Origin of the sequence: Hydrogenophaga sp. YM1 (assembly GCF_016903055.1) — a bacterium.
GTDB lineage: Bacteria > Pseudomonadota > Gammaproteobacteria > Burkholderiales > Burkholderiaceae_C > Hydrogenophaga > Hydrogenophaga borbori.
Map to the genome: position 1 here is coordinate 499,366 of NZ_CP070223.1, position 40,635 is coordinate 540,000.

33 protein-coding genes (2 of these 33 cut by a window edge) are annotated in these 40,635 nt (G+C 72.2%); 10 read left to right on the forward strand and 23 right to left on the reverse strand.

The window, feature by feature from the left end:
* From JNX00_RS02495 to JNX00_RS02535, 9 genes are all read right to left on the reverse strand, one after another.
* A protein-coding gene (locus JNX00_RS02495) for a creatininase family protein (protein WP_070400481.1) crosses the window boundary here: on the reverse strand, positions 1–646 show its 5' portion. Its footprint begins 215 nt before the window's first position; only the first 646 of its 861 coding nucleotides appear in the window; the start codon lies at positions 644–646; the stop codon falls past the left edge of the window.
* A 29-nt stretch (positions 647–675) separates the two neighbouring features.
* Positions 676–1,998, reverse strand: coding sequence for an amidohydrolase family protein (locus JNX00_RS02500; RefSeq protein ID WP_204743989.1), 1,323 nt, complete (start codon positions 1,996–1,998; stop codon positions 676–678).
* A gap of 21 nt (positions 1,999–2,019) precedes the next feature.
* Entirely contained in the window at positions 2,020–3,027 is a 1,008-nt protein-coding gene (locus tag JNX00_RS02505; RefSeq protein WP_204743990.1) for a PDR/VanB family oxidoreductase, read from the reverse strand.
* Between the two features lie 107 nt (positions 3,028–3,134).
* On the reverse strand, positions 3,135–3,776 hold the full coding sequence (locus JNX00_RS02510) for a TetR family transcriptional regulator C-terminal domain-containing protein (protein ID WP_070400479.1): 642 nt from the start codon (positions 3,774–3,776) through the stop codon (positions 3,135–3,137).
* 45 nt (positions 3,777–3,821) lie between these two features.
* The gene (locus JNX00_RS02515) at positions 3,822–4,223 is read right to left on the reverse strand and encodes a RidA family protein (RefSeq protein ID WP_204743991.1); all 402 of its coding nucleotides are present in this window, start codon (positions 4,221–4,223) and stop codon (positions 3,822–3,824) included.
* Between the two features lie 13 nt (positions 4,224–4,236).
* Positions 4,237–5,241, reverse strand: a complete 1,005-nt coding sequence (locus JNX00_RS02520) for a tripartite tricarboxylate transporter substrate binding protein (RefSeq protein ID WP_204743992.1) — start codon at positions 5,239–5,241, stop codon at positions 4,237–4,239.
* A gap of 28 nt (positions 5,242–5,269) precedes the next feature.
* Entirely contained in the window at positions 5,270–6,850 is a 1,581-nt protein-coding gene (locus JNX00_RS02525; protein WP_070400476.1) for a hydantoinase B/oxoprolinase family protein, read from the reverse strand.
* A complete protein-coding gene (locus JNX00_RS02530) occupies positions 6,847–8,802 on the reverse strand; it encodes a hydantoinase/oxoprolinase family protein (RefSeq protein ID WP_204743993.1) in 1,956 nt (651 codons plus the stop codon). The genes JNX00_RS02525 and JNX00_RS02530 overlap by 4 nt, the downstream gene beginning before the upstream one ends.
* A gap of 8 nt (positions 8,803–8,810) precedes the next feature.
* Positions 8,811–10,049 (reverse strand): FAD-dependent oxidoreductase, encoded by a 1,239-nt coding sequence (locus JNX00_RS02535; protein ID WP_070400474.1) that lies wholly within the window; start codon positions 10,047–10,049, stop codon positions 8,811–8,813.
* Positions 10,050–10,209: 160 nt separating this feature from the next.
* Here JNX00_RS02535 and JNX00_RS02540 point away from each other — a divergent pair, with 160 nt between their 5' ends.
* Positions 10,210–11,121: a LysR family transcriptional regulator gene (locus JNX00_RS02540; RefSeq protein WP_070400473.1), complete on the forward strand. Its 912-nt coding sequence runs from the start codon at positions 10,210–10,212 to the stop codon at positions 11,119–11,121.
* Between the two features lie 176 nt (positions 11,122–11,297).
* Positions 11,298–12,641 carry an NADP-specific glutamate dehydrogenase gene (gdhA, locus tag JNX00_RS02545; RefSeq protein ID WP_070400472.1) on the forward strand — a complete coding sequence of 448 codons (1,344 nt, stop codon included), beginning with the start codon at positions 11,298–11,300 and terminating at the stop codon, positions 12,639–12,641.
* A 31-nt stretch (positions 12,642–12,672) separates the two neighbouring features.
* Here gdhA and JNX00_RS02550 read toward each other — a convergent pair whose 3' ends face one another.
* Together JNX00_RS02550 and JNX00_RS02555 are read right to left on the reverse strand one after the other, a co-directional pair.
* Positions 12,673–13,137, reverse strand: a complete 465-nt coding sequence (locus JNX00_RS02550) for a hypothetical protein (RefSeq protein WP_070400471.1) — start codon at positions 13,135–13,137, stop codon at positions 12,673–12,675.
* Positions 13,137–15,197: a UvrD-helicase domain-containing protein gene (locus tag JNX00_RS02555; protein WP_070400470.1), complete on the reverse strand. Its 2,061-nt coding sequence runs from the start codon at positions 15,195–15,197 to the stop codon at positions 13,137–13,139. Before JNX00_RS02555 ends, JNX00_RS02550 begins: the two co-directional genes overlap by 1 nt.
* A gap of 100 nt (positions 15,198–15,297) precedes the next feature.
* On the opposite strand from JNX00_RS02555, the gene JNX00_RS02560 reads away from it, so the two are divergent.
* The 4 genes from JNX00_RS02560 to JNX00_RS02575 all read left to right on the forward strand — a co-directional run bounded on the left by JNX00_RS02560 (position 15,298) and on the right by JNX00_RS02575 (position 19,814).
* On the forward strand, positions 15,298–16,260 hold the full coding sequence (locus JNX00_RS02560) for an AEC family transporter (protein ID WP_204743994.1): 963 nt from the start codon (positions 15,298–15,300) through the stop codon (positions 16,258–16,260).
* Positions 16,261–16,575: 315 nt separating this feature from the next.
* On the forward strand, positions 16,576–18,735 hold the full coding sequence (gene katG, locus JNX00_RS02565; RefSeq protein ID WP_070400468.1) for a catalase/peroxidase HPI: 2,160 nt from the start codon (positions 16,576–16,578) through the stop codon (positions 18,733–18,735).
* A 168-nt stretch (positions 18,736–18,903) separates the two neighbouring features.
* Positions 18,904–19,404, forward strand: coding sequence for a GAF domain-containing protein (locus JNX00_RS02570; RefSeq protein ID WP_070400467.1), 501 nt, complete (start codon positions 18,904–18,906; stop codon positions 19,402–19,404).
* Positions 19,401–19,814 carry a response regulator gene (locus tag JNX00_RS02575; RefSeq protein WP_204743995.1) on the forward strand — a complete coding sequence of 138 codons (414 nt, stop codon included), beginning with the start codon at positions 19,401–19,403 and terminating at the stop codon, positions 19,812–19,814. The genes JNX00_RS02570 and JNX00_RS02575 overlap by 4 nt, the downstream gene beginning before the upstream one ends.
* 59 nt (positions 19,815–19,873) lie before the next feature.
* On the opposite strand, the gene priA is transcribed toward JNX00_RS02575, so the two are convergent.
* From priA to JNX00_RS02590, 3 genes are all read right to left on the reverse strand, one after another.
* Positions 19,874–21,937 (reverse strand): primosomal protein N', encoded by a 2,064-nt coding sequence (gene priA, locus JNX00_RS02580; RefSeq protein WP_204743996.1) that lies wholly within the window; start codon positions 21,935–21,937, stop codon positions 19,874–19,876.
* A gap of 403 nt (positions 21,938–22,340) precedes the next feature.
* Positions 22,341–23,444, reverse strand: coding sequence for a uroporphyrinogen decarboxylase (gene hemE, locus JNX00_RS02585; protein WP_204743997.1), 1,104 nt, complete (start codon positions 23,442–23,444; stop codon positions 22,341–22,343).
* 652 nt (positions 23,445–24,096) lie between these two features.
* Positions 24,097–26,220 (reverse strand): protein-disulfide reductase DsbD domain-containing protein, encoded by a 2,124-nt coding sequence (locus JNX00_RS02590; protein WP_239478313.1) that lies wholly within the window; start codon positions 26,218–26,220, stop codon positions 24,097–24,099.
* A 313-nt stretch (positions 26,221–26,533) separates the two neighbouring features.
* Here JNX00_RS02590 and JNX00_RS02595 point away from each other — a divergent pair, with 313 nt between their 5' ends.
* Positions 26,534–27,751, forward strand: a complete 1,218-nt coding sequence (locus JNX00_RS02595) for a cyclopropane-fatty-acyl-phospholipid synthase family protein (RefSeq protein ID WP_239478245.1) — start codon at positions 26,534–26,536, stop codon at positions 27,749–27,751.
* Between the two features lie 35 nt (positions 27,752–27,786).
* A complete protein-coding gene (locus tag JNX00_RS02600) occupies positions 27,787–28,629 on the forward strand; it encodes a creatininase family protein (RefSeq protein WP_204743999.1) in 843 nt (280 codons plus the stop codon).
* 271 nt (positions 28,630–28,900) lie between these two features.
* On the opposite strand, the gene JNX00_RS02605 is transcribed toward JNX00_RS02600, so the two are convergent.
* Complete coding sequence (locus tag JNX00_RS02605) at positions 28,901–29,572, reverse strand: histidine phosphatase family protein (RefSeq protein ID WP_070400460.1); 672 nt, start codon at positions 29,570–29,572, stop codon at positions 28,901–28,903.
* A gap of 232 nt (positions 29,573–29,804) precedes the next feature.
* On the opposite strand from JNX00_RS02605, the gene JNX00_RS02610 reads away from it, so the two are divergent.
* The gene (locus tag JNX00_RS02610) at positions 29,805–32,117 is read left to right on the forward strand and encodes an ATP-binding protein (RefSeq protein ID WP_204744000.1); all 2,313 of its coding nucleotides are present in this window, start codon (positions 29,805–29,807) and stop codon (positions 32,115–32,117) included.
* Here JNX00_RS02610 and JNX00_RS02615 read toward each other — a convergent pair.
* Genes JNX00_RS02615 through JNX00_RS02645 form a run of 7 tightly spaced genes read right to left on the reverse strand, consistent with a single transcriptional unit; the run spans position 32,101 to position 38,053 of the window.
* On the reverse strand, positions 32,101–33,072 hold the full coding sequence (locus tag JNX00_RS02615; protein ID WP_204744001.1) for a threonine dehydratase: 972 nt from the start codon (positions 33,070–33,072) through the stop codon (positions 32,101–32,103). The two genes, JNX00_RS02610 and JNX00_RS02615, sit on opposite strands and share 17 nt — an antisense overlap.
* 10 nt (positions 33,073–33,082) lie before the next feature.
* Positions 33,083–33,757, reverse strand: coding sequence for a VOC family protein (locus JNX00_RS02620; protein ID WP_204744002.1), 675 nt, complete (start codon positions 33,755–33,757; stop codon positions 33,083–33,085).
* Complete coding sequence (locus JNX00_RS02625; RefSeq protein WP_070400456.1) at positions 33,754–34,620, reverse strand: PhzF family phenazine biosynthesis protein; 867 nt, start codon at positions 34,618–34,620, stop codon at positions 33,754–33,756. Before JNX00_RS02625 ends, JNX00_RS02620 begins: the two co-directional genes overlap by 4 nt.
* Positions 34,621–34,624: 4 nt before the next feature.
* Positions 34,625–35,317 carry a glutathione S-transferase gene (locus tag JNX00_RS02630; protein ID WP_204744003.1) on the reverse strand — a complete coding sequence of 231 codons (693 nt, stop codon included), beginning with the start codon at positions 35,315–35,317 and terminating at the stop codon, positions 34,625–34,627.
* Positions 35,314–36,513 (reverse strand): PLP-dependent aminotransferase family protein, encoded by a 1,200-nt coding sequence (locus JNX00_RS02635; RefSeq protein ID WP_070400455.1) that lies wholly within the window; start codon positions 36,511–36,513, stop codon positions 35,314–35,316. Before JNX00_RS02635 ends, JNX00_RS02630 begins: the two co-directional genes overlap by 4 nt.
* Positions 36,510–37,442 (reverse strand): DMT family transporter, encoded by a 933-nt coding sequence (locus JNX00_RS02640; protein WP_204744004.1) that lies wholly within the window; start codon positions 37,440–37,442, stop codon positions 36,510–36,512. The genes JNX00_RS02635 and JNX00_RS02640 overlap by 4 nt, the downstream gene beginning before the upstream one ends.
* On the reverse strand, positions 37,439–38,053 hold the full coding sequence (locus JNX00_RS02645; RefSeq protein ID WP_070400453.1) for a LysE family translocator: 615 nt from the start codon (positions 38,051–38,053) through the stop codon (positions 37,439–37,441). Before JNX00_RS02645 ends, JNX00_RS02640 begins: the two co-directional genes overlap by 4 nt.
* A gap of 146 nt (positions 38,054–38,199) precedes the next feature.
* Here JNX00_RS02645 and JNX00_RS02650 point away from each other — a divergent pair, with 146 nt between their 5' ends.
* On the forward strand, positions 38,200–39,612 hold the full coding sequence (locus tag JNX00_RS02650; protein ID WP_204744005.1) for a PLP-dependent aminotransferase family protein: 1,413 nt from the start codon (positions 38,200–38,202) through the stop codon (positions 39,610–39,612).
* Positions 39,613–39,642: 30 nt separating this feature from the next.
* Here JNX00_RS02650 and JNX00_RS02655 read toward each other — a convergent pair whose 3' ends face one another.
* Positions 39,643–40,635: the 3' portion of an ATP-binding cassette domain-containing protein gene (locus tag JNX00_RS02655; RefSeq protein WP_070400451.1), read on the reverse strand. Its footprint extends 882 nt past the window's final position; 993 of the gene's 1,875 nt are visible here — the last part of the coding sequence; its start codon lies off the right edge, out of view; its stop codon occupies positions 39,643–39,645.

Here is a 40,635-nt window from a genome sequence, read left to right on the forward strand (position 1 = left end):
AGGCGGGGCGGCCGTCGGCCGACAGGATCTTGGAGGGGAAGACCGGCGGGAAGGCGGCCTCGGCGCGCTCCATGTGCACGGTGTCGGGCGCCAGCGCGAGCATGAGCGCGGTCTCGGAATGGCCCGCGTGCATGGACTGCTTGCGCTCCTGGTCGCTGATGAACTGCCCGGACACGTTGGGCACGCGCGAAACGCCGAAGGGCACGATGACGAAGTCGCCGTGGCGCAGGCGCAGCTCGCGCGCGGCCATCTCCAGCACCTGGGGCTGGCCGCCGTGGCCGTTGGCGAAGACCAGCTTGCGAAAGCCCGAGCGGTAGACCGACTCGCCGAGTTCGATCATGGTGGAGAGCAGCGTGGTGCCGCTCAGCGTCATGGTGCCGGCGAAGTGCAGGTGCTCCTCGGACTTGCCGTAGCTGATGGGCGGCAGGCCGAAGGCGCGCACCTCGGCGGGCAGGCGCTCGAAGGCCTTGCCGATCACGCCGGCGGCGATCACGGTGTCGACCGAGCAGGGCAGGTGCGGGCCGTGCTGCTCGGTAGCGCCGACGGGCAGCACGATGACGGTGTTCTCGCGGTCGGGCAGGGCGGTGATCTCGGTCCAGCTCAGGTAGGGCAGGAAGCGGTGCGGGGGGAAGTAGCCGTGCAGCATGGGTGGGGTTCTCTGGGGGGGGGGCGGGGTCAGCGCGCGGGGGCGCCGCTGTCGTTGGTGTCGGTGCTCGTGTCGGTGTCGATGGCGCGGCCGCCGCGCAGCACGCGGCGCCGCGCGGCGCGCGAGGGCCAGGCCGTGGCCTCGGCGCGGTCGAAGATCACCAGGTCGGCGGGCCGGCCTTCGAGGCCGGGCGCGGCGGCCGCTGCCTCGCGGCCCAGCCAGTCGGCGCGGCACAGGGCCATCGACCAGTGGTCAAAGGCCCCGTCGAGCTGGCCCGCGAGCACCGCGGCCTGCATGGCCTCGACCGGGTCCAGGCTGCCCACGCGGCAGAACGGGTCCTGCACGTTGTCGCTGCCGATCAGCAGCGGGATGCCGCGCGCGCGCGCTTCCTTGACCAGGGTGAGGCCGCGCTGGCGCGGCGTGCGGCCGGTGGCGGCGTCCTGCAGCAGCAGGTTGGTGATGGGCAGGGACACCAGGGTGATGGGCGCGCGCGCCACCGCGTCCAGCGTGGCGAGTGCGCGCGATTCCGGCTGGGCCGCCAGCGCGCAGGTGTGGCCGCAGACCACGCGGCCGTCGAAGCGCGTGGCGCGCAGGTTGCGGGCGAGCCAGGCCAGGCCCTCGGCCTCGGGGTTGAGCTCTTCGTCCACGTGCAGGTCGAGGTCCAGGCCCTCGTCCTGCGCGGCGCGCAGCAGCTCGCGCAGCGCGCCGGGGTTCCACTGGCTGCTGTGCACGAAGCCGCCCAGCAGGGCGCCCGGTCCGTCGCCGGCGATGCGCCTGGCCAGCGCCTGCGCCACGGCGCGGTCCTCGCAGGGGCCGAGCTTGACCAGCGCGACGCGCTCGATCGCCAGGCGATCGCGCCATTCGTGCGCAAGCTCGCCCATCACCTCCCAGGCCAGCGGCGTGGCCTGCGGGTCCCACCAGTCGATGTGCGTGCGCAGCCGCGTGGTGCCGGCCTGCCAGGCCCAGTGAAGGCCGCGCCGCATGCGCGATCGCAGGTCCTCGCGCGTCCAGCGCTCGCGGTCGGCGATCACCGCCTCGATGGCGCCGAGCAGGCCTGGGCGCACCGCGCCCAGGCGCGGGCCGATGAAGGCCTTGTCGAGGTGGGCGTGCGCTTCCACGAAGCCGGGCAGCACCGGCGCGCCGTGCAGGTCCCAGCGCGCCTGGCCCGCGGGCCCCTCGGCGGCGGGCAGCGGGCGCACGCGGGCGATGCGGCCGTCGGCCAGTTCGAGGCGCGCGAGCGCGGGCCGGCCCTCGTGCGTCGGCCAGTCGGCGGGCAGCAGCCAGCGCGGCAGGCGCGCGCCATGCAGCGCGGCGGGCGTGTCGGTGTCGGGCACGGGGGGCTGGGGGGTCATGCGGGGCTCGTTCGCGCCGGCTCAGATGTCCAGCGTGAGGGTGGGCGTGAGCGCGCGCGCGCAGCACACCGCCACGTGCGTGGCGCGCTCCTCGTCGGTGAGGCAGCTGTCCTGGTGGTCGGGCGTGCCGTCGAGATAGGGCGTGATGCAGGACGCGCAGATGCCCTGCTCGCAGACCGTGTCCACCGCAATGCCCGCGCCGTGCAGCACCATCGCGATGCTCTTGCCCGCGGGCACGTGCAGGCGCTGCTGGCGCCGCGCCAGGATCAGCTCGAAGCCGGCGTCGGCGCCGGGCGCGGCCTCTTTCGGGGGCGCGCCGAAGTGCTCGAAATGCACGCGCTCGGCCGGCCAGTCGCGGCTGGCCTCGCGCAGGGCGGCCATGAAGCCTTCGGGGCCGCAGTAGTAGAGGTGCGCGCCGGCCGGGGCCTGGGCCACCAGGGCGGCGGGGTCGGTGCGGGTGGCGGGCGCGTCGTCGCGGTGCACCGTCACGCGCCCGCGCCAGGGCGCGGCGTCCAGCGCGGCGCGCAGCGGCAGGTGCTCGGCGCTGCGCACAAAGACGTGCAGGTCGAAGGCCGCGCCGCGCGCGTGCAGGGCGTGCGCCATGGCCACCAGCGGCGTCACGCCGATGCCGCCGCCCAGCAGGCGGTGGTGCGGCGCCTGGGGCGCCAGCGGGAACAGGCAGCGCGGGCGGCCGATGCGCAGCAGCCGGCCTTCGCGCAGGTGCTCGTGCACCGCGCGCGAGCCGCCGCGGCCGGCGTCCTCGCGCTTGACCGCGATCTCATAGCCTTCGGCGCTCAGCGCCGGCTCGCCGCAGAGCGAGTAGCTGCGCGCCAGGCCGCCGGGCAGGTAGAGGTCGATGTGGGCGCCGGCCTCGGCGGCGGGCAAGGCCTGGCCGTCGCAGCGCTCCAGGCGGTAGCCGCTCACCTCGGCGGTGTGGCGCTGCACCCGGGCCACGCGCACGGTGAATTCGCCCCGGGTGGGGTCGGCGGAAAGGGTGGCCGATGGGGCCAGGGTGTCGGGGGCGTTCAATTTTGACCGAATACTTTGACCAATTGGTCAGTATATGGATGAGAAAGGGCTTGCACAGGCGGGATTACCCGGGGACGGTGGGGTGGGGGGCGCCGGCCGCGCGCGGCTCAGGCCGGCAGCAGGCCGCAGCCGCGCAGCACGAAGGGGATCAGCTCGTTGGCCACGGCCTCGCGGTCCAGCGGCGCCTGCTGGCCCTGGCCGCAGATCTCGCGCACCTGCAGCGCGAAGTCGGCGTGGTGCTGCGTCATGGCCCAGATGTGCATGAGCAGCAGGTGGGCGTTCATGGGCCGCATCAGGCCGCGCGCCATCCAGCCGTTGAGGATGGCCACCTCTTCTTCGACCCAGATCCGCGCCTTGGGCCAGTAGCGGTCGAGGTTGTGGCCACCGTCCAGGATCTCGCGCGTGAAGATGCGCGAGACGGTGGGCTGGTCGAAGGCGTGGTCGAGCTTCAGTCGGATGTAGTGGGCCAGGATCTCGGCCGGCTCGGTCATGCCCGGCGGCGCGAACGGGATCTTCCAGGCCATCATCACCGAGTCGAGCAGCTCGGCGTAGAGCTCCTCCTTGCCGGCGATGTAGTAGTGCAGTTGGGGCTTGGTGAGGCCCGCGCGCTCGGCGATGGCCTGGGTGGACGTGCCCTTGAGGCCGTGCAGGCTGAACTCCTGGATCGCCGCTTCGCGGATGGCGGCGAGGATGCGCTGGCGGCTTTCGCGCGCGGGGCGTCGCGCCGGGGGAGGGGCTGCTGCGGTCATGGCGGGCGGGCATGATAGCGCGCCCGCCCCAAGGTCGCGTGCGACTCAGGCCCGCGGCTTGAGCGCCACCGCCTCGATCTCCACGCGCACCGGCGCGATCAGGCCCGCGATCACGGTCGAGCGCGCCGGCGCGGTGGCGGCCGGGAAGCGCTCGGCGTAGGCCGCGTTGAAGCCGGGGTAGTCCTGGCCGTCGACCAGCCACACGGTGGTCTTCACCACGTCGGCCAGCGTGCAGCCGGCGCGGCGCAGGATGTCCTCGATCAGGTCGATCGTGTAGTGCGTCTGGCTCACGATGTCCTCGCCCGCGGGCTGGCCGTTGCGCATGGGCACCTGGCCCGCGACGAAGACCAGCCGCTGATCGGCCACCACGGCGGGCGAGATCGGTTGCACCACGCCGGCCCGCTGAACCGGCGGGTCGACGTGGAGGATGTCCGGGTTGTTCGGCATCGCTGGGCGGGACTCAGTCGGGCTTCACGCCGGCGGTCTTCACGATGGTGGCCCACTTCTTGTTCTCGGCCTCGATGAAGGCCTTGTACTCGGCCGCGCCGCTGCCGCCGAGCTTGAAGCCGCGCGAGACGAAGTACTCCTGGATGTCGGGGCTGGCGAGCGCGGCGTTCACGTCCTTGTTGAGCTTGTCGACGATGGCCGCGGGCGTGCCGGGCGGCGCGAACAGGCCTTGCCACGACAGCGCCTCGAAGCCCGGGTAGCCGCTCTCGGCCACGGTGGGCACGTTGGGGAACATGGGGTGGCGCTCCTTGGAAGTGACGGCGATCGGCGTGAGCTTCTTGGCCTCGATCTGCGGCATCACCACCAGGATGTCGCCGAACATCAGGTCGATCTGGCCGCCCATGAGGTCGCTCAGCGCGCCAGCGCTGCCGCGGTAGGGGATGTGCAGCAGCGCGGTCTTGGTCGCCAGCTCGAACATTTCGCCCGTGAGGTGCATGGACGTGCCCGTGCCCGGCGAGCCGTAGGTGATGGAGCCCGGCTTGGCCTTGGCGGCGGCCACCAGCTCGGCCAGCGTCTTGGCGGCCACGCGCTCGCCCTTGACCAGCAGCAGCGGCGCGGTCACCACGGCCGTCACGGGCGTGAAGCCCTTCACCGGGTCGTAGGGCAGGTTGGGGTACAGCGAGCCGGCGATGCCGTTGCTGCCGGTCACGCCCAGCAGCAGCGTGTAGCCGTCGGGGGCCGACTTGGACACGTGGTCCGCGCCCACCGTGCCGCCCGCGCCGGGGCGGTTGTCCACGATGACGGTCTGCTTCCATTGCGCGGCGAGCTTCTCGCCGAGCTTGCGCGCCAGCAGGTCGGTGCTGCCGCCGGGCGGGAAGGGCACGACGATGCGCACGACCTTGCTCGGGTAGGTGTCCTGCGCGGCCGCGGCCAGCGGAGTGAGCGCGGCCAGGCCCAGGGTGGTTCCCGCGGCCAGCGCGCTGACCAGGGTTCTGCGGTTGAGGGCGAAACGTTTCATCGGGGATCTCTCTTTCAAGTGGGTGGGTTCATTGGCGTGGCATGGCCTCGCCCCATGCGCCTCCTCCGGCCGTTTCTATGACGAGCCTGTCTCCCGCGGACCAGTCGACGCGCGCCCTCGCGGGCAGCACGTCGACGCGTCCATCGGTTCTTTCGATGCGCGCGGCCGAGGGCGCGCCGTCGCCGCCCCCTTCGCTGCCGCGCGCACGGCTGACATGGCGCTCGCCCCGGTAGGAGACGCTGCCATGGCCTTCCAGCAATTCATACACCCGGCGCACGCCATGGCCGCCGCAGAAGCGGCCCGCGCCGCCCGATCCCTCGCGGACCGCGTAGCAGTGCACGCGCACGGGCGCTTCCGACTCGATCACCTCGAGCGGCGTGTTGCGCGCGTTGCCCACGTCGGTGGACACGCCGCTGGTGCCGTCGCCGCGCGCACTGGCGCCGGCGCCGCTGGCGATGATCTCGGTGAACAGCCAGCGCTGACCGTCGGCGCGCGCGCCGCCGAGCGAGAGCACCGTGGCCACGCCGGCGTTGGCGGCCATGGGCTCGCGCGCCGCGCCCGAGGACCAGGCGCCGAGCAGGGCGTTGCAGGCCAGCTTGAGCGTGGCGGTGCGCGCGTTCACCGCGGCTGGCAGGCGCGGGTTGACCACGCTGCCCTCGGGCAGCACCCAGCTGGCTGGCACCAGGCAGCCGGCATTGTTGGGCGCCTGCGGCGCCAGCGAGCGCATGAAGAACAGGATGGCCGACACCATGCTGGAGGGCGAGGCGTTCACCGGCCCGCGCGTCTGTGGCGAGGAGCCGGTGAAGTCGATGTGCAGGGTGTCGCCCCGCTTGCGCAGGGCGACCGCGATGCGCACCGGCGTGTCGCTGATGCCGTCGCCGTCGAGCTGGTCCCGCCAGTGCCATTCGCCATCGGGCGCGGCGCGCAGGGCCTCGCGCGTCAGGCGCTCGGACTGCGCGAGCAGGGCCTCGCACACGGCCTCGAAGGCCGCGCCGGTGCGCGCGCGCAGCGCGGCGGTTTCCTCGGCGCCCAGGCTCACGGCCGACCACTGCGCGTTCAGGTCGCCCAGCAGGTTGCCGGGCGTGCGGCTGTTGGCGCTGAGCAGGGCCTCGATGTGCGGGTCGGGCGCGCCGGCCACGCGCCAGCGCACCGGCGGTATGCGCAGGCCTTCCTGGTAGATCTCGGTCGCGTCGGGCGGGATGGAGCCGGCCGCCACGCCGCCCACGTCCTGGTGGTGCAGGATGGCCGCGGCCAGCGCGACCACCGCGCCGCCGCCGAACACCGGCCGCACCACGATCAGGTCGGGCAGGTGCGTGCCGCCCGACCAGGGGTCGTTCATCAGCCAGGCGTCGCCGTCGGCCATGGCCTCGACGGGGCAGCGCCGGAGCAGGCCCGCGACCGCCGGAATGAGCGAGCCCAGCAGCAGCGGCAGCGAGCGCGCCTGCGCGAGCAGGCGGCCGTCGGGCAGGAAGACCGCGGCCGCGCAGTCGCCGCCCTCGCGCGCGATGGAGGAATAGGCCGCGCGCATCATGCGGCTCTGCATGCGGTCGGCGATGCCCTGCAGCGCCAGCCGAACGGGCTCCATGAGGATCAGGTGCTCGTGGTTCATGCCCTGGGCTCCCGGGCCCCGTCGCGCGACAGCAGCAGCGCGCCGTCGGCCACCAGCGCCCAGCGCCAGCCCGCGGGCACCCACACCGTGGTGGTGGCGGCGAACAGCGCGCGCGGGCCCAGGCCCTCGGCCGGGCAGCCGGCCCACAGCGCGGGATCGGGGCGCAGGTGCCGGGCGCTCACGCCGGGCTGGGGCAGGGTTTGTTCAAACACGCCGCGCAGCAGCAGGGCCTGCACCTCGAAGCGCGCAGGCAGCTGGCCGCGCAGGGACTCGTAGCGCTCGGCGAAGCGCGCGCGCAGCGTGGCCAGGTCGTCGCCGGTGTCCCAGGGCACCTCCACCGGGTTGCCCTGGCCCACGATCAGCAGCTCCAGGCTCCAGCGCGGCGTGCCCTCGCGCACCGAGCGGTGCAGCGCCTCGCGGCGTTCGCTCAGCGCGCCGAGGCCCTCGTGGTCGAGCGCCAGCGCGCAGGACCATTCCAGCGTGCGCGTGGGCGGCGAGGCCAGCAGGCCCAGCGCGGCGATCACGCCGGCGTGGGGAATCACGCGCACGCGCGGCACGCCCGCGAGCTCGGCCACCTCGGCCACGTGCTGGGCGCCGCCGCCGCCGGCGGCCACCAGCTCGCAGTCGGCGGGGTGGATGTCGCGCTGGAAGGCGCGCATCTTCACGCTCTCGGCCATGGCGGTGGCGGCGGTGGCGACGATGGCGCGCGCCGCGTCCTGCGCGTCCAGGCCCAGCGGCGCGGCCACGTCCTTCTGAATCGCGGCGTGCGCGCGCGCCGCGTCCAGCGCCACGCCGCCCGACAGCCGCTCGGGCAGGCGGCCCAGCAGCACCAGGGCGTCGGTCAGCGTGGCCTCGGTGCCGCCCAGGCCGTAGGCCGCGGGGCCGGGCCAGGCGCCCTGGGAGCGCGGGCCCAGCCGCAGGCCACCGCCCGCGTTCACCGTGGCCAGGCTGCCGCCGCCGATGGACAGGGACTCCACGTCGGCGCAGCGCAGGCGCAGCGTGAGATCGCCGCACAGCAGCGCATCGCTGAACAGCGGCCGGCCGCCGTCGAGCAGGCCGATGTCGGTGCTGGTGCCGCCCACGTCCACGGACATCACCACGCGCGGTTCGTCGGCGGGCAGGCTCGCGGCCACGCCTTGCAGGGCCGCGCAGGGGCCCGACATGGCCAGGCCGATGGGGCGCGAGGCGGCCTCGGGCCAGGGCGCGATGCCGCCCTCCGAGCGCATCAGCGCGGGCTCGGGCAGGCCGCGCTCGCGCAGCGCCTCGCCCAGCGTGCGCAGGTAGCGCTGCACCAGGGGCTTGCTGTAGGCGTCGAAGGCCGTGACCAGGAAACGTTCGAACTCGCGCGGCTTGGGGTCGACCTCGCTGGAGACCGAGACCAGCAGGTCGGGCTCGGCCTGCAGCAGCCAGTCGCGCACCTGCTGTTCGTGCACGGGCCGCAGGTGGGCGAACAACAGGCACACCGCCACCGAGGCGATGCCGCGCGCGCGCAGCTGGTGCGCGATCGCCATCACCTGCTCGCGGTCCGGCGCCTCGACCTCTTCGCCGCGCGCGCCGATGCGGCCGCGGATCTCGAAGCGCAGCTCGGCGGGGAACAGCCGGCGCTCGGGCGTGGGCGGCGCCACCACCGGGGTGTAGAGGTCGCGGCGGTCCTGGCGCGCGAGCGCGAGCACGTCGCGCAGGCCGGCGTTGGTGAGCACGGCCACCGGGCCGGCGTCCTGTTCGAGCAGCAGGTTGGTGACCACGGTGGAGCCGTGCACCAGGCGCGCCACCTGCGCGGGCGCGATCTTCTGTTCGTCCAGCAGGCGCTGCACCGCGCCCAGGATGGGCTGCACCAGCTCACCCGCTTCGCGCGGGTGCTTGAGCGCGCGCAGCTCGCCGTCGCTGGAGCAGGCGACCACGTCGATGAAGGTGCCCCCCATGTCCACGCCGATGGCCCACTGCGTGTTCATGGCCGTCCTCAACGGAAGCGGGACGCGCGAAAGGGCGCCAGGTCCACCTGCGTGGCGCGGCCGGCCACCAGGTGCGCGACTTCGCGGCCGGTGGTGGCGCCCATGCACATGCCCATGTGGCCATGGCCGAAGGCCATCCAGGCGTTGTCCGCGCCGCGGCTGCGGTCGATCACCGGCAGGCTGTCGGGCATGCAGGGGCGGTGGCCCATCCACTGCGTCACCTCGGAGGTGTCGAGGTGCGGGAACAGGCGCAGGCCCTGGCGCAGCAGGGCCTGCGCGCGTTCGTAGTTGGGCGCGGGTTTTAGGCCGGCGAACTCCACCGTGCCGGCCAGGCGCAGGCCCATGGCCATGGGGTTGATCATGAGGTTGGCCTCGGAGGCCATTACCGTGTGGCGCAGCTTCAGGTTGGAGCTGCGCACCGTGACGTGGTAGCCACGCTGGGTCTCCAGCGGCACGCGGTCGCCGAGCTGCGCCGCGAGCGCGCCGGACCAGGCGCCGGCCGCGATCACCACACCGTCCACCGCCAGCGGCTCGCCGCTGTCCAAGCGCAGGCCGGTCACGCGCCGGCCCTCGCGCTCGAAGCCAATGACCGAGCGGTGGTCGTGGCGCGCGCCGTCGCGCAGGGCCTGGCGGACCAGCGCCTTCACCAGCTGCGAGGGGTCCAGCGTGGAGCCGTTGTCGGGCGCCAGGATGCCGAAGCGGAACTGGCCTTTCAGGTCGGGCTCGAGCTCTTCGAGTTCCTCGCGTTCCACGTCGACCAGGTTCACGCCCAGCGAGCGGCGCAGGTCCATGCCCCATTTCCACTGCGCCGCGGCTTCGCGCGAGGAGTAGACGTAGAGGCAGCCGGTGCGGCGCACCAGTTCGTTGGCGTGCGCGTGGTCCAGCAGCGGGCCGTAGCAATCGAAGATGGGGCGCAGCAGGGTCTGCAGCGCGGTGGCGATGCGCGTGACCTCCTGCGGCGTGGAGTGGCGCAGCATCTGCACCAGCCAGGGCAGCACGCGCGGCAGGTAGCCGGTGCGCACGGTCAGCGGGCCCAGCGGGTCGAGCAGCCACTTGGGCACCTTGCGCCACATGCCCGGCATGCCCACGGGCAGGCAGGCGCTGGGCGAGAGCGAACCCGCGTTGCCGAAGGAGCAGGCCTCGCCCGGCTCGAGCGGGTCGACGAAGGTGATCTGGTGGCCGTCGCGCTGCAGCCAGGCGGCGCTGCAAGCGCCCACGATGCCGGTGCCTATGACGGCGATGTGCATGGAATCAGGGGAGAAGAATCGACAGGGGATGGGACGGTGCCGGGCATTCTAGGAACGGGCTTACCATCAACCAAGCGAATTGTTTTGATAGATCAATCATGAAACCTGATGGTGGTGCACGCGCGCGGCGGATGCACCGGCATCGATCGCGGGGCACGCCATGAACATCAGCCTGCGCCAGATGCGCGCCTTCGCCGCCGTTACGCACAGCGGCAGCTTCACCGGCGCGGCGCGCCAGCTCAACCTCACGCAGTCGGCGGTGAGCATGCTGGTGCAGCAGCTCGAACAGGAACTGCACCTGCAGCTGTTCGACCGGGGCCGCACGGCCATCACGCTCACCGAGGCGGGGCGCAACCTGCTGCCGCTGGCGCAGCGCATCCTGGAAGACGTGCGCCAGGTGGTGGACGGCGCCTCCGAGATCCGCGCGCTGCGGCGGGGTTTCCTGCGCGTGGCCACCTCGCAGATGATGGCCTGCACCTGGGTCGCCTCCATCCTCGGCGAGTTTGGCGAGCAGCACCCGCAGATCAGCGTGCGCCTGAAGGACGCGGTGGCCGACGACGTGGTGGACACCGTGCGCCACGGCGCGGTGGAGCTGGGCATCGGCCCCGACCGCCCGAGCGGCGACGACGTGACGCGCAGCTTCCTCATGAACGTGCCGCTGCGCTTCGTCTGTCCCCAGGGGCACCCGGCCTACGGGCGCGCGAGCGTGCCGTGGAAGGATCTGCGCGAGGAGCGCTGGATCGGCTATTCCAACGAGTTCAACCGCTACCTGGAGCGCCGGCTGCACGCGCACGGCCACGACTTCGCGCTCAACACGGTGAGCGACGTCGGCTTTCTCACCACCGCGCTGGCGCTGGCCGGGCACGGCCGGGGCGTGCTGGTGGCGCCCGAGTACGCGCGCTCCTTCGCCGACAACTTCGGCGTGCGCTTCGTGCCGCTGCGCGGACCGGCGGTGCAGCGCGAGTACTTCGTCTACCAGCGCAAGGGGCAGTCGCTGTCTCCAGCGGGGGCGGCTTTCCTGGCGCTGCTGCGCCAGCGCGGTGGGGCGCCCCGGCGGGCGCCGGCGAGGTAGCCGCCGGCTGCCTGTTGGGTGGGCAAGGGGGCTGGCCCGCTGGCCCGCCAAGGGGGGTGAATGCACCAGATTCGGCGCCTCTGGTGCCCTCCCGGGGGCTTGGCCCCTCCGGGCGGGGGGCGCAGCCAATGCAAAATGGTGCGTTTTTCTATCCAACGCACCATTTTGGAATCACCGTGAAGTACACGTCCGCCGAGCAGTTCCTGCACACCGTCGCCGAGCGCAACCCTGGCCAGCCTGAGTTCCTTCAGGCCGTGACCGAGGTGATGGAGAGCCTATGGCCCTTCATCGCCCAGCACCCCAAATACGCCGAGCACAGCTTGCTGGAACGCCTGGTGGAGCCCGAGCGGGTGGTGATGTTTCGCGTGTCCTGGGTCGACGACCACGGCCAGGTGCAGGTCAACCGCGGCTACCGCATCCAGCACAGCATGGCCATTGGCCCGTACAAGGGTGGCCTGCGCTTCCACCCCTCGGTCAACCTGTCGGTGCTGAAGTTCCTGGCCTTCGAGCAGACCTTCAAGAACGCGCTCACCACCCTGCCCATGGGCGGCGGCAAGGGCGGCTCCGACTTCGATCCCAAGGGCCGCAGCCCGGGCGAGGTGATGCGCTTCTGCCAGGCCTTCGTGAGCGAGCTGTTCCGCCACGTCGGCTCGGACACCGACGTGCCCGCCGGCGACATCGGCGTGGGCGGGCGCGAGGTGGGCTTCATGGCCGGCATGGCCAAGAAGCTCAGCAACCGCGCCGACTGCGTGTTCACCGGCAAGGGCCTGAGCTACGGCGGCTCGCTGATCCGCCCCGAGGCCACGGGCTACGGCACGGTGTACTTCGCCGAGGAAATGCTCAAGACCAAGGGCATGTCCTTCCAGGGCATGCGCGTGTCGGTGTCGGGCTCGGGCAACGTGGCCCAGTACGCGGTGGAGAAGGCCATGGCCCTGGGCGCCAAGGTGGTCACCGTGTCCGACTCCAGCGGCACCATCGTCGACGAGGACGGCTTCTCGCCCGACAAGCTGGCCGTGCTGATGGACGTGAAGAACCACCACTTCGGCCGCGTCAGCGACTACGCCGAGCGCACCGGCGCGCACTTCGAGGCCGGCAAGCGCCCCTGGCACGTGCCGGTGGACGTGGCCCTGCCCTGCGCCACGCAGAACGAGCTGGACGAGCACGACGCCGCCACGCTGATCGCCAACGGCGTGAAGTGCGTGGCCGAGGGCGCCAACATGCCCTCGACCATCGCCGCGGCCACCGCCTTCGAGGCCGCGGGCGTGCTGTTCGCGCCGGGCAAGGCCAGCAACGCGGGTGGCGTGGCCACCTCGGGCCTGGAGATGAGCCAGAACGCGCTGCGCCTGTCCTGGCCGCGTGAGGAGGTCGACGGCCGCCTGCTGCAGATCATGCAGGGCATCCACACGGCCTGCGTGCGGCACGGCCGCCGCGCCGATGGCCGCGTGAGCTACATCGACGGTGCCAACATCGCCGGCTTCGTGAAGGTGGCCGACGCCATGCTGGCGCAGGGCGTGGTCTGATGCGTCGGGCCGCCTGAGGCGGCCCGGGGCCTCAGCGCCAGCCTGGGGCCTTTTCCAGCCGGAACCGCAGCGCCGGCTCGGGCGCGCGGGCGGTCTCGCTGGGGCGGCGCGTGCCGGTGATGATGAGGCGTCCGCCGCAGTCCTCGGCCACGCCGCTCCACACCGCCGCCATGCCGACGCCGTCGTCGGACTCGTCGAAGTGGAACTCGCCGTCGGTGACGTCGCCCGACACGATGGAGCGGCGCACCCGCTCGCCGGTGCCGCGCCGCAGCTCCCCGCGCACGCTGCCTGCGTATTCGGGGTGGCGCTCCAGGTGCAGCACGCCGCTGTCGCGCGGGCGCTCGGGCGATCCGCCCTCGTCCCAGAAGTGGGCGCTCCACTCGCCGCTCAGGCGCGCCGGCGGCAACTGGTCGGGCACGGTGCAGGTGGCCGGGGCCTGCGCGGTCGCCCAGGCCGGCAGCAGGCCCAGCGCGAGGGTGGTCAGCGCGCGCCGCATCAGGCCGTCGCCTTCTGTTCGGCGCTGCCGTCCTGCGCGCGCTTGGCGAACTCCGCGCGCAGGGCCTTGAGCTTTTCGCGCGGGTCTTCCTTCACGGTGGCCTTGTCCAGCGCCATCTCGGCGATGAAGCGGCTGGCCGCGCCGGGCACGCTCTCGCGGCCCTTCTTGCGGCGCTTGAGCCAGCTCACGGCCAGCGTGCGCTGCGCGCGCGTGATGCCCACGTACATCAGCCGGCGCTCCTCCTGGATGCGCTGCTGCTGCACCTCGCCGCTCAGCTCGTCGTCGTCCACCTTGAAGGGCAGCAGGCCTTCGTTCACGCCGGCCAGCGTCACGTGCGGCCATTCCAGGCCCTTGGACGCGTGCAGGGTGGACAGCGTCACCACGTTCTGGTCCTGCTCGCGCTCGGACAGGGTGGAGATCAGGGCGATGGTCTGCACGACCTCGAGCAGGGTCTTGCGTTCGGTCTCGGTGGTGGCGCCGGCCTCGTCCTCGACCTTTCCGCCGCAGCGCCCGGCCACCCAGTCGCAGAACTCCATCACGTTGGTCCAGCGCGCGGCGGCCACCTTCTCGTTGTCCTCGTTGTCGTACAGGTGCTGCTCGTAGCCGATGTCCTTGAGCCATTCGGTGAGGAAGGCCTTGGCGGCCTCGTGCCCGACGGTGTGCCGCGCGCGGTACTCCAGGTCGTTCACCTGGCGGCCGAACTCGTGCAGCGCGCCGATGGCGCGGTTGGACACCGCGCTGGGCAGCGAGTGCGAGAACAGGGCCTCGAACAGGCTCAGCTTGTACTGCGTGGCGAAGTTGCCCAGCTGCTGCAGCGTGGTGTGGCCGATGCCGCGCTTGGGCGTGGTGGCCGAGCGCAGGAAGGCCGGGTCGTCGTTGTTGTTGGTGAGCAGGCGCAGCCAGGCGCAGAGGTCGCGGATCTCGGCCTTGTCGAAGAAGCTCTGGCCGCCCGACACCTTGTAGGGGATCTGCGCCTTGCGCAATGACTGCTCGAAGGTGCGCGCCTGGTGGTTGGCGCGGTAGAGGATGGCGAAGTCGCGCCACTCCTTGTGGGGGGAGTTGGCGCGCAGGCTCTGGATGCGCGCCACCGCGCGCTCGGCCTCGTGCTCCTCGTTGTCGGCGTCCACCACGCGCACCGGCTCGCCCTCGCCCAGTTCGCTCCACAGCGTCTTGGGGAAGAGCTTGGGATTGGGGCCGATGACGTTGTTGGCCGCGCGCAGGATGGCGCTGGTGGAGCGGTAGTTCTGCTCCAGCTTGATGACCTTGAGCTCGGGGAAGTCCTGCGGCAGGCGCTTGAGGTTGTCCAGCGTGGCGCCGCGCCAGCCGTAGATGGACTGGTCGTCGTCGCCCACGGCGGTGAAGCGCGCGCGCTCGCCCACCAGCAGCTTGAGCAGCTCGTACTGCGTGGCGTTGGTGTCCTGGTACTCGTCCACCAGCACGTGGCCCATCTTCTTCTGCCACTTCTCGCGCACCTCGGCGTGCTCGCCCAGCAGCTTGAGCGGCAGGGCGATGAGGTCGTCGAAGTCCACCGCCTGGTAGGCCACCAGGCGCTCCTCGTAGCGCTGCATGATCAGCGCCGTGGTGCGCTCGTGCTCGTCGCGCGCCTGGGCCAGCGCGGCGGCGCCGTTCAGGCCGGCGCTCTTCCAGGCGCTGATGGTCCACTGCCACTGGCGCGCGGTGGCGGCGTCGGTGGTGGTGCCGCAGTCCTTGAGCAGGCTGGTGATGTCGTCGGTGTCGAGGATGCTGAACTGCTTCTTCAGGCCCAGCACCTCGCCGTCCTCGCGCAGCAGGCGCACGCCCAGGGCGTGGAAGGTGCACACCAGCACCTTCTTGGCCTCGCGCCCCACCAGGTGGCCGGCGCGCTCGCGCATCTCGGCCGCGGCCTTGTTGGTGAAGGTGATGGCCGCGATGCGGTTGGCCTCCAGCCCGGCCTGGATCAGCCGCGCGATCTTGTGCGTGATCACGCGCGTCTTGCCCGACCCGGCCCCCGCCAGCACCAGACAGGGCCCGCCCAGGTGGTTCACGGCTTCAAGCTGGGCGAGGTTCAGACCGGCGGACATGGGAGGCAGCGAGGCAAAGCGGGGGATCATAGCGGCCGGGGGTGTCGCGCCCGGGTCAGCACCACCCGCGGCCCGCCGATGGGCTGACACAATCCCGCCCGTGCTGCACGTCCTGCTGGTCACCTTCCCCTTCTTCGCGCTCGTGCTCGCCGGCTACCTGGCCGCGCGGCGGCGCCTGCTGCCGCTGGAGGCCATTCCCGGGCTCAACGGCTTCGTGCTGTTCTTCGCGCTGCCCTGCATGCTGTACCGCTTCGGCTCCACCACGCCGATCGCGCAGCTGCTCGACGCCCGCGTCGCCGGCCTGTACCTGCTGTGCGGGCTGGTGGTGGTGGCGGCCACCATCGCCTTCACGCTGAACCCGCGCATCCGCTGGAACGACGCCGCCTTCGGCGCGCTGGTGGCGGCCTTTCCCAACTCGGGCTTCATGGGCGTGCCCCTCATCGTGGCCCTGCTGGGCGATACGGCCGCCGGCACGGTGATCCTCACCATGGTGGTGGACATGGTGGTCACCAGTTCGCTGTGCATCGCGCTGTCGCGCCTCGACGGGGCCGGCGGCAGCGGCCGCGCCGCCGTGTTCGGCGCCGCGCGCAAGGCGCTGCGCGGCGTGCTCACCAACCCCATGCCCTGGGCCATCGGCCTGGGCGGCGTGGCCTCGGCCTGGGCCTTCCGCCTGCCGGTGCCGGTGGAGAAGACCGTCTGGCTGCTGGCCGACGCGGCCTCGCCGGTGGCGCTGTTCACCATCGGCGCCGTGCTGGCGCGCGCGCAGATGACGGCCAATCACCCCATGCCCACCAGCGACTACCTGCCGGTGGCGGTGATGAAGCTCGTTGTGCACCCGCTGCTGGTGCTGGGCACGGGCCTGGTGGCGATCCGCCTGGGCCTGGGCCTGTCCACGGCCGCGCTCACGGTGATGGTGCTCACCGCGGCCCTGCCCAGCGCCAGCAACGTCTCGCTGCTGGCCGAGCGCTTCGGCGCCGACAACGGGCGCATCGCCCGCATCATCCTGGTCACCACCGCGGCGGCCTTCCTCACCTTCTCGGGCGCCGTCACGCTGCTGACCTGAAGCGGCGCTCACGGGACGCCCGCCGTGCTGCGCCCGGCGGGGCTGAGCGATTGGGGACCCGGCCTGGGGCATTCCGGGCGGGAGGTGCTTACCGATAGTCATGAGCTATCGATAACATTCAATCTATTGGGTGGACTTGGTCCGACGGCCTGACCAGAATGCGTCGGTCGCATCGAGGAGTTGCACCATGAGCACCACCCCTTCGCCAGGCAGCGCCTTCGCGCAATGGATCGAGCGCCTCGCCTGCCTCCCCCTGGCGCACTGAGCTCACCGCCGCCCCGCGCGACCCACACCAACCCCCACCAGGAGACCACGATGTCAGAAGCCAAGTGCCCCTTCCACCCCGCCGCTGGCGGCGGCACGTCCAACAAGGACTGGTGGCCCAACCAGCTGCGCCTGGACCTGCTGAACCAGCACTCCAACCGGTCCAACCCCTTGGGCGCCGCCTTCAACTACGCCGAGGAATTCAAGAAGCTCGACTACAAGGCCCTCAAGGCCGATCTCAACCAGCTGATGACGGACTCGCAGGACTGGTGGCCGGCCGACTTCGGCAACTACGCCGGCCTGATGGTGCGCATGGCCTGGCACGCCGCCGGCACCTACCGTGTGGGCGACGGCCGTGGCGGCGCCGGGCGCGGCCAGCAGCGCTTCGCGCCGCTGAACTCCTGGCCCGACAACGTCAGCCTGGACAAGGCCCGCCGCCTGCTGTGGCCCATCAAGCAGAAGTACGGCCAGAAGATCTCCTGGGGTGACCTGATGGTCCTGGCCGGCAACGTGGCTCTGGAGAACTCGGGTTTCCGCACCTTCGGTTTCGCCGCCGGCCGCGAGGACGTGTGGGAGCCCGATCAGGACGTGTACTGGGGCAAGGAGACCACCTGGCTGGCCGGCAGCAACACGCCCAACAGCCGCTACGCGCACAACAAGCCCGGCGAGCGCGACCTGGAGAACCCGCTGGGCGCCGTGCAGATGGGCCTGATCTACGTCAACCCCGAGGGCCCGGACGGCAACGGCGACCCGCTCGCGGCGGCCAAGGACATCCGCGAGACCTTCAAACGCATGGCCATGGACGACGAGGAAACCGTGGCGCTGATCGCCGGCGGCCACACGCTGGGCAAGACCCACGGCGCGGGACCGGCCAGCAACGTCGGGCTCGAGCCCGAGGCCGCCGCGCTGGAGGCCCAGGGCTTCGGCTGGGAGAACAAGTTCGGCACCGGCAAGGGCAAGGACACCATCACCTCGGGGCTGGAGGTCACCTGGACCAGCACCCCGGTGCGCTGGAGCAACGACTTCTTCCAGTTCCTCTTCAAGTACGAGTGGGTGAAGACCAAGAGCCCGGCCGGCGCCATCCAGTGGGAGGCCAAGGACGCCGAGGCCATCATCCCCGGCCCCACGCCCGACTCGCCCAAGCGCAAGCCCACCATGCTGACGACCGACCTGTCGCTGCGCTTCGACCCGGCCTACGAGAAGATCTCGCGCAGGTTCCTCAACGACCCGCAGGCCTTCGCCGACGCCTACGCGCGCGCCTGGTTCAAGCTGACGCACCGTGACCTGGGACCGAAGTCGCGCTACCTGGGCCCCGAGGTGCCGAAGGAAGACCTGATCTGGCAGGACCCGCTGCCAGCGCCCACGCACAAGCCCACGGCGGCCGACATCGCCGACGCCAAGGCCAAGATCGCCGCCGCGGGCATTCCCGTGTCCGACCTGGTGGCCACGGCCTGGGCCTCGGCCTCCACCTTCCGCGGCGGTGACAAGCGCGGCGGCGCCAACGGCGCGCGCATCCGCCTGGCGCCGCAGAAGGACTGGGCCGTCAACGCCGTCGCGGCCAAGACCCTGCCCCGGCTGGAGGCCATCCAGAAAGCCAGCGGCAAGCTCTCGCTGGCCGACGTGATCGTGCTGGCCGGCGGCGTGGGCATCGAGCTGGCCGCCAAGGCCGCCGGCACCCCGCTGGAGGTGCCCTTCGCGCCGGGCCGGGTGGACGCCACGGCCGAGCAGACCGACGTCGAGTCTTTCTCGTACCTGGAGCCGTTCGCCGACGGCTTCCGCAACTACCTCAAGGCCCGCTCCGAGGTGCCGGCCGAGCACCTGCTGGTCGACAAGGCCCAGCTGCTCACGCTCACCGCGCCGGAGATGACGGCGCTGGTCGGCGGCCTGCGCGTGCTGGGCGCCAACTTCGACGGCGGCAAGCTCGGGGTGTTCACCGCCAGGCCGGGCACGCTGACCAACGACTTCTTCGTCAACCTGCTCGACATGGCCACGGCCTGGGGGCCGGCGGGTGAGCACTTCGAGGGCCGCGACCGCAAGACGGGCGCGGTGAAGTGGACCGGCAGCCGCGTCGACCTGGTGTTCGGCTCGCACTCGGTGCTGCGCGCCCTGGCCGAGGTCTACGCCAGCGCCGACGGCAAGGACAAGTTCGTCAAGGACTTCGTGGCCGCCTGGGTCAAGGTGATGAACCTGGACCGTTTCGACCTGGCCTGAGCGCGCGCCGGTCGGTGCGTTCCTGAAGCCCCGCGGGTGCCTGGCGCCCGCGGGGTTTCCTTCTTTCGGCTTACCTTTTCACAACGAAAGCATCAAAAGGAGGCTTCAGAAGGTAGGCATGCTGTCGATACAGAGGGCTCGGGCGACGGTTCGCCCAGGAGACCCCAGATGATCGCTGCGCCGGTTCCCGCCGACGAGGATGCGCGCCTGAAGGCCTTGCGCGAACTCCTCATTCTCGACACGCCGCCCGAAGAACGTTTTGACCGCATCACGCGCTTCGCCATGAGCGAGTTCGAGGTGCCGATGGCCAGCGTCTCGCTGGTCGATCGCGACCGGCAGTGGGCCAAGTCCAGCTTCGGCTTCGAGGCGGCCGAAACGCCGCGCGACCTCTCCTTCTGTGGCCACGCCATCCTGGAGCGGCAGACGCTGGTGGTGCCCGACGCGCTGAAAGACCCGCGCTTTCGTGACAACCCGATGGTGAACGGGCCACCCTGGGTGCGCTTCTATGCCGGCGCCGTGTTGCGCATGCCGTACGGCATGGCGCTGGGGGCGCTGTGCCTCATGGACCGCCGGCCGCGCCAGATCGACCGCGTGGGCCTGGCCATCCTGTGCTCGCTGCGCGACCTCGTGGTTGAAGAGCTGGTGCGCCGCGAGGAGGTCGCCTCATGACCGTCACCTCCGTGCAGGGCAACCTGCCGCAGCTGCTGCTGGTCGAGCCCGACAACATGGTGCGCAGCACCGTGGCCAGTGTCTGCCGCGGCCTGGACCTGGCGCAAGTGCACCAGGCCGCCAGCCTGGCCATCGGACAGCAGATGCTGCAGGCCCAGCGCATGGACGCGCTGCTGCTGTCGCTGGCCGAGGGCGAGGCCGCGGTGGCCCTGATCGAGCGGCTGCGCGAGGCGCGGCCGGAGATGCCCGTGTCCGTGATGACCGCCAGCGCCGACGCCGACACGGTGCGCCGCCTCAAGGCCCTGGGCATCCGCCGGCTGCTGCTGCAGCCGTTCAAGATCCGCGACGTGGTGATGACGGTGGAGGCCCTGTGCGCTATCGCGCCGCTGGAGGTCACCAGCGGCTCATAGGACGCCCCTGCGCGCCGCGCGCGCCGAGGCCGAGCGCCTTGGGAACGGCCCGGCGGCGCTCATAGGGACAGCGGGTCCACGTCCACCGCGAAGCGGATCAGGCCGCGTGCCTCGGGCAGGCCGCGGCATTGCAGCAGCACCGGTTGCCAGGCGGCCAGGAAGCGCTGCAGCGCGGCGCGCGACGGGCTTTCCACCAGCAGCTGCGCGCGCTCCACATTGGCCACGCGCTGGATGGTGAGCGGCACCGCCGGGAACAGGGTCACCGCCTCGCGGTGCGGCAGGTCCTGCGTGGCGGCGGCGGCCGCGTTCAGGAAGGCCTGCGCGGCCTCCTGCGTGCGCGCATCGGCGCGCAGCAGCGCCTGGTGCGCGAAGGGCGGCATGCCGGCCGCCTCGCGCTCGGCCAGCTCGCCGCTGGCGAAGGCGGCGAAGTCGTGCGTGCGCAGGTGCGCGAACAGCGGGTGTTCGGGGTTCCAGGTCTGCACCCAGAGCTCGGCCGCGCCGCTGTGCGCGGCGTCGCGCCCGGCGCGCCCGCCGGCCTGCATCAGCAGCGCGAACAGGCGCTCGGGCGCGCGGTGGTCGGCGGCGAACAGCGCGGCGTCGGGCTGCACGGCGGCCACCAGCGTGATGCGGCGGAAGTCGTGTCCCTTGGCGATCATCTGCGTGCCCACCAGCACGTCGACCTCGCCCGCGTGCAGGGCGGCCAGCTGCGCCTCCAGGCTGCCCTTGGCCTTGGTGGTGTCGGCGTCCATGCGCGCCACGCGCACCGGGCCGCCATCGGGGCGCTTCACGTCCGCCAGCAGGCCGGAGAGTTGCTCCTCCACCTGCTCGGTGCCGCGGCCCACGGGCTCGATGTCGAGGTTGCCGCAGTCCGGGCAGGCGCGCGGCACGCGCTGGGTGAAGCCGCAGTGGTGGCAGCGCAGGGTGCGGTCCAGCTTGTGGAAGACGCGGTAGGCGCTGCAGTGGGGGCAGCCGCTTTTCCAGCCGCAGGCGTGGCAGGCGAGCACGGGCGCGTAGCCGCGCCGGTTGATCAGCACCAGGCACTGCTCGCCGCGCGCGATGCGCTCACCCATGGCCGCCAGCAGCGGCGGCGCGATCAGCGCGCCCTTGGGCTGGTGGTTCATGTCGACCAGGCGCAGGCGCGGCAGCGCGCCACCGCCGATGCGCGCGGCCATGGCCAGGCGCCGGTAGCGGCCCTGCTCGCTGGCGTGCCAGCTCTCCAGCGAGGGCGTGGCCGAGCCCAGCAGCACGCGCGCGTTCTGCAATTTGCCGCGGTAGATGGCGAGGTCGCGCGCCGAGTAGCGCGCGCCGTCCTGGCTCTTGTAGCTGGGGTCGTGCTCCTCGTCGACCACGACCAGCCGCAGGCCGGGCAGGCTGGCGAACACCGCCAGCCGCGTGCCCAGCACGATGCGCGCACGCCCGGTGTGCGCGGCGATCCAGGCCGCCAGGCGCTGCGCGGGCGTCATGCCGCTGTGCAGGCAGACCACGGCCTCGTCGCCGAAGCGGGCGCGGAAACGCGCCTCCAGCTGGGGCGTGAGGTTGATCTCGGGCACCAGGATCAGGGCCTGGGCGTCGGCGTCCGCCGCCAGGGTGCGCGCGGTGGCCTGCAGGTAGACCTCGGTCTTGCCGCTGCCGGTGGCGCCGAACAGCAGGGCGGGGGCGGTGTCGGCGGCGGCCAGGGCCTCCAGCGCGGCGGCCTGCTCGGGCGTGAGCGTGCGGGCGCTGTCGGGGTCCACGGCGGCCGGCGCGGCGCGCGCGGGGCGCTTGAGCCGGCGCGCCAGCTGCGTGGGGTCCAGATCACGCAGCGGCGGCGGCAGCGCGGCCAGGGCCACCTCGCCCAGGGCCCGCTGGTAGTAGCGCGCCGCGAAGCCCACCAGGTCTCGCCAGGCGGCGTCCAGCGGGGGCAGGGCGTCCAGCACCTGGGCCACCTCGCGCGCCTGCCCCTCGGCCAGGCCCTCGGGCGGCGCGTCGTCGTTGCGCCACACGATGCCCAGGACCTCGCGCGCGCCCAGGGGCACGCGCACCAGCGTGCCGGGCGCCAGGGCGCGTTCGCTGCGGTAGCTCAGGGCGTCGCCCACCCCGCTGTGCGCGGGGGTGGCCACGACCACGGCGGGCCAGTGACACATGTTTAGCGGTAGTTCCTCACGTTCGTCGGCGAAATCGCCGCTAAGTGCTTGATGTGAAAGCCTTGGCGGACATATCCAACGCTTCTGTGGATAACTTTGTTGATAGTGTGCCCGTGTCGGCCCGCAGCCCTTGCAAATCAAGGCTTTGCTTAAACTGCCTCAAAAAAAGGCATCTGACAAAGCGCTTATGAATCAATAACTTACGGAGCAACCCCTGGGGTGGGCCGCTGGCCCACGGGCCCCGAGAGGGATGGCGCACCGCAGCACAAATTTTGTGCATAACTGGCGCCTGTCAAGCGCTTTTTGTGGCCTTTTTTGTGCTATGCGGGCCGCGGTGACGGGTTGATGACACGGGGCCGCCGGTCGTCGCACTCCTGAAATGGGAGCGTGTTCCGCCGCGCCATCAGGCCGTCTGGCGCAGCCGGCGCGAATGCGAATGCACGGCGTCGACCAGCGCGCTCACGTGCTCGGGCGGGGTGTGCTGGCTGATGCCGTGGCCCAGGTTGAAGATGTGCGTGGGGCCGGTGCCCGGGCCCGTGTGCGGGCGGCCGAAGCTCTCCAGCACCTTGACCACCTCGGCCTCGATGGCCGCGGGCGGGGCGAACAGCACGTTGGGGTCGATGTTGCCTTGCAGGGCCTTGGCCCCGGGGCCTTCGCCCACCTGCGCGCGCGCGCGGGCCAGCGAGACGGTCCAGTCCAGGCCCAGCACCTCGCAGTCGAGCGGCTTCATGTCGTCCAGCCACAGCCCGCCGCCTTTGGTGAAGACGATGCGCGGGATGGTGGCGCCTTCGTGCTCGCGCTTCAATTGCGAGAGCACGCGTTTCGTGTAGGCGAGGCTGAAGGCCTGGAAGGCGCCGTCGGCGAGCACGCCGCCCCAGCTGTCGAAGACCATCACCGCCTGCGCGCCGGCCTCGATTTGCGCGTTCAGGTAGACGGCCACGGCGTCGGCGTTGGTGGCGAGGATGCGGTGCATCAGGTCGGGCCGCGAGTACATGAGCGACTTGACCAGGCGGTAGTCGTCGGAGCCGCCGCCTTCGACCATGTAGCAGGCCAGGGTCCAGGGGCTGCCGGAAAAGCCGATCAGGGGCACGCGGCCGTTCAGGGCCTTGCGGATGGAGGCGACGGCGTCGAAGACGTAGCGCAGCTTGTCCATGTCGGGCACGGCCAGCGCGGCGACGTCGGCCTCGGTGCGCACGGTTTTTTCGAACTTGGGGCCTTCGCCGATCGCGAAGGACAGGCCCAGGCCCATGGCGTCGGGCACGGTGAGGATGTCGGAGAAGAGGATGGCGGCGTCGAGCGGGTAGCGTTCCAGCGGCTGCAGGGTGACCTCGGTGGCGTGGTCGACGTTGGTGGCCAGGCCCATGAAACTGCCGGCCAGGGCGCGCGTGGCGCGGTACTCGGGCAGGTAGCGGCCGGCCTGGCGCATGAGCCACACGGGGGTGTGGTCGGTGGACTGGCGCAGGCAGGCGCGCAGGAAGCTGTCGTTCTTCAGGGGGGCAAAGGGCATGGGGTCTCTGGATGCCGGGCGGGGGTATGTAAGGGCCGGGGGATTATCCCCTTGGGGGCGCGGTGGCTGAGGGGCCGGTGTTCTTGCCCCTTGCCCCTCGTTTTATTGCTTCTTTGCTTCGTGCTTCGTGCTTCTGCTTCTGCTTCTGCTTCGCATGGGCCGCCGGTGTGGGTGCCCGTTCTCCGGCCCACGCTCGCGGTCCACCACCTGGGTAGGCCTGCGTTGTTTCATCAACACCGCTTCGGCGCTCAGCTTCTGTGGCAGCCGCGAATGGGGCCTGCGCCCGGGCACCCACACCGCCGTCCCCGAAACGCGCGGGCCGGCCAAAGAAGACCGGACACCCTTCGAGCGTTGATCGCTGGCCAAATGGAATCTGACCCCGATTTCGCTGACCCCGATGTCCTTGGCCTGCTCGGGTGTCACTCTCGACGGATGGTGGGGTTCGCGGGCGCAGGCCCCATTCGCGGCTGCCACAGAGGCTGAGCGCCGGCACGGTGTTGATGAAGCAACGCAGGCCTACCGATGTATGCGCCCGCGAGCGTGGGCCGGAGAACGCGGACCACGCCAGCCGTCAGTGCGAGGTCGACGAGCGAAACCGCTGAGCACGCCGGCAAGGCTAGCGCCGGGGCACAAAAATGGCTGTCCGCCGCGCTCAGAGCGCCGCCAGCGCCGCGCGGACCTCGTCCACGCTCAGCACCTCGGTCAGCACCTGCACCGGCTGGCCGGTTTTGTGGAGCGCGTACACCGGCACGCCGTTGCGGCCCAGCGCGGCCAGGGCCTGCGTCACCGTGGGGTCGCGGCGCGTCCAATCGGCGCGCAGCAGCGCCACGTTCTTGCCGGCGGCGTCGCCCAATACGCGCGCATCGGCCAGCGTGGTGCGCTTGTTGTACTGGCAGGTGACGCACCAGGCCGCCGTGAAGTCCACGAACACCGGGCGGCCCTGCGCCAGCAGCTCGGCCTGGCGCTGCGGGCTCCAGGCCTCCCAGGCCAGGCCGGCCACACCGGTGTCGGTGCGCGCGGCGGCGGCTTCCTCGGGTGCGCGCAGCACGCTGGGGCCGATGCCCACGGCCAGCGCCAGCAGCGCCGCCAGCGACAGGCCGCCCATCACCACCCGCCCCCGGCCGCTCAGGCCCAGGGACCAGATGGCCAGCGCCAGCGCCACCAGCAGCATGAGCAGCGCGGCCGCGCCGTCGATGCCGCTCTGCTGGCCCAGCACCCACAGCAGCCAGACCACGGTGGCGAACATGGGGAAGGCCATGAACTGCTTGAAGCGCTGCATCCAGGGCCCCGGGCGCGGCAGGGCGCGCGCCACGGCGGGCACGGCGCTGGCCAGCAGGTAGGGCAGGGCCATGCCCAGGCCCAGCACACCGAAGATCGCCAGGGCCTGCGGTGCCGGCAGGGCGATGGCCAGGCCCAGCGAGGCGCCCATGAACGGCGCGGTGCAGGGCGAGGCCACGGCGGTGGCCAGCACGCCGGTGAGGAAGGCGTCGGCCGTGGGGTGGCGGGCCTGCAGCGTGGCCAAGCGGCTGGGCAGCACGTTGCCGAACTCGAACAGGCCCGCGAGGTTCAGGCCGATGAGGGTGAACAGCGTGGCCAGCGCGGCCACCACGGCCGGGCTCTGCAGCTGGAAACCCCAGCCGAGCTGTTCGCCCGCCGCGCGCAGGGCCAGCAGCAGGCCGCCCAGCGCCAGGAAGGACAGCACCACGCCCGCCGTGTAGGCCAGGCCATGGGCGCGGTGGGCGCGCGCGTCGCCACCGTGTTGGGCGAAGCCCGTCACCTTGATGGCCAGCACCGGGAACACGCAAGGCATGAGGTTGAGGATGAGGCCGCCGATGAGCGCGCCCAGCAGGGCCGCGCCCAGGGTCAGCGCGCTGGCCGGCGTGGCGCCACCGGGCGGGACCGCCGAGGCGCGCGCGGCATTGGCGTCCAGCGCGGCCTGCAGGGCGTCGGGCACGGTGGCCGTGGGCAGCGGGGCGGCGGCGGGCCAGCTGCCGTGCACCGGCACGGCGGCCAGGCGTGCGCCGGGCTCGCCCGGCCCCTCGCCGGCGGGCCGGGCCGGTGCCACCACCAGGTCCATGCTGGCCGGGCTGTCGAAGCGCTGCGGCGAGAGCGGTACGCGCGCCGTCCAGCGCGCGCCGTCCCAGGCCTGGGTCCAGGCCGCGCCGGGTTCGATCACGCCGCCCAGCTCGGGGAAGAACTCCAGGTCGCGGCCGCGCCAGGCGGCGGGCAGGCCGTCGAGCGCCACGCGCAGGAAGCCGTCCTCGGGCACGAGCTGGCTGGCGCCGGCGGGCTGCTCACGCGGCCGGGCCTCGCGCATGGCCGCGAACAGATCGCCGTGCCCGGCGCTGCCGCCCTGGACCGGCAGGCTCAGGGAGAAGCTGGCCTCTTCGGGGATGCATTCCTGGCGGCAGACCAGCCAGCTCGCCTGCAGCTTGACGTCCAGGGCATTGCCACTGAAGTTGTCGCTCACCTTCAGCGGGACGGGCAGCACCACCGTGCCGTCGTATCCGTAGTTGGCCAGGGTGCCGATGGGGAATTTGCGCGGCGTGGGCCAGTGGATCTCGCCCGCGCTTACGCCCTCGGGCAGGGTCCAGCGCAGCTCGGTGGGCAGGCCCGAGTCGCCGGGGTTCTTCCAGTAGGTGTGCCAGTGCGGGGCGTGGTCCAGGCGCAGGCCCAGCCAGACGGTGCGTCCGGGGCCGGCGCCGTCGGGCGCGTGGGCCAGCAACTCGGCCCGTGTTTGATCCGATTGGAATACGCCGGCCGGGGCCGCGCTCATGATGGCGCCGAGGGTCTGGGCCGGCGCGGCGGCGGGCAGGCCCAGGGCCAGGCCACCCAGGGCGGCGAACAGGAGGCGCCGCGCGCGCGCGGCCAGGGACAGGAGCAGGGTCATGACGGGAGGGATTGTCGGGCGCTTGCGCGCGCCGGGTAGGAGCGGGTGGCGGCGCCCGAGTTCCGCCGGGGCCTTTGCCGGGCACGGCCTTTGCCCACCCGCGACCGGTGTCGATTTGTCATCGGTGGTTCACGGTGCCGGTTTTTTCGGTAAAACCGGGACTGGCTTGACGTCAATACCACCATTGGAGGGGTCCTGCATGGGAGCAATCGTGGAAATGGCGCTGATGCCCTGGGCACGGCGCATGCAAGACAAGGTCAACCTGCCGGTGCGGCTGTACTGGCGCGACGGCGGCGAGCCGATCGACCTGGGCCGCTTCGAGCGCCCCCAGGTCACCATTCGCGTGAAGGACGCGAGCGGCCTGCCGCTGCTGATCGACCCCAACCTCGACACCCTGGGCCGCGCCTATGTCGAGGGCCTGATCGACGTCGATGGCTCGCTGGGCGACGTGCTGGCGGCGGCGCACGGCCTGGCCAACCACGCCCAGCCCGAGAGCGGCCTGATGGGACGCATCAAGCGCAGCTTCCGGCACACGCGCGAGACCGATTCCGAGGCCATCCAGTACCACTACGACGTCTCCAACGCCTTCTATGGCGAGTGGCTGGACCACAACATGGTCTATTCCTGCGCCTACTTCGAGAACGGCGACGAAAGCCTGGACGAGGCGCAGGAGAAGAAGATCGACCACATCCTGCGCAAGGTCCAGTTGCGACCGGGCCAGCGCCTGCTCGACATCGGCTGCGGCTGGGGCGCGCTGGTGCTGCGCGCGGCCGAACGCTTCGGCGCGCACTGCGTGGGCGTGACGCTGTCGAAGAACCAGTTCGAGCTGGCCACCGAGCGCGTGCGCCGCGCCGGCCTGCAGGACCGCATCGACATCCGCCTGCAGGACTACCGCGACATCAACGACGGCCCCTTCGACCGCATCACCAGCGTGGGCATGTTCGAGCACGTGGGCCTGGAGCACCTGGTGCCGTACTTCCAGCAGATCCGAAAGCTGCTCAAGCCCGATGGCTGGGCCATGAACCATGGCATCACCAGCACCGACGCCAACGACGGCGAGACGGCCAACGGCGGCGGCAGTTTCATCGAGCGCTACGTGTTTCCTCACGGCGAACTGCCGCACATCGCCACCGTGCTGCGCACCCTGCAGGAGGGTGGCCTGGAGGCCTTCGACATCGAGAACCTGCGCCGCCACTACGCGCGCACCTGCGGGCTGTGGAGCGAGCGCTTCGAGGCCAAGGCCGCCGCGCTGCGCGCCATGGTGGACGAAAAGACCTGGCGCATCTGGCGCGTCTACCTCGCGGGCTGTGCCTGGGCCTTCGAGCACGATCAGATCGCGCTGTTCCAGGTGCTGTGCCGTCCCTCGGGCCGGCCGGCGGCGGAGTTGCCGTGGTCGCGCCGCTGGCTCTACCGCTGAGCCGCGGGCGGCGGCGGCGCCCGTAAGATCGGGCGATGTCCGCCGCCACCCCCTCCTCGCGTTACTGGCAAGACCTCGGCAGCGCCGAGTTCGCCGCGCTCGACCGCGGGCGCGCCATCGCCGTGCTGCCCGTGGCCGCCACCGAGCAGCACGGGCCGCACCTGCCGCTGTCGGTGGACGCCGACATCGCGCGCGGCGTGATCGAGGCCGCTCAGGGGCACCTGCCGGCCGATCTGCCCGCGCTGTTCCTGCCGCTGCAGGCCGTGGGCTTCTCGCCCGAGCACGCGGCCTTCGCGGGCACGCTCACGCTCAAGGCCGACACGCTGATGCGTCTGTGGACCGAGCTGGCCGAGTGCGTGGCCGATGCGGGCGTGAAGAAGCTGCTGATCTTCAATACGCACGGCGGCCAGGTGGGCCTGCTGGACCCGGTGGCGCGCGACCTGCGCGCGCGCCGCGGCCTGCTGGTCGTGAGCACGAGCTGGTTCCAGCTGCCGCTGCTCGACGCCCATGGCCAGGACGTGAACGCGCGTTTTTCCGCGCACGAGCAGCGCTTCGGCGCGCACGCGGGCGAGGTCGAGACCGCGCTCATGCGGGTGCTCAATCCGGGCCGGGTGCGCATGGAACTGGCGCGCAACTTCGTGTCCAGCAGCGAGCAGCGCGCCGAGCGCTTCGAGATTCTGGGCAACGGCCGCAGCGCGAAGTTCGCCTGGCAGGCACAGGACCTCAACCCGGCGGGCGCGGCGGGCAACGCGGCCGCAGCCACGGCGGAGAACGGCCGTGCGCTGCTCGACGCGGCGGGGCGGGCGTTGGCGAAGCTGCTGGTGGAGATGGACCGGCTGCCGGCGGACACGCTGCGGCAGGGCGAATCGGCGGGCTGATCTGGGCGGGTGGGCGATGCGCCGCTGAGCGGGTCGCTGCTGTGCGCTGAGGCTTCGGGGCGATGTTTCTCGGCAATGTTCCTCGTCGCGGCTTCGCATGGGCCGCCGGTGTGGGTGCCCGTTCTCCGGCCCACGCTCGCGGTCCACCGGGGTATGCGCCCGCGAGCGTGGGCCGGAGAACGCGGACCCCGCCAGCCGTCAGCGCGAAGCCGGCGAGCGAAACAGACGAGCGAAACAGACGCGTGAAACAGGCAGAGAGCCGACAGAACGCTCAGGCGTACGTGACCCAGTCCTTGTGGTCCGGCCCGTCCAGGTGCGGCAGCGTGTTGTAGGTCAGCAGGCTGTGCCGCTTGGGCGTGAACTGGAACTCGGTCACGGCGCTGTTGCGGATGCGCAGGTTCAGCTCGATGCTCGCCTCCGGGCTCAGCCCCAGCACCTGGCCCACGGCGGTGGCGATGGGCCCCCCGCTGGACACGATCAGCACGTTCTTCCCATGGTGCGTGCCGCGCACGTGCGCCAGCGCCTCGGCCACGCCGCGCGCGAAGCCGTCGTAGCTGGGCATGCCCTGCGGGCTCACGGTGCCCGCCATCCACTGCGTCAGGCCGTCGCGCAGCAGGCGGAAATGCTGGCGGTACTGCTCGGGCGTGTCGGGCTTGGCCAGCGGCTGCGGGTGCACGCAGCGGATCACCGCATCGGCGTCGTACTCGTTCAGGCCCGCCATCACCAGCGGCTGCAGCGCGAGCCCGGCGCCTTCGGCGATGCCGGCCCAGGTCTGCTGGTGGCGCCGCAGCGAACCGGTGATCACGGCGTCGAAGCCCAGCCCGCGCTCGGCCCAGTAACGGCCCAGGCGCAGCGACTGGCGCCGGCCCAGCTCGCTGAGCTGGTCGTAGTCGGCGGCGCCGAACGAGGCCTGGCCGTGTCGCACGAGGTAAAGCGTTCCCATGGCGCGATTCTGGGTCGCGGGCCGCGGCGGCTTTTGTCCCGGCAGCGACTGAACCCGGCCCTGGCTGTCACCTGTGCGAAAGCGCACCATTCGCCGGGCCGCCCGCGCTGGGGGAGCGGTTTGCACCGTTTTCGTGCCGCTTATCCGGGCGCCGTGCGCGGGAGCGCGTGCTGCAATCGGTCATTCTTCCCAAAGGCGTCGCCGGCGCCCGGTCCGCGTTCCCCCTCTTTCGATGGCCACCGGTATCCCCGAACTCATGTGGTTTCACCTGCCCACGCTGCTGGCGGTGTGGACAGGCATCGACGTTGTCATCGGTCTGGCCTTCTGGGCCCAGCACCGGCGCCTGCGCCACGTGGGCGGCCTGGGCTGGTGGGCGCTGGCCTGCCTCACGCACACCTGCGCCGCGGCGGCCATGATGGTGCGCCCGCTGCTGCCCGGCTGGGTGGGCATGCCGCTGAGCAACCTGCTGTTCTCGCTCACCTTCGCGCTGCTGTGGGTGGGCTTCCGGGCCTACCTGGGCCTGTCGGTGCGCCGCGTGATGACCGGCGTGTTGCTGCTGCTGCTCGTGCAATGGCCGGTGAACGTGTTCTTCATCGAGGTCATCGACAGCCTGCCCGCGCGCCAGTTGCTGTGGCTGGGCACCAACGTCGCCCTGCTGCTGCTCATGATCGGCGACGCGCGCGCCCACCGTCCCTGGCCGGCGCCGACGGAGTTCCGCGCCCTGGAAAGCGTGCTGTGGCTGCAGGTGGCCCTGCTGCTGGGCTATGCGCTGATCGCGGTGGTGCTGCGCTGGCCTTTCCTGCCCGCGGTGGCGCTGCTCACCTTCTGCTTCCTGATCGCCTACCTGCTGTGCGTGCTGGCCTTCCAGTGCCTGTTGATGCTGCGCCTGCGCGACGAGGCCCAGGCCGCGCGCGCCGTGCAGCGCCAGCGCGAGGCCGACCTGCAGCGCCTGGTGGACAACCTGGACGCCGGCGTGATGGTCTTTCACCCCGACCACACGCTGTGGCGCATGAACACCGCGGCGCGGCGCTTCCTCACCTGGAGCGCGGTGGGCGCGGACGGCGTGGTGCCCGAGCCGAGCTACGAGAGCTGGCTCATGCTGGACGAGAACGGCCAGCCGCTGCGCCGCCACGACCGGCCCTTCGAGCGCGTGCTCATCACCGGCCAGCCGGTGCGCGACGTGGTGGTAGGCCTGCCGATCGATGGCGGCGCGCGCCTGCGCTGGGCGCTGTGCAGCGGCTATCCCGAAAACGATTCGCAGGGTGGCCTGCGCCGCGTGGTGCTGACCTTCATCGACATCACCGCCATGAAGGACGCGCAGTCGGAGCAGAAGGCGCTGGAGGCGCGACTGTCGCAGTCGCAGAAGATGCAGGCCCTGGGCACGCTGGCCGGGGGCGTGGCGCACGACTTCAACAACATCCTGACCGCGATCCTGGGCAACGCCGACCTCGCGCGCGAGGACTTGCCGGCCCAGGCGCCGGCGCACGAAAGCCTGGGCGAGATCAGCACCGCCGCGCGGCGCGGACGCGAGCTGGTGCGCCAGATCCTGACCTTCAGCCGCCAGCAGCCGCTGGCGCGCGCGCGCGTGCCGCTGGCCGCGGTGGTGGTGGAGTCCTGCGCGCTGCTGCGCGCGGCGCTGCCCTCGCAGGTGCAGCTGGTGCAGACCATCGTGCCGCCGCTGCCCGAGGTCTCGGGCGACGCCACCCAGCTGCAGCAGGTGCTGGTGAACCTGGGCACCAACGCGCTGCACGCCCTGCCCGCGGCCGGCGGACGCATCGAGGTCGCGCTGGACAGCGTGCCGGTGTCGCAGGCGCAGCTGCCCCCCGCGCTGGCCCAGGCCTGCCGGGCGGCGGGCCTGCCCGTGCTGCGGCTGCGCGTGATCGACGACGGCTGCGGCATGGACGAGCGGGTGCAGCGCCGCATGTTCGAGCCCTTCTTCACCACCAAGCCCGTGGGCCAGGGCACCGGCCTGGGCCTGTCCGTGGTGCTGGGCCTCGTGGAGGCGCACGGTGGCCACATCGAGGTGTGCAGCACGCCCCAGAAGGGCACCACCATCACGCTGTGGCTGCCACCCTTGCCCGCCGACGAAGCGACAGCCGAAGACAAACCCGTCACAATGCCCGCCGTGGAAAATCCCCAGCCCCGACCCGACGCCCCGGCCTCGCCGGAGGCCGCCCCCCACATCCTCTACCTCGACGACGACGACACGCTCGTCTTCCTGGTGCGACGCCTGCTGGTGCGGCGCGGCTACCGCGTGACGGCCCTGTCGGTGCAGGCCGACGCCCTGGCCGCCCTGCGCGACAAGCCCGGCGAGTTCGCCCTGCTGCTCACCGACTACAACATGCCCGGCATGTCGGGCCTGGAGGTCGCGCGCGAGGCGCTGAGCATCGAGCCACGGCTGACGGTGGCCGTGGCCTCGGGCTACATCACCGACGAGCTGCAGGCCGAGGCGCGCGCCGCCGGTGTGCGCGAGGTGGTCTTCAAGACCGACGCCGTCGAGCAGTTCTGCGAGATCGTGGCGCGGCTGGTCAAGTCGAGCGACTGAGCACGCGGGCGAAGGCCTCGCTGTCCACGTTGCCGCCGCTGAGCACGGCGCCCACCGCCTGGCCGCGCAGGTGCTCGCGCTCCTGCCAGGCCGCCGCGAAGGCCGCGGCGCCGGCGCCCTCGGCCACGTTGTGCGTGTCGGCGAACAGCGCGCGCATGGCCTCGGCCACGGCCTCGTCGCTCACCCGCACCACGTGGTCCAGGCCGTCGGCCAGCAGGGGCAGCGCGTCGGCCTCGGCCACGCGGCAGGCCATGCCGTCGGCCAGCACCGTGCTCACCGGCGCCGGCACCACGCGGCCCGCGGCCAGCGAGTCGGCGTAGGTGGTGGCGCCGCTGCTCACCACGCCCACGATGCGCACGCGGTGGCCCAGCGCGCGCTTGGCGGCGATGGCCGAGCACGCGCCCGAGCCCAGGCCGATGGGCACGTAGGCGACGTCGAGTTCGGGCACGGCGCGCAGGAACTCCCACCAGGCGGTCGCCACGCCGCTCAGCAGGTCGGCGTGGAAGCTCGGCACCATGTGCGCGCCGCGCTCGGCCGCCAGCGCGCCGGCGTGCTCGCGCGCGGCCTGGAACTCGTCGCCGTGCTCGATCAGCGTGGCGCCCAGGCTGCGCATGGCGGCGTTCTTCTCGACCGAGTTGCCGTGCGGCACGACGATGGTGCAGGCCACGCCGTGCGCGCGCGCGGCCCAGGCCACGCTCTGGCCGTGGTTGCCGCGCGTGGCGGAGATGACCTCGCGCGGCAGCGCGCCGCGCCGCGCGAGGTGCTCGAAGTAGGTGAGGCCGCCGCGGATTTTGAAGGCGCCCACGGGGGTGTGGTTCTCGTGCTTGATCCAGCAGGCGGTGCCCAGGCGCGCGCTCAGCGTGGCCCAGCGGTACTGCGGCGTGGCGGCGAAGGAGCGGTAGACCGTGGTGGCGGCTTTTTCGATGCAGGCAAGGGTAGGTAGGACGATGCTCATGGACGGAGGTTTAGGGCTTGGCCAGCAGGTCCAGGTCCTGCTGGCCGTCGTGCAGGTGGGCGCTGATCAGGGCCTCGCCCTCGCGCACGCGAAGGCGCATGCCGATGGCGTCCAGGGCCGTGTTCAGTGCCGCCGCACGCGGATGGGCCAGTTGCAGCCCGCGCAATTGCAGGCCGCTGGCGGGCAGGGTGGCAACCGGGTGGATGCCGCCCCACTGGATCAGGGTGGGCAACAGGCCGTCGAAGCCGCGCGCGCCGTCGTCGCGCACGGTGATGCGCCATTGCAGCAGGCCGCGCGGCGTTTCGCGCGAGGCGGTGAGCACCGGGCCGGGGTCGATGCCCTGCGCCAGCCAGGCGGCGCGCGCGGCTTCGATGTCGTCGACGCGCGCGACCCAGTGGATGGGCTGTGGGCCGTGGGCGCGCAGGCGCTCGCGCAGCGCGGAGTCGTCCAGGTCGAACCAGCGCCGCAGGGGTGCTGCGCGCGTGGGCGTGGCCGCCGGGTTGATGGCCAGCAGCTCGAGGTAGGCGCGCTCGGCGCCGTCGAGCCGCAGCAGGCGGTTGTGGGTGCCGAACAGCGCGTGCGCGCCGCCCGGCGCGGGCGTGCGGCCCAGGGCGCTTTCGCACCAGTCCACGCCCTCGGCCAGCGTGGTGGCCGCGACCACGAGGTGGTCGAACGTGGCGTTCACAGCAGCACCGTGCCCTGCACGCAGCTGACCGATTCGCCGCCGACCCAGATGGTGCCGTCGGCGGCGCGCTGAATGTGCACGCGCCCGGCGCGGCGCAGCGCGGTGCCCTGGCTGGCCACGTAGCGCTCGGGCGCCAGGCCAGCGCCGATCAGCCACTGCGCCAGCGCGGCGTTCAGGCTGCCGGTCACCGGGTCTTCGGCGATGCCGTTGTTGCCGGGGAAGAAGGCCCGCACCTCGAACGCCAGCTCGGGGTCGGATGGGCGTTGCCCCACCACGCCCACCTTGCCGCGCGGCCCGACCACACCGATGTCGAGGCCGCCGAGCACGGCGGCGTCGGGCCTCACCGCCAGCACCTGCTCGGCGCTGCGTAGCAGGACGGCGCGCCAGCCCGGGCCGTTGTCGCACCAGCTGTGCGCCAGCACGTCCTCGCGCGCGATGCCCAGGCCACGCGCGATCAGCGCCACGTCGGCCTCGTCCAGCGGGCCCTCGCGGCGCCGCGGCGGGGCCGCGAAGGCCAGGCGCGCGCCGTCGCGGCGGATGCGCACCAGGCCCACGCCGCATTCCTGCACGATGTCATCGCCCCGGGGCCGCCCGCCCGCGCTGAGCCAGGCGTGCGCCGTGCCCAGGGTCGGGTGGCCGGCGAAGGGCAGCTCGCGCCCCGGGCAGAAGATGCGCACGCGGTAGTCGGCGCCGGCCTGCGTGGGCGGCAGCACGAAGGTGCATTCCGACAGGTTGGTCCAGTCGGTGAAGGTCTGCATCTGTTCTGTGCTCAGGCCCTCGCCGTCGAGCACCACGGCGAGCGGGTTGCCCAGGCAGGGGGTGGCGGTGAAGACGTCGACTTGCTGGAAGGGGCGGGTGTTCATGGGCTCAGGCCAGGGGAAGGTCCAGCACGCCGCGGCTGCAGGGCATGGCCAGCCAGCCGGCGTACCAGCGCTCGAGGTGCGGCCAGGCCGGCCGCGGCTGCGGCAGGCCGAACCAGCGGTGGATTTCGCAGGCGATGGGGAAGTCGGCCGCGGTGAGCTCGTCGCCGGCCATCCAGGGGCGCTGCGCGAGGTGGCCGTCGAGCCGCTCGAACAGCGGCTCGGCGGCGCGCACCGAAGCCTCGATGGCGGCCAGGTCGCGCCGCTCGGCCGGGGTGCGGATCCATTGCGTGAACGCCGGGCTGCCCGCGCGGTTGAGCGTGGTCTGCTGCCAGTCGAGCCAGCGGTTGGTGTCGGCGCGGGTGCGCAGGTCGGCGGGCATGCCGCGGCCCTGGCGCTCGCACAGGTAGCGCAGGATGGCGTTGCTTTCCCAGAGGGTGAAGTCGCCGTCGCGCAGCAGCGGCACCAGGCCATTGGGGTTCAGGGCGCGGTAGGCCGGCGTGTCCACCACGCCGTGGCTCAGGCCGGCGTCGGTGCGCGGCAGATCCAGGCCGAGCCACTGCGCGCACAGCACCACCTTGCGCACGTTGATGGAGCTCAGGCGGCCCCAGAGGTGCAGTCCCTGAGCGGCGCTCGCCGGGGGAACCTCCGTGCTGCGCCCGCCGGTGCGAGCGCCTTCGGGCGGCCGTGCGGCGCTCATGCGGTCGCGGCGGCCCGGCGGGGCAGGTGTTCGCGCACCGCCTGCGCCAGCGCGGCGATGCCGCGATCGATCTGCTCGACCGTGGCGGTGACGAAGGACAGGCGCAGCGAGCGGATGTCGGGCGCGTCGGTGAAGAAGGGCGCGCCGGGCACGAAGGCCACGCCGCGCGCCACCGCCTGCGGCAGCAGCGCGGTGGCGTCCATGCCCTCGGGCAGGCGCACCCACAGGAACATGCCGCCGTCGGGGGTGTTCCATTGCACGCCCAGACCGGCCATTTCGCGCTCTAGCGCGGCCAGCATGGCGCGGCACTGCGAGGCGTAGAGCGCGCGGATGGTGGGCACGTGGCGTTCGAGGAAGCCCTCCTTGAGCACCGCGCTCACCAGGCGCTGGTTGAAGCTGGGGCTGTGCAGGTCGGCCGCCTGCTTGGCCTGCAGCAGCTTGGGGTAGACGGCCGTGGGCGCGACGATGTAGCCCAGGCGCAGGCCCGGCGCCAGGATCTTGGAAAAGGAGCCGAGGTAGAGGCCGCCCTCGGGGTTCCGCGCCGTCAGGGGCGCGGGCGGCGGGGCGTCGAACCACAGGTCGCCATAGGGGTTGTCTTCCACGATGGGCAGGCCGGTCTCGGCGGCGGCGCGCACCAGCGCGGCGCGGCGCGCTTCGCTCATGCTGCGGCCCGTGGGGTTCTGGAAGTTGGGCAGCGCGTAGAGGAAGCGCGCGCCGCTCGCCTGGCGGCGCAGGTCGTCGACGTCGAGGCCTTCGGCGTCGCTGGCCACACCCACGAACTGCGGCTCCATGGGCGTGAAGGCCTGCAGCGCACCCAGGTAGGTGGGCGTTTCCACCAGCACGCGGCTGCCGGTGTCGATCAGCACCTTGGCCACCAGGTCCAGGCCCTGCTGGCTGCCCGTGGTGATGAGCACCTGCGCCGGGTCCACGGCCCAGGGCAGCTGGCGCGCCACCCATTCGCGCAGTTGCGCGTGCCCCTCGCTGGACGCGTACTGCAGCGCCGCGCGGCCGTCGTTGCGCAGCACCTCGGCGCAGGCCTCGGCGAAGGCGCTCACGGGGAAGGTCTGCGGCGAGGGCAGGCCGCCGGCGAAGCTGATGATCCCGGGCTTCTCGGTGACCTTGAGGATCTCGCGGATCACCGAGGGGTTCATGCGTTCGGCGCGGCGGGCCAGGGTCCAGGGGGTGGCGGAGCTCATGTGGGGGCCTTGTGGAGGGACGGGGAGGGGACGGGCGGCGCGGCGCCGAAGCGCCGGCCGGCGAACACGCTGGCCACCACGGCCAGCGCGAAAACCAGGGTGAGCGCGTCCAGGCGCTCGCCCAGCAGGGGCACCGCAGCGGCGATGCTGATGAAGGGCTGCAGCAATTGCAACTGGCTCACGCGCAGCGGCCCACCCAGCGAGAGCCCGCGGAACCAGGCGAAGAAGCCGGCCCACATGGAGAACACCGCCACGTAGGCCAGGCCGAGCCAGGCGCTGAGGTTCACGCCGCGCTCGGGCCAGGTGAGCAGCGCGGCCGGCAGGGTGATCGGCAGCGCGATCGCACAGACCCAGCTGATGACGCGCTCGGCGCCCAGGGCGGGCGTGACCTGCGTGCCACCCACGTAGCCCAGCGCCGCGGCCAGCACGGCGCCGACCAGCAGCGTGTCGGCCCAGCCCAGGCCGAAGCCGTGCCCCGCCTGGTGCGCGCGCAGCAGGCTGTAGGCCACCACCAGCGCGCTGCCCAGGCCGGCGAACAGCCAGAAACCCAGGCGCGCGCGCTGGTGCATCAACCAGGCCGCCATGGCCGCGGTGGCCAATGGCAGCAGGGCGGTGAACACGGCGGCGTGGCTGGCCGTCACGTGGCGCAGCGCCCAGCCCAGCAACAAGGGAAAACCGATCACGTTGCCCAGCACCGCCAGGGCCAGCGGGCGGCGGTGCTCGGGGCGGGGCATGGGCGCGCGCGTGACCCACAGCCAGGCCAGCGACAGCCCGCCGGCGATGGCCGCGCGCGCCCAGGTGACGAACCAGGGCGAGAGCTGCGGCGCGTCCAGGCTGCCCGTGGCCAGGCGCGTCATCGGCAGCGTCAGGCCGAAGACCGCCACGCCGAGCAGGCCCAGCAGCCAGCCGCGTCTTTCGTCGCGGCTCATACGGTGAGCATCCACAAGGCGGTGGCCACGAGCACGCCGGCCAGCACGCGGTTGAACCACAACAGGCGCTCGCCCTGCGCGAGCCAGTCGCGCAGCAGCGAGCCGATCAGGGCGTAGAGAAAGTTGCTGGTGAAGGCGAAGAACAGCATCACCCCGCAGACGATGAGCAGCCGCTCGCCTGGGTTGGGCGCGGGCGCGCCCGCGCTGCTGATCACCCAGCCCGCGCTGAGCGTGAGCGCGAGCATCCAGGCCTTGATGTTGATGAACTGCAGCCCCACGCCTTGCCAGAAGCCCACCTGCAGGCGGGCCGGGTCGGCCTGCGACAGGCGCGCCGTGCGCGCCAGCATCCAGGCCAGCCAGAGCATGTAGGCCACGCCCACCCCCTTCACGGCCCAGCGCAGCGCCGGCACGCCGGTGATCAGCGCGCCCATGCCCAGGCCGCTGGCCAGCATGAGCAGGATCCAGCCCGTGGGCACGGCCAGGCAGAAGCGCAGGGCGCGCCGCAGGCCGAAGTTGGCCGCCAAGGCGGTGGACAGCGTGGTGTTGGGCCCCGGCGAAAAGCTCATCGCGGTGCAGAAGATCAGCAGGGCGGTCAGTTCGGTCGCGGACATGGGGCGGGTCGGTCGGGCGGAAGGGAAGGGCTGGCGCTCGGCGAACGATCAATGTACCCTTTGCCATCAATACAGAGCCAATACAGTTTGCCCGTTCAGTTCGCACACTGTATGGGCCTGACGGGCAATACACACAAGGCCACCCCATGTTGCTGAAGACCGCGAACCAGTCGCTCACGGAGCAACTGGCCGAGCGCTACGCCGATCGCATCCGCCAGCGGCTGCTCGCGCCGGGCGCGCGCCTGCCCTCGGTGCGGGCCTGCGCCCGCCTGCACGGTGTCAGCCCGTCCACCGTGGTGGCGGCCTACGACCTCCTGCTCGCCCAGGGCCTGGTACAGGCGCAGCGCCAGCGCGGCTTCTTCGTGCGCGAGCCGCTCACGCCGCGCGCCGAGTCGCGCAGCGCTGCGCCGCTGCCGCCGGCGCAGAGCCCCATCAACGCGACGGCCCTCATCCGCGGCATGTTCCACCAGGTGAGCGACAAGCCGCAGCCCGGCATGGGGGTGTTCCCGCCCGACTGGCTGGAGTCGACTTTCATGCCGGCCGCCGTGCGCCGTGTGGCCTCGGTGCGCGCGCTCAACGAAACCTCGCTGAGCTACGGCGAGCCGCGTGGCGACGAGGGCCTGCGCCGCGTGCTGGCGCAAAAGCTCGCCGGCATCAACGTGCACGTCGACCCGGTGCAAGTCGTCACCACGGTGGGCGCGACGCACGCGCTCGACATCGTCAGCCGCACGCTGCTGCGACCCGGCGACCCGGTGATGGTGGAGGAGCCGGGCTGGGCGGTGGAGTTCGCGCGCCTGGCGGCGCTGGGCATGCGCGTGCTCACCGTGCCGCGCGGCCCCGACGGGCCCGACCTGGCGGTGATGGAGCGCCTGGCCGAGGCGCACCGGCCCAAGCTGTTCGTCAGCGTGAGCGTGCTGCACAACCCCACCGGCTACAGCCTGTCGCCTGGCGCGGCGCACCGACTGCTGCAGCTCGCGCAGCGCCTGAATTTCCACATCGCCGAGGACGACACCTACAGCCACCTGGCGCCCGAGCACGCCACGCGCCTGAGCGCGCTCGACGGCCTGCAGCGCACCATCTACGTCAGCGGCTTCGCGAAGATTCTGGCGCCGAACTGGCGCATCGGCTTCCTGGCCGCGCCGCCCGGCCTGGTCGAGCCCCTGCTCGACACCAAGCTGTTGAGCACGCTGACCACGCCGGCTCTGCTGGAGAAGGCCCTGGCCTACTGCATCGAGCAAGGGCAGCTGCGCCGTCACGCCGAGCGCGTGCGCACCCGCCTGGACGCCGCCCGCACGCGCAGCGTGAAATTGGCACTGGGCGCGGGCTGCCGCTTCGCGGCCGAGCCGTCGGGCCTGTTCGGCTGGGTCGACACCGGGGTTGACACCGACGCGCTGGCCCAGCGCCTGCTGGACGATGGCTACCTGATCGCGCCCGGCGCCCTGTTCCACGCCGCGCGCACGCCCAGCACGCTCATGCGCATCAACTTCGCCACCACGCAGGACGCGGCGTTCTGGCGCACGTTCTCGCGCCGCGTGGCCTCGGCCAGGGCGGGCGCGTAAGGCGCGGGTGCGGCGCCTGCGCCGCTGGCGTCAGCGCGCGCCCAGCGCCTCCTGGCGCTCCAGCGCGGCCATCCACTCTTCTTCCACGGCCACCAGGCGCTGCGCCACCTCGGCTGCGCGCGCGGGGTTGGTGCCGTACAGGCTGCCATCGCCGAGCTCGGCCGACAGCGCGGCTTGCTCAGCCTCGAGCGCAGCGATCTGCGAAGGCAGCGACTCCAGCTCGCGCTGTTCCTTGTAGCTGAGCTTGCGGCGGGGGGCGTCGGCCGCCGGGGCCGCCGCGGGCGCGGGTTTGGCCGTGGCGACGGCGGGCGCTGGCGGGGCGGCGCGCGCGGACTGGGTCAGCCAGTCTTGCACGTCGCCCACGTACTCGCGCCAGCGGCCCGCGCCTTCGGCCACCAGGGTGCTGGTCACCACGTTGTCGAGGAAGCGGCGGTCGTGGCTCACCAGAAACACCGTGCCCTCGTACTGCTGCAACAGGTCCTCCAGCAGTTCCAGGGTGTCGATGTCCAAGTCGTTGGTGGGCTCGTCCAGCACCAGCACGTTGGCTGGGCGCGCGAACAGTCGCGCCAGCAGCAGGCGGTTGCGCTCGCCGCCCGACAGCGTGCGCACCGGCGAATGCGCGCGCGCAGGCGAGAACAGGAAGTCGCCCAGGTAGCTCTTCACGTGCGTGCGCTTGCCGTTGATCTCGATCCACTCGCTGCCGGGGCTGATGAAGTCCTCCAGCGTCGCGTCCAGGTTGAGCTGCTCGCGCATCTGGTCGAAATAGGCCACGGTGAGGCGGCTGCCCTGGCGCACGCTGCCCGCATCGGGCGCCAGCTCGCCCAGGATGAGCTTGAGCAAGGTGGTCTTGCCCGCGCCATTGGGGCCGATCACGCCCACCTTGTCGCCGCGCAGGATCGTGGTGGAGAAGTCGCGCACCACGGTCTTGCGCGGGCCGCCGGGTTGGTCGAACCCCTTGCTCACCTCCAGCAATTCGGCCACCAGCTTGCCGCTGGCGGCGCCAGCGTCGAGCTCCAGCTTCAC

Bases quoted from the DNA above. Each gene is read 5' to 3' on its own strand.
- hemE (WP_204743997.1), bottom strand. From the start codon at position 23,444: ATGCCCTTTGCCCCCCTGAAGAACGACAGCTTCCTGCGCGCCTGCCTG.
- JNX00_RS02650 (WP_204744005.1), top strand. From the start codon at position 38,200: ATGTTGCTGAAGACCGCGAACCAGTCGCTCACGGAGCAACTGGCCGAG.
- JNX00_RS02500 (WP_204743989.1), bottom strand. From the start codon at position 1,998: ATGACCCCCCAGCCCCCCGTGCCCGACACCGACACGCCCGCCGCGCTG.
- JNX00_RS02555 (WP_070400470.1), bottom strand. From the start codon at position 15,197: ATGTCCGCCGGTCTGAACCTCGCCCAGCTTGAAGCCGTGAACCACCTG.
- JNX00_RS02510 (WP_070400479.1), bottom strand. From the start codon at position 3,776: ATGACCGCAGCAGCCCCTCCCCCGGCGCGACGCCCCGCGCGCGAAAGC.
- JNX00_RS02635 (WP_070400455.1), bottom strand. From the start codon at position 36,513: ATGAGCTCCGCCACCCCCTGGACCCTGGCCCGCCGCGCCGAACGCATG.
- JNX00_RS02535 (WP_070400474.1), bottom strand. From the start codon at position 10,049: ATGCACATCGCCGTCATAGGCACCGGCATCGTGGGCGCTTGCAGCGCC.
- JNX00_RS02605 (WP_070400460.1), bottom strand. From the start codon at position 29,572: ATGGGAACGCTTTACCTCGTGCGACACGGCCAGGCCTCGTTCGGCGCC.
- katG (WP_070400468.1), top strand. From the start codon at position 16,576: ATGTCAGAAGCCAAGTGCCCCTTCCACCCCGCCGCTGGCGGCGGCACG.
- JNX00_RS02515 (WP_204743991.1), bottom strand. From the start codon at position 4,223: ATGCCGAACAACCCGGACATCCTCCACGTCGACCCGCCGGTTCAGCGG.
- JNX00_RS02540 (WP_070400473.1), top strand. From the start codon at position 10,210: ATGAACATCAGCCTGCGCCAGATGCGCGCCTTCGCCGCCGTTACGCAC.
- JNX00_RS02645 (WP_070400453.1), bottom strand. From the start codon at position 38,053: ATGTCCGCGACCGAACTGACCGCCCTGCTGATCTTCTGCACCGCGATG.
- JNX00_RS02640 (WP_204744004.1), bottom strand. From the start codon at position 37,442: ATGAGCCGCGACGAAAGACGCGGCTGGCTGCTGGGCCTGCTCGGCGTG.
- JNX00_RS02530 (WP_204743993.1), bottom strand. From the start codon at position 8,802: ATGAACACGCAGTGGGCCATCGGCGTGGACATGGGGGGCACCTTCATC.
- priA (WP_204743996.1), bottom strand. From the start codon at position 21,937: ATGTGTCACTGGCCCGCCGTGGTCGTGGCCACCCCCGCGCACAGCGGG.
- JNX00_RS02575 (WP_204743995.1), top strand. From the start codon at position 19,401: ATGACCGTCACCTCCGTGCAGGGCAACCTGCCGCAGCTGCTGCTGGTC.
- JNX00_RS02525 (WP_070400476.1), bottom strand. From the start codon at position 6,850: ATGAACCACGAGCACCTGATCCTCATGGAGCCCGTTCGGCTGGCGCTG.
- JNX00_RS02520 (WP_204743992.1), bottom strand. From the start codon at position 5,241: ATGAAACGTTTCGCCCTCAACCGCAGAACCCTGGTCAGCGCGCTGGCC.
- JNX00_RS02570 (WP_070400467.1), top strand. From the start codon at position 18,904: ATGATCGCTGCGCCGGTTCCCGCCGACGAGGATGCGCGCCTGAAGGCC.
- JNX00_RS02610 (WP_204744000.1), top strand. From the start codon at position 29,805: ATGGCCACCGGTATCCCCGAACTCATGTGGTTTCACCTGCCCACGCTG.
- JNX00_RS02625 (WP_070400456.1), bottom strand. From the start codon at position 34,620: ATGAACACCCGCCCCTTCCAGCAAGTCGACGTCTTCACCGCCACCCCC.
- JNX00_RS02600 (WP_204743999.1), top strand. From the start codon at position 27,787: ATGTCCGCCGCCACCCCCTCCTCGCGTTACTGGCAAGACCTCGGCAGC.
- JNX00_RS02595 (WP_239478245.1), top strand. From the start codon at position 26,534: ATGGGAGCAATCGTGGAAATGGCGCTGATGCCCTGGGCACGGCGCATG.
- JNX00_RS02590 (WP_239478313.1), bottom strand. From the start codon at position 26,220: ATGAGCGCGGCCCCGGCCGGCGTATTCCAATCGGATCAAACACGGGCC.
- JNX00_RS02630 (WP_204744003.1), bottom strand. From the start codon at position 35,317: ATGAGCGCCGCACGGCCGCCCGAAGGCGCTCGCACCGGCGGGCGCAGC.
- JNX00_RS02615 (WP_204744001.1), bottom strand. From the start codon at position 33,072: ATGAGCATCGTCCTACCTACCCTTGCCTGCATCGAAAAAGCCGCCACC.
- JNX00_RS02550 (WP_070400471.1), bottom strand. From the start codon at position 13,137: ATGCGGCGCGCGCTGACCACCCTCGCGCTGGGCCTGCTGCCGGCCTGG.